This window comes from Nocardia cyriacigeorgica (assembly GCF_029868385.1).
Taxonomy (GTDB): Bacteria; Actinomycetota; Actinomycetes; order Mycobacteriales; family Mycobacteriaceae; genus Nocardia; species Nocardia cyriacigeorgica_F.
Map to the genome: position 1 here is coordinate 115,344 of NZ_JARWNX010000042.1, position 47,045 is coordinate 162,388.

Here is a 47,045-nt window from a genome sequence, read left to right on the forward strand (position 1 = left end):
TCACCGTCCCGTTCACGCGTGTGGCCGTTGCCGATGGTGGAATATCGCCGCTGTTCATCGGCGCGGGCCGGGCTGCGGTCGCCGCTCTCCTCGCCGCCATCGCGCTGACGATCACCAAACAGCGCCTGCCGCGTGGCACTCAGTGGGGGCGGATCGCGATCGTGGCAGGCGGTGTCGTGATGGGCTTTCCGCTGCTGACGTCCTACGCGCTGACCACCGCACCGGCCGGTCACAGCGCGGTGGTCATCGCCTTGCTGCCTGCCGCGACCGCGGTCACGGTGGTGCTCCGCGGCCACGAACGACCACCACGCGTCTTCTGGTTCTCGGCGGGTGCCGGTGCGCTCGCCGCCGTCGTCTTCGCCGCCGTGCAGAGCGGCGGAGCGCTCGCACTGCACTGGTCGGATCTGCTGCTGTTCGGTGCGGTCGCGGCCGCCGCGATCGGATACGCCGAAGGCGGGCTGCTGTCCCGTGAACTCGGCTCCTGGCAGACGGTCTCCTGGGCGCTGGTTCTCGCCGCGCCGCTGATGATCGTGCTCACCGGACTGTCGATTGCGCAGCAGCCACCGAGCGGCACCGCGACCGAATGGGCCGCCTTCGCCTACCTCTCCGTGGTGAGCATGTACCTCGGCTTCTTCGCCTGGTATCGAGGACTCGCGATCGGGCCGATGGCCCAGGTCAGCCAGGTCCAGCTGGTACAGCCCGTGCTGACCATCGGCTGGGCGGCCCTCCTGCTGGGCGAACAACTCACCTGGCCGACCGTGTCCGGCGGGCTTGCCGTCGTCTGCTGCGCCGCCCTCGCCGTACGTGCGCGCCTCGCGGGCTAGGTGTGGCGCTGTGGAGGCCCCGACGGCCTCGGCCGTACGTGCGCGGCTTGTGGGCTAGGTGTCGCGCTGTAGTCCGGACGCCCCCGAGGTGGGGGGGCATGCACCGACGGCCGGGACGCCCCGACGCGGGTGGCATGCCCCGACGCGGGTTGCAGCGTTGCGATGTGGAACGGGTCGCGATGCGGGAGCGCCGTTTCCGGTACTACCTCGACGCCTACGGCACCCACTCCATCCATGGCCGCGGGGATCGTGACCCAGGCCCGTGGCGTCTCGCAGGGGCCAGGCGCGTCGCGATCCTCGCTAGGACGTCGCGATATCGATGACGAGCCGAGTGGGACCGCTCTGCGTGCTCACCGCGAACGCGGGCCGGTCACCGTTGACGCCGATGAACGACTGGGTGATGCCCTCGAACACGGTCGCCCGGTAGACCCCGGCGATGCCGGGCGCCGAGGGATCGGTGGCCGGGTCCGGGCCCGAATACGGCTCGACCCCACTGTCGAACGGGTACGCCGACCCGGTGATCCGCACTTCCAGCACGGACTGCCCGGCGACGTCGATGGCGGCGCCGCTGCCGTCCTGAACCGCCGCGTCGGTGTATTCGACGACCCAGCCCGGTGTGCCGGTGCCGCCGAGTTCGTAGACCACCCGGTCGAATCCGTCGTGATGGCCGATGCGGATATCGGTGACGGTCAGTGCGGCGTCACCGGAGGCCTCGGCGCGTTTCGGTTCGGCATCCGACGGCGCGGCCGGGGGCGCTGCCGCGGTGGTGGTCGCCTCGGCCGAGGTGGTGGGGGCGTCGACGACGGTGGTCGGGGTCGAATCGCTGTCGCCGCAGGCCGCCGCGAATCCGACGACGCCGACGGCAACCAGGCCGACCACCAGCTTGTTACGCATGTGGCAGATGTTACCCATGTTCGCCCGTTCGCAGCGGGTAATCGGCGCGGGGTGTTCGCGTACCCGCGCCGCCCGAACTGGGCCCGACGTGCTTATCGGGCAACGATCTAGCACACTTGACGGGTGCTGAATGTGGAGGATCTGCTGGGGCGGCTGCGCCGGTATCCGGATGTGGAGGCGTCGAACCTGTATGCCGTCGATGCCGCTGACCGGTTGATTCTCGATGTCGCGGCGGAGGCGCTCACCACCGCGGATAGCGGGGAAGTTGCGGTTATCGGCGACAGTTACGGCGCCCTGACCCTCGGCGCCGCGGCCGCGCACGATCTGCGTGGCGTGCGCGTCCATCAGGATCTGCTCACCGGCGAACTCGCCCTCGCCGCCAATGCTCGCGCCGTCGGTTTCACCGACCGCTATACCGCCCACGCCCTCGACGCCGACCTGTTGAAGGGCGTGCGCGTGGTGCTGCTGCGTCTGCCGCGCGTGCTGGCGGGACTGTCCGAGGTCGCCGACGCCATCGCCCGTTTCGCCGCCCCCGACGTGGTGATCTTCGCGGGCGGTCGCGACAAGTATCTGACCAAATCGATGAACGACGTTCTCGCCGAATCGTTCACCGAGGTGCGGGCCAGCCGCGGCAGGCAGAAATCGCGCACCCTGCTGGTCAGCGGTCCGAAACCGGTGGGCGATCCGCCGTTTCCGGTGCGCGAGCATATCGGCGAACTCGATATCGATGTCGTCGCGCACGGCGCCGCGTTCTCCGGCGCCCGCCTCGATATCGGCACCCGATTCCTGCTCCAGCACATGAAGACCATGAAGCCCGACGCCCGCGACGCCATCGATCTCGGCTGCGGGACCGGCATCCTCGCCGTCGCACTGGCGAAGGCGCGACCGCGGCTGGAAGTGGTCGGCACCGATCAGTCCGCCGCCGCCGTGGCCTCCGCGGTCGCCACGGTGGCCGCCAATCAGATGACCGATCGGGTGAGCGTGGTGCGCGATGACGCGATGTCGACCGCACCGGACAACAGCGCCGATCTGGTGCTGTGCAATCCGCCGTTCCATGTGGGCGCGGCCGTGCACACCGGGTCGGCGATCAAGATGTTCGCCGAGACCGGCCGGGTACTGCGGCCGGGCGGTGAACTCTGGACCGTCTACAACTCGCATCTGAACTATCGCGGCGTCGTCGAGCGAATGGTGGGACGTACCGATGTGATCGGACGCAACCGCAAATTCACCGTCACCCGGTCGGTGTGTGGCCTGCACGACGCCCAGTAGCGGTAGAGTCCGATTTGTCGGTCTTTATCACAATGCCGAGTCGCCGTTCGGGAACTCGGCGGCGGTGAAGATCGTTGGACACAACAGTTGGATATCGAGCAGCGACTCGATGCCGACGGCCACGCCTCGACGTGGGCCACGACTCCAGAAAGGGACAAGCGGTGCGCGCCACAAGCAATCCGGTTTTCAAGAATTTGCCGAAACAGGAAGGCGGCGGTTACGCCAACTTCGGTTCGGGCGTGGCCGGTGCGGGGCAGCTGGGCCAGCAGTTCGGTAACCAGTACGGCCAGCCCCCGCAGTACCAGCCCTATCAGCAGGCGCCCGCCACCCGGTCGATGACCATCGACGATGTGGTGACCAAAACGGGCATCACGCTGGGTGTGCTGGCGGTGTCGGCCCTCATCTCCTTCATCCTGAGCAGCGCGAACAACGGTCTCGCACCGCTGTTCGTGATCGTCGGCGGTCTGGTGGGCCTGGTGCTGGTGCTGGTCGCCAGCTTCGGCCGCAAGATGGACAACCCCGCCATCGTGCTCGGTTACGCGGTTGCCGAGGGTCTGTTCCTCGGTGCGCTGTCGCTGATGTTCACCGACGTCTCGTTCGGTGGTGCTGGCGGTTCGGCGCTGATCGGTCAGGCCGTGCTCGGCACCTTCGGTGTGTTCGCCGGCATGCTGGTCGTCTACAAGACCGGCGCCATCCGGGTCACCCCGCGCTTCACCCGCATGATCGTCGGCGCGATGATCGGTGTGCTGGTGCTGGTCGTCGGCAACCTGATCGCCAGCTTCTTCACCGACGGCGGCTTCGGCCTGCGTGACGGCGGCCCCATCGCCATCATCTTCAGCCTGGTCTGCATCGCCATCGCCGCGTTCAGCTTCCTGCTCGACTTCGACGCCGCCGATCAGCTGATCCGCGCCCAGGCGCCGGAGAAGGCCGCCTGGGGCGTCGCCCTCGGCCTCACCGTCACCCTGGTCTGGCTCTACGTCGAGATCCTGCGCCTGCTGAGCTACTTCCAGAACGATTAGCAAGCGCGCGGCCGAGGCCGCGCTGACAACCACCCGACGGGGCGGTCGCCGATATCGGCGACCGCCCCGTCGGCATAGACCAGGGCTGACAACGCCGTCAGCCACATGAGAACGGTCCCGAACAAAAAGATTCGGGACCGTTCTACCGATCTCGCAAGATCCGGGTAACTCACCGGGTACGGGCTGACCTTACCCACCACCTCACCGCCGACCGCCAACGCTACGGGCGTGCCACCTGAGTCTGGCCAAAAATCCCGGAGAGGCGGATCAGCTCAGGCGCTCGAGGACCATGGCCATGCCCTGGCCGCCGCCGACGCACATGGTCTCCAGACCGAACTGCTTGTCGTGGGTCTGGAGGTTGTTGATCAGCGTCGCGGTGATGCGTGCGCCGGTCATACCGAACGGGTGGCCGAGGGCGATCGCGCCACCGGAGACGTTGAGCCGGTCCAGATCCATGTTCAGCTCACGGGCCGAACCGAGCACCTGCACCGCGAAGGCCTCGTTGATCTCGTACAGGTCGATATCGTCGATGGTCTTGCCCGCGATCTTCAGCGCCTTGCGGACCGCTTCGATCGGGCCCAGGCCCATGATCTCCGGCGACAGACCGGACACACCGGTCGAGACGATGCGCGCCAGCGGGGTCAGGCCCAGTTCCTTGGCCTTGGTGTCGCTCATGATCACCAGGGCGGCGGCGCCGTCGTTGAGCGGGCAGGCATTACCGGCGGTCACGGTGCCGTCGGGTCGGAACACCGGCTTGAGCTGCGAGATCTTCTCGTAGGTCGTCCCGGCGCGCGGGCCGTCATCGGTGGAGACGACGGTGCCGTCGGGCAGGGTGACCGGGGTGATCTCCCGCTCGAAGAAACCGGCCTTGATGGCCTCTTCGGCGCGGTTCTGCGAGCGCACGCCCCAGTGGTCCTGGTCCTCGCGCGAGATGCCGGTGTACTGGGCGACGTTCTCGGCGGTCTGGCCCATCGCGATGTAGACATCGGGCAGCTCGCCGCCTTCACGCGGATCGTGCCAGCCGTCGGAGCCGCCTTCGGCGCGCTTGGTGGTGCGCGATTCGGCCTCGGCGAACTTCTCGTTGTGGGTGTCGGGCCAGCCGTCGGAGGTGCCCTTCGGGAAGCGCGAGACGGTCTCGACACCGGCGGAGATGAACACATCGCCTTCACCGGCCTTGATGGCGTGCAGCGCCATGCGGGTGGTCTGTAGCGACGACGAACAGTACCGGTTGAGCGTCACACCGGGCAGGAAGTCGTAGCCGAGCTGGGTGGCCACCACCTTGGCCATGTTGAAACCGGCTTCGCCGCCGGGCTGGCCGCAGCCGAGCATCAGATCGTCGATCTGGGTGGGGTCGAGCGCGGGCACCTTGTCCAGCGCGGCGCGGACCATCTGGGTGGCGAGGTCGTCCGGCCGCATGCTCACCAGAGAACCCTTGCCTGCACGGCCGATGGGGGAGCGGGCGTACGAAACGATGACGGCCTCAGGCATGAGGACTCCTTATGTCTCGGAGCACGCAGGTGTGGGCACGGCCATACATGCGGTACTCGCGGGTACGAATCACTTCGAATCTACGTCGCGCTCGCCGAGGGGGAAACACCCGGTGCGGCCAGATCCCGCTCAGCGAGAGCCTGTAGCAGAACCGGCAGCAGATGCTCGGCGGCGAGGGCGTATCCGGCGGCCGAGGGATGGAAGCCGTCGGCGGAGAACATCTGTTCCGGTGCGGCGTGGAAGTCCTTGCCGAGCAGATCGCCCATGGCCACCGGATGTCCGCCCGCGGTGAGCGTGACGGCCGTCTGGGCCCTGGCCAGCCGCTGACTCCAGGTGTGCACCACGCTGCGCAGCGGCTGCGGTATGGCGGTGACGGTACCCAGATCGGGGCAGGTGCCGACCACCACGACGGCGCCCGCCTCGTGCAGTCGCGCCACGGCTCGTTTGAGCCGGTCGGCCGAGCGGGTCACCGAATGCTTCTTGGTGATGTCGTTGCCGCCGATCAGGATTACCGCGGCGTCCGGTGGCGGCCCGGCCACGAACATGGCGTCGACCTGCCCGGACAGGCCCTTGGAGGTCGCGCCGGAGATGGCCTTGGTGCTCAGCCGGACGCGCTGCCCGGTCGTTTCGGCCACACCACGGGCGATCCGCACACCGGGTACTTCGGTGGCGGCGGTGCAGCCGACGCCCGCCGCGGTGGAATCGCCGAAGATCATCAGGTGCAGGTCGGCGTGCCGGTCCAAGCGCCACGGTTGCGGCCGCTCACTGCCCGGTGGATAGATTCCGTCGGCTTCCGGTGGTTTGGAGGTGTCGCGCCCGATGACGCCGCGTGCGACGCCCGCCTGCGCCATGAGCAACCGATACGCCGCCCACGAGGCCGTGCCCGCACCCGACCCGGCGAGCACGGTCGCGGCGCCGGTCACCGCGGCCGCACGCCATCCGATTCGAGGTTCGCCCACGAAGAGAAATTTTACGTACTCTCGCCGTTGTCGCAGCTCTGCTCAGGAATCGTTGGCAGCCACCGGCGCCCTCGGCGCGCGCGGTTGCCCACCTGGCCGCGTGTCGTCCGACCCACCTGCTGTCCGGTCGCAGTGAGCGCCTGCCGCCGGTGCGGGCACCGAGGCACCCGGCTGCGCACGCCGATGTGGGCGATCAGGCCGGGACGTCGAAGGAACCGCGCGCCGGGATATTGGCGTGGTTGGTGCTGACGGTGACCTCGATCCGGCCCGGCCCGGTGTCCTGGAACAGCGAGTACTGGATGCTGCCGTAGATGCCGGTCACCACATTGTTCTCGTAGCTGCCGGTGGCGCCGGTGGTGGTGTTGCGCCAGGCCACGGTGGCGCGGACCTCGCACAGTGGGGCCAGCGGGTACTGACCGGGTCCGATGCCGCCGACGGGCGCCGCGCGCACGTTCACCACGGCGCGGCCGGGCCAGTCGGGGCTGGTGTCGGCCCAGGTGTGGATGCTGGTCCAGCACAGCCCGCCGTAGGCGGAGGTGGGGACATCGGGGAACGCGACGGTGTGCGTCGTCGCGGCAGCGGGCGCACCGGTCGCGACGACCAGCGCGACCGCCGATCCGGCCAGCACCGCGGCGACCCTGGCAGTGTTCGGCAGCCTCATAGCCGCAGATATTAGGCGGCGGAGGCACTTTCCGCAGGATCCGCGCCGCGACCGGGCCGCCGCCGGTGTGGTGTGCGTGACCGGCCCGCACCTACCGGCAACGGTTCTGCAACGATGGAGTCATGCGCATCGCGGATCATGTCGTGGACCTCATCGGCAACACCCCGCTGGTCCGGTTGAACTCGGTCGTCGGGCCGAACGCCGGTGTGGTGGCCGCCAAGATCGAATACCTGAACCCGGGCGGCAGCTCCAAGGACCGCATCGCGGTGAAGATGATCGAGGCCGCCGAAGCATCCGGGCAGCTACGCCCCGGCGGCACGATTGTGGAGCCGACCTCGGGTAATACCGGCGTCGGCCTGGCGCTGGTCGCACAGCAGCGCGGCTACAAATGCGTGTTCGTCTGCCCGGACAAGGTCAGCGAGGACAAGCGCAACGTGCTGCGCGCCTACGGCGCCGAGGTGGTGGTGTGCCCCACCGCGGTCCCGCCGGACCACCCCGACAGCTACTACAGCGTCTCCGACCGCCTCGTCCGCGAGATCGACGGCGCGTGGAAACCGAACCAGTACGCCAACCCCGGCGGTCCCGACAGCCACTACGAGACCACCGGCCCCGAGATCTGGCGTGACACCGACGGCAAGATCACCCATTTCGTGGCGGGCGTCGGCACCGGCGGCACCATCACCGGCACCGGCCGCTACCTCAAAGAGGTCTCGGGCGGGAAGGTGCAGATCATCGGCGCCGATCCCGAGGGTTCGGTGTATTCCGGTGGCACCGGTCGCCCGTATCTGGTGGAGGGTGTCGGTGAGGATTTCTGGCCCTCGGCCTACGACCCGGAGATCCCGGACGAGATCATCGCCGTCTCCGATGCGGACTCCTTCGATATGACCCGCCGCCTCGCCCGTGAAGAGGGCCTGCTGGTCGGCGGTTCCTGCGGTATGGCCGTCGTCGCCGCCATCGAGGTCGCCCGCCGCGATCCCGACGCGCTCGTGGTGGTCCTGCTGCCCGACGGTGGCCGCGGCTACCTGTCCAAGATCTTCAACGACGATTGGATGAGTTCCTACGGGTTCCTGCGCACCCGTCTCGACGGTTCCACCGCCGAACCCCTCGTCGGTGACGTACTGCGCGGCAAGTCCGGCGCCCTGCCCGACCTGGTGCACACCCATCCGTCGGAAACTCTGCGCGATGCCATCGAGATCCTGCGCGAGTACGGCGTCTCGCAGATGCCGGTGGTCGGGGCCGAACCGCCGGTCATGGCGGGCGAGGTCGCGGGCAGCGTCTCCGAACGTGATCTGCTCTCGGCGGTTTTCGAAGGCCGCGCGCATCTCACCGATTCGGTGGCGCAGCATATGTCGCCGTCGTTCCCGCTGATCGGTTCGGGTGAACCGATTTCGGCGGCCACCAAGGCGCTGTCGGATTCCGATGCGCTGATGGTCGTGGAGGACGGCAAACCCGTCGGTGTGATCACCCGGCACGATCTGCTCGGTTTCCTGAGCACGGGAGCTATCGGGAAGTAAGCGCGGAAGTGCTCGGGCCGCTCGTGGGTTGCTCCACGAGCGGTCCATCAGTCGCAGGTCATGGCATCGAATGCCCTGGTAAGGGCTTCCGGGCTCGTGGCATCGTGGAAGTCGCCGCCGGACAGCTGTGCGATCTCGCGCAACGATTCGGGGTCGGTGGGCACGCGGACGCGAGAGGCGCCGGGAACCTCGACCTCGCCGCGGTCGGTGCCCAGTGAGATCGTCGAGACGGGGATGTTCTCGCGCTTCGCCTCTGTGGCGGCGGTGTACGCGCCACGGGGTTCGTTCAGATCGAAGGGAACGGTCTGTTTGCCGTCGGAGATCAAGATGATCCGGCGTGGCCCCTCGGGCAGTCGTACGGCGCTCGACAGCGCCGTGAATATGCCTTCACCCGTCGCGGTGCGCTCATACAGGGTGACGGTATCGAGCGCGTTCTTGAAGGTGTCCCGGTCTGTCGACGGTGCCGTCACCACCTGGGCCGTGCCCGCGAACGTGACGAGCCCAAGCATCGTCTGCGGCGGCAGACCATCCGCGAAATCTTTCGCGGCTTGGGTGGCCGCCGCCAGCCGACTCGGCGCCACATCGGTGGCTTCCATCGACAGCGACACATCGAGAACGAGTACCACTCCCGCGTCGCAGGAGTCGATCTCCTCGCCGATCGGCTGTGCTTCGCCCGCTACATCCTGGCCGCACGATGAAATCGCCACGGCCCCAACGGCCAGCAGCGCGGACAACGCAAGCCGCATGCGCGGGATCACAAACACCTGGTCATGGTAACAATGAGGCCCGATCTCAGGTGGTCGCCGAAGGACAAAGGGGCACCGCACCCTCTACGGTGCCCCTCTCCTGGCGTTTCCGCCGCTCTCAGGCGAGGGTGAACCTCGCGTGCTTTGTTTCGTCGTTCATCGTGGTGCTGATGCGGCTCACCGAGAGCCGTTGATCCCGCTTCCTTTTCAGGCGCCTGCCGACTTGGTCGCTTCGCATCCGGCTGTCGTTAGCAACGGGATCTGTCTCGATCGCATAACGGCGATGACGCGAGCTTCGTTGTGCCAGAGCGTCATCCGATGTGCGTGAGCGCGATCCACCAGGGTTTCGCTGCGCGCTGTAACGAAACCTCGGCCGCCGAGATTGTTCAGTAGCGGCCCGCCATCGGCGGCCCCTACCAGGAGGAAACATGACCCGATTTGCTCTCCTCGCTGCGGTTGTTGCCTCCGCGGCGGTTCTCACTGCCTGTGGCGGTGGGAGCGCGTCCGATTCGGATTCTTCGGCATCGAGCACGGTTTCCGTACGTGACTCGACCTCGGCGCCCACAGCGAGCACCGGCCGGTCGGCGGCGGAGCCGTCGGCCGAGGCGCCCGAACCGCCGGTGGCGGCACCTGCCGAGCCTCCGGTGGCGGCACCCGCGCCGCCCGCTGCCCAGCCGGAACCTCCGGCCGCGCAACCAGGACCGTCCTCAGCGCAGCCGGGGCCGTCGGCCGGTGAACCGGTCGCCGATCCCTGCGCCGTGGTGACCCGCGAATACCTGATCACCACGCTGCGAATGACCGGCGGGCCACAGTTCCCGTTGGCCGACCTCCAGCAACCGCGGTGCCTCGGCCTGTTCGCCACCGCGATGGGCACCTCGGACGGTGCGTCCCCGGCGGAGGTCTACCTGTTCCAGTACGGCGAACATGCCGGACAGAAGCACTGGCGGGTGATCGACGTCGGGACCGATCTCGATTGCGTGAATCGCCACGGTGTCCCGGCTGCCGACGCCCGCCCCCTGCAATGCGCCTAGGCAGTGCCCGTCTCGGTCCGTCACCGTTCGAGTGGATCGGAAGGTGGCGGGCGAGGGGCAGCGTTGCCGCCGATTGCCCGGCCGGGCGTCATAGATCCGCGAAGCAGACGACGAACTTGCGTTCGGAGTAGACGAAACCGCGATCGGCGTCGGGACAGGTATCCACTTCGGTGGTGTTCTGTTTCACCGCAACCACTTTGACGCCGTCGGCGGAGGTGCAGGGGATGCGGGCCGGCGCCGGTTCGAGTGCCATACAGGAGCCGACGGTCCAGTCGATGTCCAGGCAGAGGGTGGTCTTGTCGACCGAGTGGGAATGGTCGGAATCGGCGGGGCAACTGGCGCCCTCCCCACCCTTGTCGACGACCCGGTAGGTGGAATCGGGGCTCCCGCAGGCGGTTTTGCCGACCTTGGCCGGGTCCGGATCGAGGACGACGCAGTCGCCGACCTCCACCTTCAGGGGCACCGCTTCCTTCGCGGTCTTGTTCGCCGCGATGGGGGTGGCGGAGGTCGATGTGGTCGACGGCGTGATTGTGGTGGTCGCGGGCGGGGCCAGACCAGGTTGCGTCGACACTGCTTTCGGCGGTGTCGGCTGGACCGCGCTGGTGGCGGTGGTGCCCTGTGTGGCCTCGGCGACGGTGGACTCCAACGAGGACGCCAGCACCGTGACGCCCACTATCAGGATCCCCGCGGTGACGAATGCCCCGATGGCGACGGTGAGCGCGGTATTGGACAGTCGGCGGCGGCTGCGGTTGGGTGTGGGGTCGTTGTCCTGGCCGGTCATCGGCCCGGTCACGGTTGGCCGTTGAGGACGGCGAGGATGGCGTCGGTGAAGGGCTGGCCGCCCATGATGACGCCGCCCGCGAGCCCGCCGACGACCGCGCCGATCGGCCCGGTGAGCAGGGTGAAGAAGCCCATACCGATCACGGCGCCGACCAGGCCGCCGATCACGGCGCCGGCGACGACGCCGACCACGTTCTTCTCCAGTTCGGCGACCAGGCGCGACATGGAGCTGATCGGCCGCATCTCGCCGATCTCCTCGGCCGACGGCTTGGTGGTGAGGGTGAGTTCACGGCCGTCATCGGCGATTTCGTGCGCCACCGTCATCCGGCTGCCCGAGATCTCGTAGGCCAGCGGAATTTCGGCGACGACAGCGCCGTCCTCGGATTTCAGCACCGCCCGCTCACCCGCGCCCTGCTCATCGGCGACGACCTCGAACCGGCCGTCGTCGACCTTGGTGGTGATGGTGCGCCCGGCGCGGTCGGTGGTGGTGGTGTAGTCGATCCCCTGCTCCACACCCTGTGCCCGCAGTTCCTCGCTGACCTTCGGTGGTTTCGAATGCGCGGTGCCAGCGGAGATGCCGATGGCGGCGACGGCGACGACGGCGGTGGCGGCGAAGGTGCCGAACTTCATTCCAGGAATCCCTTACTCACGCGATATGCCCGGCGTATTGCCGGACGGCGCGGAGTTTACGGCGGGCGGAACCATCCGTCCCAAGAATGGAAACGCTGATCTACCAGCGGATTTTGTGAAAATCAATCATTCAAATTCTTTTTCGGGGGTTGGTACCGACCCGCTATCACTCGCGACCTGCAACGATCTGAAATCGCCCCCGACCAGCTCACCCACCCATGCGTAACGGAGATCACAGTAACGCCCTCCAGTGGCCCAAGCCATCACCCCACCGCGCCGCATCGCGGAGTGGTACCTGAAGGGGGTCTCTCGGCCGATGCCGCAGCCAGGTGCCACTCGGCGATACCGGTCAGGCGGGGTGGATGAAATGGTGGTGTCGGATGGAAGTAGTGAAGGTGTCCCAGGCGGTCGGGGTGAATACGAGGGCTGGGCCGGTGGGGTTTTTGGAGTCTCGGACGGCGACGTGGGCGTGGGTCAGGTGGGCGACTTCGACGCATTCGGATTCGCCGGAGCTGCGGCTGCTCTTGAACCAGTGTGCTCCGGACAGGTCGGCCGTCATCGCGTGAGTCCGCCGTTCTGTAGTGCGGTGGTGAAGGTGTCCCAGGCGGTGGGGGTGAATACCAGGGCCGGGCCGGTGGGGTTCTTGGAGTCTCGGACGCCGACGTGGGCGTGGGTCAGGTGGGCGACCTCGACGCATTCTTTGCCCATCGAACTACGGCTGCTCTTGAACCAGCGGGCACCGGATAGATCAACAGTCACTGCTTGAACTCCTTAGCCATCTGTCGGATGAGATTCCGACTGGATACGACATCCAGTGCAGCGCGCCGGATAGTGGCCGATGCGGTGCGGTACTTCTGAATGTCGTGCTCTCCCTCAAGGTACAGGTCGCCTGTGTAGTTCTCGATGTAAATTACGGGCGGATCCGCGTCGGTTCCCACCCTGGGGCGGAAGTCGAGTACGACATACGGCCCGACCGGTCCGCCGAGTGGAAAACCCGCTTTATAGGGCAGGATTCGGATTGCAACATTCGGCCTAGTGCTCACATCGGCGAGGTGTCGCAATTGGGTAGCCATCACCGCAGGGCCACCGACGATCGTGTGCAACACAGACTCGTGTAACACCACGTCCAACTCCACCGGCTTGACCTTCCGCGTAAAGATCCTTTGTCGTTTCGTTCGCAGCTCGATCCGCATCTCTTGCTCGTCAGCGGAATCGCTTGTGAAGTAGGTCCGGTCGAGGACGCGGGCGTAGTCGCTGGTCTGTAGGAGTCCGGGAATGATGTCGGGACGGAAGATGTCCAGACGCCGCGCCGAACTCTCCATGCCCACATACACATTGAAGGTTTCCGGGATCAGTTCGCCGAAGGCATGCCACCAGCACTTGATTGCCCCCTGTTGCGCCAGCCCGATCATGGCAGCTGTCCGATCGGCCTCGAAATCTAGAAACTCGCACAGTGTTCGGATGTCGTGCCTGGTCAGCTTCCCAGGCTGGCCTCGCTCCAACCGGCTCAGCTTGCTCGGACTCCATTCCATGTGACTCGCCACCTGATCGAGAGTCAGGTGTGCGTCGCTGCGGGCGTTGCGGAAGTACTTCCCCAACTCGCGAAGTGGAAGTGATGGGCCGGTGCCATCTTCTGTCATGACGTATCCCCTTCAGCTGTCTGTCGGTCCGGCAGTCGAGTGCTGTCGGAAACCATGGTCGGCGCTGTCATGGCGACAGCAAACCGCTATCAAGCTGCCCCTGACCCTGGAGAATCCCCGCAATTCGCGGTTATCGCTCGATCGGCCTTCATGAGCCGTATCGGTACTGCTCAACTGTGTGCGCGCTCGGTGGGAGTTGCTCCGGAAACGCCCCTCCCTCGACTCCCGATCCGGTGTCCGTCATCACACCGGGCCGAGCGCACCCATCCTACCCGCGACCCGAAGGTGCTGCTATGGAGCATGTTCCGCTCGGAGACACACCGCGCTCACGCTGTCACTTCTATCGGCGTGTCTGCGATCTGCCCGCTTGGATCGACCCGCCTGAGATCGGACGCATCGTCATGCGCGCCGATCATGTGTGGGGGTTGATGATGCCCTCGGCGCTCGGACTGGCCGTGCACGGCGATCTACGACGTTCCCGCGACCATGATTCGGCTTCCGGTGTCGGGCCGATCATCTCGCATATGCGCTCGGGACGCTGGACGTTTCTGATCCGCCCGGACCTGCCCGACGACACCGCACTCTTCGCCGAAATGTTCCGGCTCGACGTCTCCGTCGTCCGCACCGGCGCCACCATCGCCCTGCCTTCCCCAACCGATCAGGGCGACCGATTCCGTCGGTGGATCCAGCCGCCCCGCTGCCCTTTCCGGCCGTCCGGACTGACGGTCATCGATTCGATCCGAGCCTGCGCGGGCAGAAGCGGCTGGTTGCGCACGCCGAGCACCGGGTACCCGCGGTGAACGACCGGTCTCGCCGGCCGGGCGAGTGGCCTGACGCCGAGGAACCCGCCGCGGCGCCGAGCGGCGAGCATGCTCTCGGAGACAACGATGAGTCTGCGACCGGGTCACCACGTCCCGACGAACCCGACGTGCACCTGAGCGTCCACCTACATGGCCTGCGCTTCGATTTCGCCATCTGCCACACCGCCGCCTCGAGATTCATCGCCGAATGGAAAACCCGCCACCACCCCGGCGCCGCCGAAATCCTCCCCGGTGACCCATGCGGTCTCGGGCGGTTGCCGACGGAACGCCTGTATCTCCTGTGAGGCGCCCGCCTGGTGACCCGTTGTCATCGGCGCTCAGGGCCCTCGATCCGAGCTCGGCGTGGGCCTTCGACGGACATCTCACATGCGCGATTGCGTGTCGACGGATCAGGCGGCGGTCGGTGTGGAAGTTCCCTGTCGGCGTCGCCACTGCCGGTGTTTTTCGCGGTCGTATTCGTGGCGTAGGTGGATGCGTGACAACGCTTGGGCGAGTAGTTCGTTGGCGTGGTGGCGGTGGTTGAGGCGTGGCTTTTGTTGTGGGTCGATGTGGGTTGGGGCGATCCAGGCGGTGCGTCCGGCGTAGGGGGAGCGGGGGCCTTCGATGCGGGTTTTCCAGCCGCCAGGTCCGTCGTGGATCAATGCGTGGCAGGCGTCGCAGGCGAGGGTGAGGTTCTCGATGTCGGTGCTGCCGTTGTTGCGGTAGTCGAGCACGTGGTGGACCGCGCACAGGCTCGCCGGGGCATTGCATCCGGGGCGGGAGCAGCCCTTCAGAGCGGCGATCAACGCCAGCCGTTGATCGCGAGACGCGAGCCGTTTCATCCGTCCCAGATGTAGTGGGAGTCCGGCGTGGTCGAAGACCGCCAGCCACGGTTGTGAGCGTTCGGCCATGTCCAAAGCGTCTCGGAGGGGGACGGTGCCGCCGGTGGCGGTGGTGGCGACTCCGGCTTCGCGTTCCACATCGTCGACCGACATCGTCAATATCGTTGCGACCGGGACTCCGCGGTGGGTGCCGAGTTGTTCGCTGATGACACCGGATGTCAGGAGTGCTTTGATCGCATCATGGTTGCGTTGGGCGGGTGAGCGGTGGTCGCGGGTGGCGGCTTCGGCCAGTACCGGGTTCGCTTCTTCGGCCGCAGGACCGTTGGTGTCAGCGCTCGGCGTCGCCGTACTCTGCGGCCAGGCGCTCCTCCTGCCTGGTTCGGCGGGCGGGTTCGCAACTTCGGTGGCAGGGCGATTGGCACCCGAACTCGCGGCAGCGTTGATTCCGGGGCTGGTGGGGTCGTCGGGGTTGCACATGCCGGGGCGGGCGTATCTGGCCAGTAGCGGGTCCAGGAGTGCGCGCAGGACGGGGTCGATGTCGCCGCGGATGGGGCTCATCCCGTCGGGACGTTGGCGGCCGATGGTGATGCCGCGCATGCGGGCACGGTCGTTGTCGGTGGTGAGGCGGCCGTCGGGGTCGAGGTAGGCCAGGATTTTGTCACCGACCTTGCCGATGTCGTCCGGGGAGCCGGTGCGGGCGAAATCGGTGAGGATTTCTTCGGCGGCAGCGCGGTCATCATCGGAGGCACCGCGCGGGACGCGGTTGATGACTGCGGCGATACCACGGACATGGTCGGGGGAAATATCACCGACGGTAAGGGCTTGGGCGGTGTGCGGGAGGCGGGGGTCGACCGGTTCGCCGGCCATGTCGTGGAAAGTGGCGACTGTTTGTGCCTGATGGACCCTCGCGCCTGCGTCCGCGCCGGCGAGGTTCAATGTTTCCATCAGGAAGCGTTTCAACGATTTCGAGCCGTATCGGGCGGGCAGGGACCGGTCGGAGGCTTCGACCAGGAGCCGGTGGCGCACCATGGTCAGCATTCGGGCGCAGCGCTCCACGTCTCGCATCAGATCGATCACGCCATCATCGGTCAGCGGGGTCAGGGGTTCGTCGAGCAGGCCGGTGACAGCGGTATGCAGCGCCGCTACTGCACCTTTCTCATCTATCCCCCCACTCGAACCCATGTTCGAATTCTATCGCATTATGCCGCCCGAGGGTAGCGAAAATGCTATCTGATCTGCACTTTTCACACCGCCACCGGGGCGGGGATTACGGGTCTCGTCCGCTGAGGTAATCACCGCCTGGATGCCGGGCGAGCCGGCATCCAGGCGGGCCGAAGCGTTACGAGGGCTTCTGGCAGTCCAGCCACTTACCGTCTTCCTTGAGGTACGAATTGGTGTCGGTCTTTGTCTCCGACTGCGCGCCTTCGTTCTTCCAGGTGGAGGTGATGTCAGCGGTTGCCTTTTCTCCGGTCACCTTGATGTTGTCGACCTTGTCGACGCTGACCGTGGTGGTTTCGCGCATGATCGCCAGGTTCGCGGCCTTATAGGCCGGTTCGTCGTAGCGGATGAACGCGTCGACCAGGTTGTTGATGCTCTCATCGGAGGCGGCCGGGTATTCCGCTTTCAGCGCGGCGGCCAGCTGATCGGCCGGTTTTGCGGCGAACTCCTCGGCCGTTCCTGCCGAGCTGAGCGGCGGGAACATGGTGTTCGGCATGTTCTTGACCTCCTCGCGGTACTGGGTGCAGGTCAGCTCTGCCATCCGATCGAAATCGAAGGTCGCCATCGCGGGCCCCTGCGCCGCGATGAGGTCGCGGATCTGTTGCGCGTCACCGCCCTCGGTGGCGGCCGGCGCCGACGCGGACGACGAAGTCGCGGTGGTCGACTCCTCCGAGCCGCAACCCACTGCCGCTACCGCGACGAAAGCCAGCCCAATTGCAAGTGTGCGCTTCACCAGAGTTCTTTCGGTCGATCGATGACGGCAGCCGCGCGAGCCCCGAAGTGGGGAGGGTTGCGACGCCGTCTGTGGGACAGCGAACAGTACCGCGAGGTCTGGAATCCACGCGAGCCGATTCGGCCCCCCAAAAATGGTGGTTCCACCCCTGTGACCTGCTATCACCTGTCGTCGGATGCAGATGCGAGTCCGGTCGCGCGGAAATGGACTACCAGGCCACTTCTTCGGCTTCCTCACGGAGGCGGCGGCGGGTGCGGTCGACCCAGTGGGTGAACTGTTCGGTGAAGGTGGCGCCGGTGGCGGGGCGGACGGTCAGCTGATCGCGAATGCGGTGCTCCTGATAGCGGCCGTCGCCGGTGATATCGAACCACTGGGTGGCGTATCTCGGCTGCGGGCGGCTGTGGATCGGGCCGGTGAGCAGGCCCGCGTTGCCGCCGCCATCGGCAGGGCGCAGCACCAGGCGTTGATATTCCTCGCGCGGGCTGCGATGGGCGAAACTGGAGCCGCCTGGTGTGCGGCTCGGATCGAGATCGGCCAGGTGAAAGGTGGCCGGAGCGAATTTGCCCGGCGCGCAGGCCGGGAGTGCCGCGGCCAGTCGGGCGGGCAGCTGCTCCGGACGGAACAGACGACAGGTGATCCGGCCGTCGACGCCGTCGATGGCCGTTTGTGACAGCATCACCGCCTGATACGCGGTACTCGCGCCGACCACGCGATATTCGCCTTCGCGTCCACGTTTGGTTCGCGTTGTGCCGCCGAGGATTTCGATGCGGAAATCGGATGCGGCGAGTGTATGGAACGCGAGTCGGATGCGTTCGAGTTCATCGCGGTCGTAGCCCGCGCGGATCGTTTCCCGGTGGGCCGCGGCCTCGCCACGGAAGGCGAACCGGCTCACATATCGCAACGGACGTGGGAAGCGATCATGCGCATCGCTGTACCACAGGGCCGCGAAATCATCGGGGTCCCATTTCCATTCGATCACCGCCGATCGTCCCCGTTCTCGGGATGGGCGGGTGCGGTCGGGATATCGCCGCCGATGACACCGCCCGGCACCGTTTTGGGGACCTCACCCAGCAGTTCATCAGTGTTCGCGGCGGTGATCAGATAGTCCGGGGTCTTGTGCTCGTCCTCGGTGGCCGAACCGCCGCGCCCGGCGCCCGCGCCGAGCCCACCCATCGGCATACCCATCATGCCCCGACCGGTCGCCGCCGCTGTCCTGGCAGCGGCATTCGCCGCCGCGCCGACCTGACCCGCCACAGCGCCGGGGTTACCGGGAATGCTGCGTCCGGCACCAGGCTTCTCGCTTCCGGAACCCGTACCCGACCCGGATCCGCCGGAGCCGGAGCCACCGGAGCCGGAGCCACCGGAGCCGCCCGACCCGGACCCACCCGCACCGACCCCACTGCCTGTCGATCCGCCAGGCATGCCGCCGCCCGGCAGGCCGGAAGGCGAGTAGCCAGCGGTGCCGACACCAGCGGGTGTGGTGGAGGTCGGCATCGGGTCCGTCGTACGGGGCAAGGTGCTCACCGGGGTACCGAAGGGGTCGGTGGTATTCGCTGCGGTGGTGCCCGGTTCCTGCGGTTCCTCGGCCGGTTCGCCGCCGGGTTCTTCGATACCGGTCCCGGGCTCTTCGGCTTCGCCCGCACTTCCGGGACCGCCCTGCTCGCCCCCGCCCGAATCGTCGCCGCCCTGCTCGCCGCCGCCGTTGTCGTTGCCGCCGTCTTCGCCGCCGGTGTCCTCGCCACCACTGTCCGGTATGCGGCCATCGCCGGGCGGCCGCACCGGTGGGATCAGCGGTTGGGTGGGATCGTCCGGTTTCGGCAGCACCGGAATCTCGCTGTCGGCCTTGATGAATGGGTCCACATAGTGGATGCCCATGACCTCACGTGCGGTGGATTCGGCATCATCACGCGCCGTGCGGGCAATCGCGCTGGTGTTCGGCAACAGTGTCGGCGTCCACGTCTTGCCCTTCTCGATCACCTCAGGCAGTTCACGTTTGGTCGCATTGATCGAATCGACTGCGCCGTAGACACGATTACCCAGCGCCTGCAACACCGGGGAGAGATCCTGGGCCCGTGTCGTGTAATTGGACAGCGCCGCCCGAGCCGACTCGGCCGCCGGGCCCTCCCACGCGGCCGAACTCGAGCGCTGAATGCGCGCCGCGAACACACGGACCCCATCGGTCCACTTGTTCTCGATCTCGGTGAACTTATTGGCCGCGTTGAACCCCTCGGTGGTATTCAATGGCGTGAACGCCCCATTGATCTGCGCATGAGCGAGATTGTCGGGATTCTCGCCGTCCTTGATCCGCGGCAGCTCGTTCTGGATCTCGGTCATCGCGGCCTACCTCGCTTCCGGGACGACGCCGGGCTGGGTGCGCGGTGGGGCGATCGGGCAGGGGGGAGGTAGTTCGGCGGTCAGCTGGTGGTAGCGGGCGGCGAAGGTCTCATCGGTGTCGATGTAGCGCTGGGCGATCGCTGTGTGCAGCTGCTGGATTTCGTCGACGATCTTGTAGTGCTCTTCGAGGATCTCGTGAACGCTGTTGTCCGAGCCTTTGGCCTTCTCCCTGAACCGGCTGACGAGGACGGATGCCGATGACAGCGGGTCCTGATCCTCGCCGAGTCCCCAGACTTCCTGGTCGGAGATCTCGGTCGCCGTACGTTGCAGAATGCGAATCAAGTCTTTGAACGCTTGGCATTCGCGATCGATGTAGACGAACTCTTCGGCATCGACCCGGACGTCCTGACTCACCCGCACGGATAGGCGGCCCTCGTTTGCTTCGGCGATCAAACCGGCCAGAGTGTTCGGTGATGTGTCTTCGCCGCTCATATCGTTCAGCTCCCCCAGAGTGTCGTCGGACGTCGTGACAGTGAACTTCAGCTGTTCGGCGGGATCAGCGGGACAACCTTCTCGGCCAGCGTTCGGGCCAATTGGCAGGTATCCATATGCCCCGTCTTTTTGTTCGAGGAGGGATTGTCCAGCAGGAATTCGAGACTTCCACCCTCCATCGCGACATGCAGTGTGCACACGGAGCGTGGGTCCTTCTCGTCCTCGGTGTTCGATGCGATCGCCTCGCGCCCGTCGATGCTGTATTCATCGCGGACAACCCGATTCTTGTTGTCGCGCACCATGTCGACGGTGATGTTGGTGACGCGGATCGATGGGGCGTAGCCATCGCTTTGGACCCACCCGCAGCCGCGCCACTCGATGCCATTCGGTCCCTGGGCATCTGAATTCGATTGACTATGCAGCCCTTCGGATTCCAACACGTCTTGCGAGATATCCACACAAGGATCGAACCCGCTGGGCGCATTCTCCGGAATCGAGCCCTCAGTAGTACTCGTACTCCCCGCACCAGCAGTCGCCCCCTCCGACCCCACCGGCTGCGCATCCCCCTCGGTCGACCCCCCACACCCCGCCGCGATCAGCACCGCCGCGACCGCGATCAGTAACCGCCCCTGCACCAGCTTCATCACCGGCTCCTCCCGATCCTGGTCACGTGGCAGTGGGACCGGATTCTCCGCCCCCTCGGCTGGTGGTGACCTTATCGAACCCCGAATTCGCCCGGCAAGGGCTCAAGCCCCGATAGCGGGAAACACGCACGATGACGCGCCGTTGCCGGTGAGGGCTGCCGATACAAGGGCAGCGTCCCAACAGCCGACCTATCCGGCTGTCAGCCAGGGTCACCCGCTGGTCCGCCCAGGCGTCGGCGCGCTGGTGATCAGGTCGGTCCACGTATCCGCGAGCAGCGCCAACCGGTACCAAGCAGCATGGACCCGGTCATCCGATACGCGTTCGGCGGTGTGCAGCAGGTGGCTGGCGTGGACATGGGCTGCCGCCATGCGGTCGACGGTGGCGCCGAGCGAGGCGGCGCGTAGTTGCCGGGTGGCGTAGCGGGCGGGGATGCGGGTGCGCACCCAGCCGTCGATGCGGGCGACGATCTCGTGTCGGCGGCAGTCGATTCCGGCGGTGGTGAGGGGATTGCGCTGGCGTTCCCGGTGCAGCGTGGCCAGCGCCTGCGCCCAGTCGAGCAGCGGATGCTCCTCGGTGCGGCCCACGAACGCGGCGACGATTTCACGTTGATCGGGTAGCGGGCGGGCATCGACCGGATCGGCGAGGGTTCCGCGTTCGCGCGCCCGGAAACTCTGGCGGTAGCCGGTGACCGTGGCGTGGGCGGTAGGACCGGATGAGAGCGAGTTCATTGCGCACCTCCGCATTTCGGTGTCAGCGCACCCGCCGTTTCCTCCTGCGATGGACCCGTCTCCGGGTGCACCTACAGCTTGCGCGATCCGCGGAGCCGGTGGGTGACGTCCAGATGGCCCCGGAATGACGAGCGGTAACAATGTTCTCCGCGAAAGGGAGCCCCTTGTGTGAGGTGTGGGGGCGGATCGCCTACCGAAAAGCTTTGGCCCCCGTCAGCGCATTACCGAGCACCAGCTGATGAACCTCGGCCGTCCCCTCATAGGTGAGCACCGATTCGAGGTTGTTGGCATGCCGCAGCACCGGGTAATCGAGGGTGATCCCGTTGGCGCCGAGGATCGTCCGGCATTCACGCGCAATCGCGATCGCTTCGCGGGTGCTGTTGAGTTTGCCCGCGCTGATCTGCTCCGGCGTGATCTCTTCGCGATCCTTCAACCGGCCCAGATGCAGCGCCAGCAGCTGCCCCTTACCGAATTCGAGTGCCATATCGGCGATTTTGGCCTGGGTCAGCTGATAGGCGGCCAGTGGTTTGTCGAAAACCTCGCGGGTGCGGGCATATTCGATGGTGGCGGTGAGGCAGTCGCGGGCCGCGCCGAGCGCGCCGAAGATGATGCCGAACCGCGCCTCGCTCAAGCAGGCCAGCGGTGCGGACAGACCACGCGCGCCGGGCAGTAGCGCGTCACCGGGCAGGCGCACCTCGTCGATATCGAGTTCGGCGGTGATCGAGGCCCGCAGTGAGAGCTTGCGATGCATTTCCCGCGCGTGGAAACCGGGAGTGCCCGTCGGGACGAGGAAGCCGTGCACCACCTGCCTACCGTCCAGGTCGACTTGCGCCCACACCACCGCGACATCGGCGACCGAGCCGTTGGTGATCCACATCTTCGAGCCGTTGAGGATCCAGTCGTCACCGTCGCGGCGGGCCCGGGTGCGCATACCGCCGGGGTTGGAGCCGAAATCGGGTTCGGTCAATCCGAAACAGCCGAGCGCGCGTCCGGCCGCCATTTCCGGTAGCCACTGCTGTTTCTGTTCTTCGGAGCCGAACTTGTGGATCGCGGTCATCGCCAGCGACCCCTGCACCGACACCATCGACCGCACCCCGGAATCGACCGCCTCGAGTTCCTGACAGGCCAGGCCATAGGTGGTGGCCGACATGCCCGCGCAGCCGTAACCCTCGAGATGCATACCGAGCAGACCGAGTTTGCCCAGTTCAGGTGCGATATCGCGGGCCGGGAAGGTGCCCGCCTCGAACCAGTCGGCGATATGCGGGCGCAGCCGCTCGGCGGCGAAGGACGCGACGGTATCGCGGATCTCGCGCTCGGTGTCGGTCAGCAGCGCATCGATCGCGAACAGTTCTTCGACGGTCACCATGGGGACAGACTAAACGGGCCGCACCGCACCCGACACGGGTAAGGGGCCAACCGCCCGTCGGCCGCGAAACCACTGCCTTTAGGCTGAAGCACATGAGTGAGCTGGGATTCTCCACCAGGGCCGTGCATGCCGGTTTCGATCCCGATCCCAAGACCGGCGCGGTGAACGTGCCCATCTACGCGAGCTCCACCTTCGCCCAGGACGGCGTCGGCGGCCTGCGGGACGGTTACGAATACGGTCGCACCGGCAACCCGACGAGGACCGCGCTGGAAGCCAACCTCGCCGCCCTGGAATCGGGCCGCTACGGCCGGGCCTTCGCCTCCGGTATGGCCGCTACCGACTGCGCGCTGCGCGCGACCCTGCGCCCCGGTGACCACATCGTCATCCCCGACGACGCCTACGGCGGCACCTTCCGGCTGATCGACAAGGTCTTCAGCCAGTGGGGCATCGAACATTCGCCCGCGCACGTGTTCAACGTCGACGAGATGCGCGCCGCGATCCGCCCGAACACCAAACTGGTGTGGATCGAGACGCCCACCAACCCGCTGCTCAGTATCGGTGACATCCCCGCGCTCGCCGATGTGGCGCATGCGGCGGGTGCCAAGCTGGTCGTCGACAACACCTTCGCCACCCCGTACCTCCAGCAGCCGCTGCTGCTCGGCGCCGATATCGTCGTGCACTCGACCACCAAGTACCTCGGCGGTCACTCCGACGTCATCGGTGGCGCGTTGATCACCGACGACGCCGAACTCGACGCCGCGTTCGCGTTCCTCCAGAACGGTGCGGGTGCGGTACCCGGCCCGTTCGACGCCTTCCTCACCCTGCGCGGCACCAAGACCCTGGCCCTGCGCATGGACCGGCACTGCGACAACGCCGAGACCCTGGCCGAATTCCTCACCCGGCATCCGGCGATCTCCCAGGTCATCTACCCGGGCCTCAACGATCACCCCGGTCACGCGGTCGCCGATAAGCAGATGCGCCGATTCGGCGGCATGATCTCGGTGCGGTTGAACGGCGGCCCGGACGCGGCGCGCGATTTCTGCTCCCGGACCAAGGTCTTCACCCTCGCCGAATCGCTCGGCGGGGTGGAATCGCTGATCGAACATCCGGCCGCCATGACCCACGCCTCCACCGAGGGCTCCGAACTCGAGGTGCCAGCCGATCTGGTGCGGCTGTCGGTCGGCATCGAGGATGTCAGCGATCTACTCGCCGACCTCGAGCAGGCGCTGAGCTGAGCATCCGCAGATGACGAAACGGCCGCACCCGAAACATCGGATGCGGCCGTTCGTGTCTGTGGCCCCGGCCGGGCGATGTCGGCCGGGGGCCGGATCAGCTGTGGTAGGGCTCCGCGCTGATCAGCGTCACCTTCATGGTGTTGCCGTTGGGCAGGGTGTATTCGCGGGTCTCGCCGACCTTGGCGTCGATGAGCGCACCACCCAGCGGGGAGTTGGGGGAGTAGGTCTCCAGTTTGGAGTCGCTGAGGCCTTCTTCGCGGGTCGCGATGAGGAAGGTCTCGGTGTCGGATTCGTCGCCGTCGTAGTAGACCTTGACCACCGAACCCGGCAGAGCGACGCCGGACTTGGTGGGCGCGACGCCCACCTTGGCGTTGTTCAGCAGTTCCTGAAGCTGGCGGATGCGAGCTTCCTGCTGACCCTGCTCCTCGCGCGCGGCGTGGTACCCGCCGTTCTCCTTGAGGTCGCCCTCTTCGCGGCGTTCGTTGATCTCGGCGGCGATGACCGGACGGTTGGCAATGAGCGCGTCGAGTTCGCTCTTGAGCCTGTCGTGCGACTCCGGGGTCAGCCAGGTCACTTGCGTCTCAGTCATCTCGATCACTCCCTAGTAGTTGTTCCCGGCGAGCCAGGATTCCCTGATACTGCGAGTACCCACCCGCACTCGGGCATGCACAAGCCGACGGCTAGAGCGATCCTGGGAAGTTCTTCGAACCTCGACAGACCTGGTCCCGGATAATCTCGCCGATCCGGGACTGCGCTGGCCGCCAATGCAGCAAACACGGCTCCGTGCCCCGGAACCGTGCGTGAAGCCATTTTAGCATGTTTCATAAACGCGCAGGTCGGAGTTTATTTTTTGTGCAGCCAGCGCCGTAGCGGCGTTATTTCAGCCCGCGCGCAGGTAGGCCGGGACCTTGTCGGTGCAGCCGTAGACGCTGCCCGATGAGGGCCGCTCCGAGGAACGCACCCGGGTGGTGAGTTCGATGGTGCCGTAGTCGTCGACCTTGCTCTGCTCGACTCCTTGGACCAGCACCTCGCGGCGACCGACCTCGGAATTGTCCCTTGCCATTGCCCGGACGAAGCAGACAACGGAGCGGGTCGGATCGTCGCGGGTCACCTTGATCCTGATCTCGATGGTCGAATCGTCGATGACGGTGTAGCCGAGCTGTTCGGCCTGGATATCGTCCGGACCGTACTTCGACCAGCCGAGATAGGCGACCACAGCGCCCGCGGCGAGCACCACGACGGCGAGGATCACCATGATCAGGCGGCGGGTGGCGCGTTGCCCGGTGGAGGCGCGGGTGCCGTAGCGGTCGGCATTGCGGGCGGCAGTATCGGCGGCGCGCGCGGTGTCGGGTGCGTCCGGCGTCGGCTCGGTCATGACGTGTCCTCTCGCGCACGCCGGTGCGCTCGGCGGGGGGTAGGTCGGAACAGATTCGGTCGAAATGGAACTATAGGTAACGGAGCCCTGACGGGATCGAAAGCCCCGACCCCACCCGCGACGCGAGAGCGATGGTGAACGAGAAGTGAGTGGCCTTCGCCTCATGGCGGTGCACGCCCACCCCGACGACGAATCGAGCAAGGGCGCCGCGACAACCGCCCGGTATGCCGATGAAGGCAACGACGTCCTGGTCGTCACGCTGACCGGCGGTGAACGCGGCAGCATCCTGAACCCGGCCATGGACACCCCCGGTGTGCTCGACCGCATCGATGAGATCCGCCGCGAGGAGATGGCCGCCGCGGCCGCCGCGCTCGGGGTGCGCCAGACGTGGCTCGGATTCATCGACTCGGGCCTGCCGGAGGGCGATCCGCTGCCGCCGCTGCCCGAGGGCTGCTTCGCGCTGGTCCCGCTGGAGGAGGCCACCGAGGCGCTGGTGCGGGTGGTGCGCGAATTCAAGCCGCATGTCATGACCACCTACGACGAGACCGGCGGCTACCCGCATCCCGACCATATCCGCTGCCATGAGGTGTCGGTGGCGGCGTTCGAGGCGGCGGGCGATCCCGAGCGGTTCCCCGACGCGGGCGAGCCGTGGACGCCGCTGAAGCTGTACTACGACCACGGCTTCAGCATTCGGCGGCTGGAAGTGTTCGCCGAGGAGTACGAGCGCATCGGTGAACCGTTCCCCATGCGGGAATGGCTGGACCGGATGCGCAAATACGCCGTGGAACGCGGCGATGTGATGACGCGGGTGACCACGCAGGTCGAATGCGCGAAGTATTTCCCGCAGCGTGACGACGCCCTGCGCGCGCACGCCACGCAGATCGACCCCAATGGCGCGTTCTTCGCCATTCCGCTGGAAATCCAGCAGCGGTTGTGGCCCACCGAAGAGTTCGAATTGGCCAAGGCCCGAGTGCGCACCGCCCTACCCGAGAACGACCTGTTCACCGGCATCGAGGACAATCACCGGTGATGCTCGCTCTACTCGCCCAAACCCCGGGCACACCCACCGGCCCCGAATTCGGCAAAGCCTCGCCATTCGGCCTCATCGTCGTGCTGATCCTGCTGATCGGCACGTTCCTACTGGTGCGCTCGATGAACAAGCACCTGAAAAACCTGCCGGAGAATTTCGAACCCGAACATCCCGAGCCCGACCAGGAAGCCGATGAGGGGACCGAGCACGGGGTCGCACTGCGCGCGGAAGCGGAGGAGTCGGCCGAACATGCGGATTCCGAGGGGCGCGCCGACTCCGGCGGGCGTGCCGAGACCGGCTGAGATCGACGAACGTCACAATCGGGCCCGGAAACCGACGATGGTTTCCGGGCCCGATTGCGTGGTGTCGGCTCACCGGGACGTCGATATCCGCGCCGGGCTGAGGCAGATCTGTGGGTTGCTATCCCGGCTGCCGATCTTGTTTTCTCGGCTCGGATTTCTCCGCTCGGAAGTTTGGACGCCCGGATCGAGTTCGGTGATGGCGCATCGCTTCACCCTGGTGAACTGTTGACAGTTCGGGGTGGGGGCGCCGCTGCGCTCTTGCCGGGCGCATTGTGGAGTCTACCGGGCGGGTTTTCTTCTCGCACCGGGTTTTTCGGGTGCTATGTATTCGTTGTGTGTATGAGACCGAAACGATGAAGGCGGATTCGTCGGAAGCGTTGCCCACGTGTATTAGTGGGCGGCAACCGCTTTCACCAGTCGATCACGCCGAGTTCGTGTAGCCGCTGGAACACCAGCATCGATCCGGGCGCCACGTGCCGCATGGCGGCGTATTCGCTGACGGTGAAGTAGCGCAACTCCGCGATCTCGCTGGTGGGTGTCGGATCGCCGGTGAGATCGGCGGTGAAGCAGGTCATCTGCAATCGTGTGCCCGGCGTGTGGCCGTAGGCCTCGGCGTGGAAGACACCGAGTTCGCTGACCTCGGTCACGCCGACTCCGAGTTCCTCGCGAACCTCCCGATGCAGCGCTTCGATCGGCGTCTCACCGGGGTCGATCTTCCCGCCCGCCATGTAGAAGACCTCCTTGCCCACCGAACGCGTCTGGATGAGGCGACGGTCACGGATGTGGGCGAGGGCGGCGGTACGGATCACTCATCCACTGTATGAGCCCGCTCAACCGGATTTTCACCGGCCGTATCGTGCGGAAGCCTGCCCAGAAGGTGTGCGTTCATCCAGTCGATACCCAGCACCGGTGTACATTTCCCTAGGTGCTGACCATTGATCGACTCGTCGCCGATTCCGCGCTCGGGCTGCGGGTGCTGACGCCGGAACTGGTGGAGGGGCTGGGCGCGGAGGTTCGCTGGTTGCACACCACCGAGCTTCCCGACCCGTCGCGCTATGTCCGTCCGGGGGAACTGGTGTTGACCAACGGGCTGTGGTTGGCGCAGGTTTCGACGGAGCAGTTCGTCGACGCCGTGGCACGGGCCGGTGCGGCGGGGCTGGTGTTCGGGCTCACCGCGCAGACTCCCGAGATACCCGAGGGCCTGGCCGAGCTGTGCGTCGCGCGCGGCCTACCGCTGGTGGAACTGTGTATCGGGGTGCCGTTCACCGCGCTCACCCGCGCTGCCGCCCGGATCCAGAACGAGGTGCTACAGGCGGAGCTGACCGCGACGGTGCACCGCGGCGACGCGCTGGCCACCGCACTGTCGCGTGGCAGTGGCGCCGCCGGCGTGCTCGAAATCTTGCGCGGTGAAACGGAATTGCCGCTACTGGTCGTCGACCGCAAGGGCCGCTGCCTGGCCAGTATCGGCTGTGAGCCGACCGATGAGCAGATCCGGCTCGCCGCCGCAGCGCTCAACCGCACACCACCGCCGATCGAGGTCGACCTGCTCGGCTCCGGGCCCTCGGCGCTCTATCTCGTCGAGGGTGTGATGGGGGAGATCGACGCCGGGTTGTACTGCCTGGAACCGGCCGCCGCCCTCGCCACCGCCGATCGGGAAGCGCTCGCGCAGGCGGCGCGGTTCCTCAGCCTGGAGGTCACCAAACAGCAAGCGGTGCACGCGATCGAAGCGCGGTTCGCGGTGGAGTTGTTGGAAATGATTCTGTCCGGACCTGGGCGCAGCGAGGAGGTGGGGCAGCGATTGCGCGCCTACGGCGTCCCCTCCGGCCAGCCGCTCGCGGTACTCGCGCTCGCACCGGCCACCACGCCCGATGGTGCGGAGGTGGCGCCGGACGAGCTCGCCGATGCGGTGGGCGCGTTCTTCGCCACCCACGGCATTCCCGTGTTCACGGTGGCCGGTAGCCGCGATGTGGTGGTCGTCTGCCCGTGGGAAGAGACGGCGGCGGAGCTGACGCGTTTCGCCCGCCAACTCGCTGCCGAGGTCGGCAGGCGGGTGCGAGCGGCGCGGATCGTCATCGGGGTCGGTGATATCGCCGCCGAGGCGAGCGCGCTGCGCGAACCGCTCGTGCGAGCCAGGGAGGTCTGTCAGGTGCTGCGCGCGCAGGGCGGCGCGGATGTCGCGACCTTCGCCGATGTGGCAACCCACCGGATGTTGCTCGGGCTGCTCGACAACCAAGTGCTGCAACGGTTTTCCGATCAGGTGCTCGGCTCCGTCCGGGCGCACGACGCACGCGCGCACACCGAGCTGGAACATACGCTGCGGACGTTTCTCGCCAACGACGGTCAGTGGGGCGTGACGGCGGCCGCCCTGCACGTGCACGTCAACACCCTGCGCAATCGGATGACCCGAATCACCGAGCTGACCGGACGTGACGTCAGCAGACTCGCGGATACCGTCGATCTGTTTCTTGCCTCGACCGTCGACACCGCCGGTCCTGGTATTGCGATGCGGTGACCGGGCCGGTGCGGCGTCGGCCGGGGTGTCCGCGGCCGCGTCAGTCGGGATATACCGCCGGATCCACGTCGTAGGTGGGCAGTGGTCGCAGCGGGGTCGCCGCGTCCTCGCGGGCCCAGGCCGCCACCTCGCGGCAGCGGGCGAAGGTCACATCCCCGCACTCCTTGGCGTAGCCGATGAGGCGGCGCAGTGCCAGCATCCGGCCGGGGCGTCCGGTGAGGAACGGGTGCATACACACGTTGAACAGGCAGCCGTAGTGCCGCATCCCGTCGAGTTCGGCCCGCCACATCCGCTCGACCTTCTCCGGCTCCTCGATGACGGTGCCGATACGCGGTTCGGGCAGATACGCGTACTGCTCCCAATCGTCGAGCGACCAGTGCACGGGCAGTTCCACCACCGGTGCGCGCGGATCGTCGACGAGGTAGGGCCGGTCGTCGCCCATGAGCGAGGAGTCGTAGGCCAGCCCGTGCTCGGCGATCAGGCCGAGAGTGTCGCGGCTGGCGCTCCACATGGCGGCGCGGTGCCCGGAGATCTCGATGCCCTGCGCGGCGAAGACATCCAGTGCGCGTTCGAAATCCACCCGTTCGGCGCCCGGCGGCAGGGAAGTGGCCGCACGATGGCTGTAGGAGTGGTGTGCGACCTCGTGTCCGCGATCGACGATCGAGGCGGCCAGGCCCGGACGTTGTTCGGCGACCCAGCCGGGTACGAAGAACGTTGCGGGGACGTCCATTTCGTCGAGCAGATCCAGGATGCGCGGTACGCCCACCTCCGGGCCGTACGCCTGATGCGACATCACCATGGGATGGTCGGCGTAACGCCGACCTTCGGCGAGGACGGGAGTTTCCGCGTCGACGTCGAAGGTCAGCGTCGCCACCGCGGCCGCACCGCGGGTCCAGCTGCGCTCTGTCATTGTCCGTGCCGCGCGAACCATGCCGCGGTGGTGTCCAGGGTGGCCATGGGATGCAGCATCTCACGATCGAAGGGGAGCAGCGGCGTCCCGGCGGCCACCCGCCGTGGCAGGTCCGGGTTCGCCAGTGCGCCCGTGCCGAGCGAGAGGATATCGGCGTGTCCGCCGGTCAGGACGTCGGCGGCCTGGCCGGGCGCGTGCATACCGCCGTTGGCGATGACCGGGCGGCCGGTGATCTTTCTGGCCGACTCGGTGATGGTCGAACCGCTCGGGAACCGCGCGGTCTCCAGAAAATTGCGGCCCTCGCTGGCGATGTGCAGGTAGGTGGCATCGGCGACGGCCGCGAAGATCACCTCGGCGTCGGCCTCGGCGCCGGGCCAGCGGTAGGTGAAATCGTTGACCTTGGTCTGTGACAGCCGCACACCGATCGGGAAGTCCCCGAGCGCTTCGCGCAGCGCGGCCAGCACCCGTGCGGTCAGCCGGATCCGGTTCTGCACCGAACCGCCGTACTCGTCGGTGCGCTGATTGGTGTAGTCGGTGAGGAACTGGTCGAGCAGATAGCCGTTGGCGCCGTGGATCTCGACTCCGTCGAAGCCCGCCGCCCTGGCATTCTCGGCGGCGGCGACGAATCCGGCGACCGCCGCATCGATATCGGCCGCGCTCATCTCGCGCGGGGCGTCCCACGCGCCGCCCACGCCGCCATAATCGACCATCATCTGTCCGCGCGGTGTGACGGCGGACGGCCCGAGGGTGCCGAAACCGTAGGAATTGCCCTGCGAGATCGCCCCGGCGTGCATCAACTGCGCGACGATCGGGGTGTTCTCCGCGTGCACGGCGTCGACCACCTTGCGCCATCCGGCGATATGCCGCTCGGTGACCAGGCCCGGCTGATTGAAGTAACCCTGGCTGTGGGTGGCGTCCGGGTAGACGCCCTCGGTGATGATCAGTCCGAATCCGCCCGCGGCGTATTCGCGGTAGTACTCGGCCATCTGAGCGGTCGGGGTGCCGTCGGGTTCGGCGGAGATGCGCGTCATCGGTGCGACGGCGTAGCGATTGCGCAGCGTCAGGGCGTCGATGCCGAACGGCTCGAGGGCAGGGTGGGCGAGTTCAGTGCTGGTCATCGGAGTTCTCCTCGGTGAGTGCGGGCAGGATGGTGAGGGTCAGCGGGCTGGGGCCGGACCCGTTGATGACGTTGTGGTCTTGCGGGCAGGACGAGACGACGACGAGGCAGTCCATCTCGGCCCGGAAGATGATCGAATCCCCCGGTGCGGTGGGAGCCGTCAGCCAGGACAGGTGCCCGGCATCGTCGACGGGGATGCGCATGAAGACGTTGATCGGCTGCGGGATGAACGGCAGCGCCGGATGTCCGAGTTCGGCGATCGCCTGGCGCAGGTTGTCGGCACAGCTCGCATGGTCCGGGTCGCCGTATGCCGCATAGCGTTCCGGATCGCAGGCGGCGATCAGCATGTCGTGCACACCGGGGGAGGTGTCGGCGAGATAGGTCAGGATCGGTCGTCGGCGGTTGGTGACGAACGATTCGCCGAGTGCGGGGAACAGTCGGCTGGTGTGGGTTCTGGTGTGCGCGGCGCTGTGGTATTCGGTGAGGTCGTCGGCGTTGTAGGCGAAGACGTCACCCACCTGGCCGCCACCGATATCGGTGATCCGTACTCGTTCGCCGGTGCGAACGGTCACCGATCTGGCCTGCCTGGCCGGTACGGTCACCGGCGCCGGGTAGCTCAACGTGGTCATGCCGATCAGTCAACCGAATCGGACCAGGCTGGTAAATGGAGATATATCCACTCTTGGATATGTTCGATGGATGTTTGTACATATCGGTGCGCTGATATCCGGCGATACTGTTCGCCCATGCATTCCGACGATCTTCGGGAGATGACCACCGCCACCGCCATGGCGCGGGCCCTGGCTCGTGGCGAGATGACCGCGAGCCGGCTGGCCGAGGCGGCCGTCGAGCGCGCCGGACGCGCGGAGGCAGCCGCGGTGCTGATCACCGTCACCGACCGACGAGCGCGTCTACAAGCCGAGGCAAGCGATCGTCGCGCGGTGCGCGGCGCACGGCGCAGTGCGCTCGACGGAGTTCCCATCGCTTGGAAAGACGTGTTCGACGTCCAGGGTTCGGTGACGACCCGCGGTTCGGCCAGTCACCTGCACGACGAACCCGCCGCCGTGGACAGCCATCTCGTGCGCCGGGCGCACAACAGCGGACTCGTGACGATCGGCAAGACCAACCTGAGCGAGTTCGCGTTCTCGGGGCTCGGGATCAATACGAGCTTCGGTACGCCCACCAATCCCTGTGGGGCCGAGCTGGTTCCGGGTGGTTCTTCCTCGGGGTCGGCGGTCGCGGTGGCGCGTGGCCTCGTCGCGCTGGCGGTCGGCACCGACACCTCGGGATCGGTGCGGGTGCCCGCCGCGCTGTGCGGTGTCGTCGGATATCGCGCCAGTACTGGGCGGTACGGGCCGCACGATTTCGCTCCGTTGTCGGAGACATTGGACAGTGTCGGTGTCTTCGCGACCACCGTCGAGGATCTCATCGCGCTGGACCGGGTGTTGGTTCCCGCCCGAACCGGTGGGCGCACTTCGCCGCCGCGGTTCGTGGTGCCTGTGGGCGAATGGTCGGAGGACACCGCACCGGAGATCGCCGACGACTTCGACGCAGTCGTCGACCGGTTCCGGGCCGCGGGCGCCGAGGTACGGTTTCGTCAGCTGCCCTCGCTCTCGACCGCCCAGCGCCTGCTCGACGGGCACGGGACCATCGTCGGCGCCGAGGCCTACCGGCTGCACCGGCACCGCCTCGACTCGAGGATGCCCATCGAAGCAGCGACCCGCCGCAGGCTCGAAAGCAATGCGCGCACAGCGGATTCCATCGGGCCGCTCTATGCCGCGATGTCGGCCCTGCGCGCCGGATTCGCCGCCGAGCTGGACGGTGCCACACTGCTGTGCCCAACGGTCCGCCACATACCACCGCGCACAGCCGACCTACTGGCGGACCCGACCCGATACGACGCCGCCAACGCCGCCGTCCTGCGCACGACCATGGTGCTGAGCTATCTCGGCACCTGCGGCATCAGCGTGCCCGCACCCGCCGTTCGCAGTGGGCCACCAACCGGAATTCTGCTCTCCCGGACGTCCGGAGACGATTCCGCACTGCTGGAATACGCGGCTTGGGCGCAGGGCTCGCTCGATTCCTCCCTCGACGTGCTCGGTTGATTCAAGATCGATGAGTGGCCGCACGTGATGCGGTCGGCACACCTCACACTGTCAAGCCGGTACGTCGGTCGGCTCGGGCCGGGCCATCTTCACCAGGAGGTCGTGTAATTCCTTGGCGGGCTTGCCCGCTCGATCACCGTGGAGTGCGACCTCGGTGAACGCATCGACCAGGGCGAGGGCCGGATTGAGCGGACTGAAAGCGAGATCTCCGCCGCCGCGCAGGGACTCGGTGATCAGCAGGCGCTGTGCCTCCTGGCGCGCACGGAAGCCGCCCACCGCGTCCAGCGCCGAACCGTACTCGCGCACCACCGCCCGATAGATCGGCCGAACGATATCCCGACTCTTGCGCCGCCAGCGCCGGGCGGGTGTGGCGGCCGGGTGGGTCGATATCGCGGCCCCGTCGAGAACCATCCAGATCGTCGCGGGCCGAGGCATGGCGGGTGATGCGCTCCGCGCGGTGCGCGGGGGTATTCGACCGCTCGGGTCGGTGATCTCGATACCGTGTACAGCGATCGGATATCGCGCCACCATATCGTCGACGGCCGCGGCGATCTCCCGAACCACCTGCGCCTCGACCCCCGCCACCTCGAACCCGATGATCTCGAGCCCATGCCGTGCCGCCATCTGCGCAGCGATCCCGTACGCCTCGGGATCGGCTGGGACAGGCCCACGCGCGAGCAGATGTTCAGGAGGAGCGCTCAGTAGCGGTTGGGGTCCCGAGTGCACGCGGTCTCCCCGCGGCTGACCGGTACCCGCCGTGGATTCGCCGCCGGCTTCGGGAGGCCGGTGGAGGTGTGCGGTCAGGTCGGGCGCGGCGTCGTTGCGGTCGGCATGAGGTCGGCGAGCGGCCGTGCTGTGTTCGCGAAGGTATGCGGTGAGGTGGCCGAGGTCCATCGCGGACGCGGCGGGGCGGCGGATCTCACCGGGCAGGGGCGGTCGTCCGGACTCGGGCGGACCGAGCGGTCCTCTGAGTGCGGGGCCGCGCAGATCTGCCGAAGTCTGGGCAGGGGGAGCGGCGGGTTCGACTCGGGCGGTGGATCGGCCCGTTGACGGCAGGTGCCGGTGGAGACCCGGTTCGGGTTGCGCGTCGGCCGGATTCACCTGCGGTGTAGCTGGTTCCGTCCGGTCGTGCCGCTGCTTGTGCTGTCGGTGCTGGGTGTCGATGTCCGCGCGCGCGACCACCTCCAACTGCGGCGGCGGCATCGACGGTGTGGGTGGCATGGGCGGCGTGGGCGATGGGGACGGTGCTGGCGGCGCGGGCAGTGCGGACGGTGCTGGCGGCGCGGACGATGGGGACGGTGCTGGCGGCGCGGACGGTGGGGACGGTGCTGGCGGCGCGGACGGTGGGGACGGTGCTGGCGGCGCGGACGGTGGGGACGGTGCTGGCGGCGCGGACGGTGGAGGCGCTGCTGGCGGCGCGGACGATGGGGGCGCTGCTGGCGTTGCCGTCGGTGCGGGCGATGTGGTCGGCTCGGACGGCGCGGACAGTGCCGACAGCGCACGAGATGAGGGCTGTGCGGAGGGGGCGGGTGATGCGGGCGGGGCTTGGGCGGCGGTGGTCGGTCGGGTCTGGGGGAGGGGTTGATGTGTTGTCGGTATCTGCCGTCTGCGGCGGGACCACGGTGTCGGCCATGCGACGGGGGTGGCGGGTGAGGCGGTGTCGACGCCGGGCAGGTGGGCTCGATCGGAATCGGTGATGGCGGCTGGGTGGGCTTCGGCCTCGGCGATGGCGGCTTTGAGGTCGGCGATCGCGCGGGTGGCGTTGTCGATCACCTGTTCCAGGTTGGTGACCATCGCCCGCATTTCGGCAAGGTCGATCCGCGACCGCGGGCTCATCGCGCCCTCCTGCTCGTCATGACCGCCTATCGGGTGAGGCCGGTGTGCTGACCGGTAACCACATCCGATCGCAGCGGACGCGGCGACGGACGATGACGCATCCAGTTTCGCAGCCGATCCGTCGCCGCGCACCTTCTCCTCGGCCACCGAGTCGGGGAAACTGGTCGTTCCCTTTCTGTCGGCACGCGGCCTTCACGGGTTACACGTCGACGGTCTACCTTCGCTCGGCCGCCGCGCTGAGCGAAACGCGGGTCGGCACGTACCGCACCGCACTATCGGGCAGGCCGGGGCGTGGCCCAGGTAGGACAACCGCGGGTATCCCCGCGCGGTGATGTGGCCGAATACCAGGTGACGCCGACCGATCAGCCGGAACCCGACGCGGCCCTCGCGACGGTGCGCGGCCCACTTGGGGATATCGCGCACCGCGGCTGGTCACCCTGCCCGCCACCGAATCCGGTGACGGGCAGTCCGGTTGACCGAGTGGGCTTCGTCAAGCCGCGGTGAGGGCGGGCGGTTGCCAATGGCCGTCGGCCGCGCTGGTGTGGGGCGCATACAGGCGCAGGGCGAGGTTGAAGGTGCCCGAGGTGGGGATGGGGAGCCAATTGCCCACGGGGACATCGGGACCGGGGTTGGCGGGTGCGAGGGTGAGGTCGACCGAGCCGTCGGGGTTGGGGGTGACGGTGGGGTGGTGGCCGAGGGAGTAGATGTTGTCCGGGTTGGGAACGAGGAAGTGGTCGGCGGTGTAGGCGGTGAGGGACCAGAAGGCGTCCGCGGGTGGGAGTTGGCCTGCGGGGAAATGAATTCGGTAGCTGTGGGTAGGGCCGCCGGAGTCGGCGGGGATGTTGTTCATGATCGGGTAGAGCGTGTCGTCGGGTAGGTTCGCGCCGAGTGTGGTGAGGGCGGTGTTGGCGCGCAAGGAGTAGTCGGTGCCGTACGTGCCGAGGTTGGTGGCGTAGGTCCAGCCGTTGACGATTTTCGCGTCGGGGTTCTTGTAGTCCTTGATCTGCTGCTGGGCGCTCTGGACGGCCGCGGCGAGGGTGCCGGTGTCGATCCCGGTCAATGACCCGCCGGGCGTGATGCCCAGTGTCGCGAATCGGGTCAGGGTGTCGGCGTCGGCGGGTGCGGGCGCGTCGGCGGCCATGAGGGTGCAGAGTTTGGCGAAGAACGTCGCGCCATCCATCGCGGCGACCTGTTTGGTCGGGCTTGCGGTGCGGTCGGCGGGTATGCCGGTGGGTGTGGGTGTGTCGGGCGCGCTGGTCCAGGTGCTCAGGGGCATCAGCTTGATCTGGTTCTGTAAGGCGGTGACCGCGCCGTGGTCATCCGGGTCGTTCAATGCGAATCGGATGATGGCCCAGGCGGTTGCGGTGGGCATGTCCAGGCGGGTCAGTCCGTCGGGCAGCGTGCCCGACCAACCGGGACCGGTCACGGCGTAGGTGAACGGACCCGAGGGGTCGCCACTGGAGATCTGCGGCCGCACACTGGAGGGGTTGTGCGCGGTATTGGACCAGGCGTCGAGGATCTGGGCCAGCCAATAGCGGTCGGTCATGGCCGGAATCTGCAACACCATCGGTTCGGTGCGCAGGTCGAGCCAGGCTTGGCTGTAGAGGGTGTCGACGTTCGGGGTGACGACGGTCTTGTCGTCGGGGCTGGGTGTCTTGTTGTAGCGCAGCAGGGTGTTGGTGGGTGCGGCGGTGGCGCGGGTGGCATCCATCAGCACCAACGGATAGCCGAAGACGTAGGCGTCGGTGGCGATCGATGCGGGGTCGCTGCCACCGGAGGTGGTGGTCGAGGATGAACCCGACTCGCTCGACGAGCCGCAGGCGGCGAGTGCGACGGTGGCCGCGACTCCGGCCGCGGTACCGAACAATCCACGACGGGAGAGCGAGCTGACGGATACGCGTTCGGTCATCGGTGAAACTCCTTGTCTCGGTGGAATGCAGGATGATGCGAGAGCGAATGATCAAGCGGCCGAACCGGTCTGGTATTCCGTGGTGTGCTCACCGCAGCGGATGGCAGCCGCCGGCCTCGAACTGCGCCTTGCTGGAATAGGTGGCTTCCGGCAGGAATTCGCCCATGACCGACTTCTCGTCACCGGGTGCGTGGGTGTCCTGCACGGCATGGCCGAATCCGTCGGAGGGCAGCATATTGCGCAGAATCAGGTACGCGTCGTCGGCATGTCCCGCGCCGTCCCCGTTCTCCGGCAGCGGCACCCAGGCCACACCGCAGGCGGGGATGGCGTTGGCGGGTCGCTGCGACGGCAGGCTCGCCACGATCGTGTAGTGGCGCGCCGCGTCCAGCGGAACCTGTTCGTCGTAGACGCATCCGGCGACCCTGGTGGTGGCGACGGACTCGTTGCTGCACAGCGACCAGTACCGCATGTCGACCCCGCCGTCGAGCATTGGTTGGCCGTCGAGGGTGCGCGGGGTGCGGGGCATGGTGCCCGTCAAGGTCAGCACTTCACCGAATTTCCTGCTGACATAGGCGTTCACGTAGTTGTTGTCGATATTCGAGTACTGCCCGCCGGTCCTTGCCGGAGCGCCATCGCACTGGCCGAGGTAGATGCAAGTCAGTCCGAACGGCTGGTTGTAGAAGGTGCGCCACACCGTGGGGTTGTCGGCCGGGAAGGTGTCGGGCTTGCCGGGCTGGTTGCGCAACGCCTGGTACGTATCGCCGGGGACCACGTCCACGCGCGGTGTGGTGCTGACAGCTTGCACTGCTTGGCAGAGTTGTTCGCCCGTCAGCAGCTGCCCGTCGGCGGTGTGGAGTTCGGGCCGGGGCAGCCCGACACCGCCGGTGATATCCCGCCCGTTGTCGGGCAGGTAGAGGCGATAGATGAGGGTCGTGCGCTGCTGGCCGGGGACTCCGGCGTAGAGGGTGTTGGGCTGGGGCTCGGCCGGTGCGGTGCTGTCGAGGACCCGCACGGTGTAATCGCGGCCGGTCTCGCCCAGGCGGTTCGCGCCCGGCAGATACGGATTGTGCGAACCCGAATCCGGTACCGTGGACACATCGTTGACGGCCGCGGTCGGGGAGTTCGTGGTCACGTCGTAGGAGTTCAACGACTGATACCGGGCGTGTGCGTACTGCCCCTTCAGTGAGAGGGTCGCGCCCTCGGGGATATCGAACTGCGCGGCCCAGTACAGTGCCCCCGAATCCGGGAAGGCGTAGTTGAGCTGCTGATTCGTGGCCGAGAAGGTCGGGCCGAACCAGAAGCAGTTCGACGTCTCGTGCTGCTGAGTTCCGGACGAGCCGGTGTCGAACGGACCGGCGTGCGCGATTCCTCCCGGAATGAGCGCGGTCAGCGCGGCGGCGAGGGCCGACAGGGTGCGGAACCGCATGGAACTCCTTATGGCGTGGACGACAAACGTGTGGCAGCGAACCTGAGCCAGTGCTACGCGTGCTGCTCGACCCCGAGGGTCTGGTGGCCGCGGCCCTGCACACCGCGCTGGCGCGGGAGGTCGGCTCGGCCGCACCGGATCCCGAGGTCCCCGCTGCGTGGGCGGTTTCCGAACTCTAGCACTCTATTGCAGCGTTACTGCAATAGAGTGTGGCGCGATACCACGGTCGCGGTGCGATGGGTTGATGCGCGGTGGTCGCATTCCCGGTGTCGATGTGCGCTGAGCGTGTGCTGGACCCCCAGGTGTGGGAGGCTGGCAAAGTGAATCGTTTGGCCACCGCGACCTCACCGTATCTACGTCAGCACGCGGACAACCCGGTCCATTGGCGGGAGTGGGATGCCGAGGCGTTGGCCGCGGCCGCCGCGCGTGATGTGCCGATCCTGCTGTCGATCGGGTACGCGAGCTGCCACTGGTGCCATGTGATGGCGCACGAATCGTTCGAGGACGAGGCAACGGCCGCGTTGATGAACGACAACTATGTCTGCATCAAGGTCGATCGGGAGGAACGCCCGGATCTGGATGCCGTCTACATGAACGCCACCGTGGCCATGACCGGTCAGGGTGGCTGGCCGATGACCTGCTTCCTCACGCCTACGGGGGAACCGTTCTACTGCGGCACCTACTACCCGAAGGTGCCGCGGGGCGGGATGCCGTCGTTTCAGCAGTTGCTGGAGGCGGTCACCGATACCTGGCGTAATCGTCGGGACGAGGTGAATCTGGCGTCCTCGCAGGTCGCGGAGGCCTTGCGGGGGCAGGCGGGCGGTCTGCCGGACAGTGAGCTGACCGTCACCGCCGAACTGCTCGATCATGCGGTGGCCGTGGTGCTGCGTGAGGTGGACCAACAGCACGGTGGATTCGGCGGGGCGCCGAAGTTTCCGCCGTCGGCCTTGCTGGAGGGTTTGCTGCGCAGCTGGGAACGCACCGGCGACGATGCGACCGCGGAGGTGGTGCGGCGTACCGCGGCGGCGATGGCCCGCGGCGGTATCTACGACCAGATCCGCGGCGGTTTCGCGCGGTATTCGGTCGACGCCGCCTGGGTGGTGCCGCACTTCGAGAAGATGCTCTACGACAACGCCCAACTGCTGCGCGCCTACGCCCATCTGGCGCGACGTGTGCCCGACGACGATCTGCCGCGCCGGATCACCGGCGAGATCGTGGAATTCCTGTGCGACGATCTCGGCACCGAACCCGGCGGATTCGCCTCCGCCCTCGACGCCGACACCCATCTGGAACCGGGGCAGCCCGGCGTCGAGGGCGCGACATACGTCTGGACGCCCGCCGAACTCGTCGCCGCGCTCGGACCGATCGACGGTGCGTGGGCGGCCGAGGTCTTCGGCGTCAGCACCGCGGGCAATTTCGAACAGGGCGCCTCGGTGCCCACCCGCTACACCGACCCCGACGATCTCGCCCGATTCGAGCGGGTCCGTTCCGTCTTGCGCACCGAGCGCGACCGACGGCCCCAACCCGATCGCGACGACAAGGTGGTCACCGCCTGGAACGGTATGGCCATCACCGCGCTCGCGGAGGCCGCCACCGCGCATTCGCGCGCGGACTGGCTCGATGCGGCGATCCGCTGTGCGCGATTCCTGCTGGCCGAGCATGTGGTCGGCGATCGGGTACTGCGCGCCTCGCTCGGTGGCACGGTGGGCGCCGCGCCCGGTGTGCTCGAGGATTACGCCTGGTTGGCGACCGGTCTGCTCGCACTGCACCAGGCCACCGGTGTGATCGAATGGCTCGAGCACGCACAGCGATTGTTGGACGCGGCCATCGAGCATTTCGCCGATCCTGCTGCCCCCGGCAGCTGGTTCGACACCGCCGACGATGCCGAAACCCTGGTGGCCCGGCCCCGCGATCCGATCGACGGTGCGACACCGGCGGGCGCGTCATCGCTGGCGGAAGCCCTGCTCACCGCGTCGGCCACCAGCGCCCCGGACCGCGCCGTCCGGTATCGCGACCTCGCCGACCGCACCCTCGCTCGCGGCACCGTTGTGCTCGCCAAGGCCCCCCGTTCGGCAGGCCAGTGGTTGACCGTCGCCGAAGCCGCGTTGCAGGGCCCGATCCAGATCGCCATCGCCACCCCCGATCCCGCCGCCGCTGCCGATCTGCTGGCGGTGGCCCGGTCGACGGCCCTCGGTGGAGCGATAGTCCTGGCGGCCCAACCGGATTCGGTGCCGCTGCTGGCCGACCGGCCGACGGTCGGTGGCGCGCCCGCCGCCTATGTCTGCCGTGGTTCGGTGTGCGATCTTCCGGTCACCACGGCCGATGCGCTCGGTGAATCGTTGAGTCGCCGGGAATAGAACGTGCCGGTGTCGTTCGCGAAGATCGGTCGTATACCGCTGATCACCGCGAACGACGGCGCCGCGCCCGCTCGCAGGTGATGGTGGGCCGTGCCTGCCGGTACGTGGCGGTCGGCCGTGCCATGGTGTCGCGGATCAGTGATCACTGCCCGCGGTGGCGCCGGTGTCCTCGGTGGCCGCCGTGTTCGAGCCGGCGCTGCTGAACACCGGAGGATTCGCCGCACCGTCGTCGGAGGAGGAATTGGCGGTGGTTTCATCGAGGTGACTGAACAAACTCGGGGGACCAGATTTTCGGTTCATCCCTGAAGTCTCCTCTCATCGGCCGACACGTGAGACCCCGGCACCGCCTTTTGCCTCGGGCGGTATGCCTTTGCCCGGCGGAAACTCAGACGGACGGCCCGGAGTCCCCGGTGGGCGTCGGAGCGGGTCGAGATGATTCGGCGGCGGATTCGATGCCGTCCGGCTCGGGCGATTCGTCCTGCGGCAGATCGGTCCAGGAAGGTGTCGGATCGGCGATACCACGCAGCGGCAGATCGCCGTAGCGCACCCATTTGGCCTGTTCATGGGGTGCGGCGGCATCGATGATGGACTCGCTCACCAGGATTCGGCGCGGGACGGCCTTGGCGGCGGTGGTGAGGCGGGCGGCCTCGTTGACCGCATCGCCGATGACGGTGAACTCCAACCGCGTATCGGTGCCGACATCACCGGCGAACACCTGGCCGCGGGCCACCCCGATACCGATATCGAGTTCACCGGTGCCGAGTACCTCATCGCGGATGCGGCGGGCGGCGCGCAGCGCGGGGGTGGCATTGTCGCGCAGTGCGATCGGGGCGCCGAAGATGCACAGCGCGGCATCGCCCTCGAACTTGTTGACCAGCCCGTTGTTCTCCTCGGTCGCCGCGACGACGATCGAGAGCAGCCGGTTGAGTTTGGCGACGAATTCCTGCGGCGGCAGACCGGTGGAGATCTCCACCGAACCGGTCACATCGACGAACAACGCCGACACCACGCGGACATCGCCGGTCAGATCGACACCGCTGGTCAGCGCGCGCTCGGCCACATCATCGCCGACATGTCTGCCGAACACATCACGCATCCGGGTCCGTTCGCGCAAGGTGGCGGCGAGTTGATTGACCGAATGTTCCAACCGGCCGATCTCGCTCGCACTGCCCACCTGCACCCGGACATCGAGATCGCCGTGGGTGATCCGATCGAGGGCCAGCCGCAGCTGCCGCATCGGCGCGGCCACCGCGCGGGCCAGGGTCGCGGTGGCGAGCGCGCCGACCACGATGCCGAGGCAGGCCACATAGATTCCGGTGCGGATGCGGTCGGGCGCACTCGACACCGGATCGGCGAGCACCACGATCAGCATGGACAACGGCATCGCGCCCGAGACCGCCCAGGTGAGCACCACCCGGACGAAAACGGTGGAACTCCAATGCATGGTCGCGCCGAGCACACCGGCCACGATCGGGATGGTCGGCCGGATCAGCCGGTCCACGATCAGGAAGGTCAGCCCGCCCGATTCCAGTCCACCGATGATGAACATCGAGGCCATCACCGCGAGATCGTCCTGCGGTGTCACCCTGGCCAGCACGATCGCGGCGATGATCACGCCGGGCAGCCATAAGGCGAGGGCGCGGGTGGTGATGGCGATGGGCAGCCGCAACAGTCGTCGCGCCTCGTCGGGTGTGGGTTTGCGGGTCTGGTCGAGCCAGGCGAAGTAGACGCTGCGGTCGCGGATGGCAAGGGCGATGCCGATGCCGAAGCCGATGGCCGGATAGATCGCGACCACACCGAGCGCGCGCAGGATATCGGGTCCGAGCCGGTCGAAGAATCCGCCGAGCCACAGCTGGATGATGATCACCGCGAGACCGCTGAGATTGCAGGTGATCACGACGGCGGCCAGGCCCCATCGGGCCCGCAGCGCCCAGACCACCAAACGGGCGATCATGACGTGCGCTCGGGCAGCACGATGCTCACTGCGACAGCGACTGACACGAACGAGCAGCATAGAACGCCGAAGCCGTTCAGCGCAGCAGCACCAGCCAAACCGCAACGTAGTGCGCCAGCGCGGCGAGCACCGTCGCGGCGTGGAAGAACTCGTGATGACCGAATACGGTCGGCCACGGATTCGGCCATTTGGTGGCGTAGAGGATGGCGCCCCCGCTGTAGATCAGCCCGCCGATCAACAGCAGGATGAGCGGTGCGAGGCCGACATTGTCGTAGAGCTCACCGACCACCGGCACGATCGCCCAGCCGAGTAGCAGATACAACGGCACGCCCACCCAGGGCGGCGCGGTCGGCCACAGCAGTTTCAGCGCGACACCGGCGAGCGCACCGGCCCACACCACGATCAGCAGCGTTCGCCCGGTCGAGCCGGGCAGGCCGAGCAGCGCGAACGGGGTGTAGCTGCCCGCGATGAACAGGAAGATCATCGAATGATCGGCGCGCTTCATCCGGATCCGGGCGCGCCCCGTCGACCAGGTGATCCGGTGATAGACGGCGCTGACCCCGAACAGCAGGCAGACGGTGAGCCCGTAGACGAGCGTCGACCACACCGCGGTGGCCGAGACCGTCGTCGCGGTGGCGACCAGCGCGATGGCCGCGATCGCCGCGACGCCCACCGCCCAGGTATGGATCCAGCCGCGCATCCGCGGTTTGACCAGCGCCGCCAGCGCATCGGCCGGGTTGAGCATCTCTTCGACGGGCTCGACGCCGTCGACGGGTTCGGCCGGATCGACGCGGACCGGATCGGTCACGGCCACCTCCTGTGGTTAACTCACGAGTAACCTACGGAACCGTAGGTTAAGGGCTCGATCGCTACTGTACCGGGAAGAGCGGCCGTTGCCGCAGACAACGTGACGAGGCGTACTGTTGGACGCCGTGGAGTTTCCGAGTCGGGTGCGTGGCTTTCCGTATCGCGTCTACGAGGCCCGGCTGGCCAAGCAGCTGGCAGGTAAGCAGCACCCCCGTCATGTCGCGGTGATGTGCGACGGCAATCGCCGCTGGGCGCGGGAGAACGGTTTCACCGACGTCAGCCACGGCCATCGGGTCGGCGCACTGAAGATCGCCGAACTGGTGGGCTGGTGCGAGGCCGCCGGGATCGAGATGGTCACCGTCTACCTGCTCTCCACCGAGAACCTGAACCGCGATCCGGAGGAACTGGAGACGCTGTTCGAGGTCATCACCGATGTGGTCGAAGAACTGTCGGCGCCGGACCAGAACTGGAGTGTGCGGCTGGTCGGCTCGCTCGACGGCTTCCCCGAGCTGATCGCCAAGCGGTTGCGCACCGCAGCGGAGCGCACCAGCGGCCGCAACGGTGTCCATGTCAACGTGGCGGTCGGCTACGGCGGTCGGCAGGAGATCACCGATGCGGTGCGCTCGCTGGTGCGCCAGGAGATCGCGGCCGGTGAGACCGGTGAGGATCTGGTCCAGTCGATCACCGTCAACGCCATCGGTCAGCATCTCTACACCTCCGGCCAGCCCGATCCCGACCTGGTCATCCGCACCTCCGGTGAACAGCGGCTGTCGGGTTTCCTGCTGTGGCAGAGCGCGTATTCGGAGATCTGGTTCACCGAGGCGTACTGGCCGGAGTTCCGGCGGGTGGATTTCCTGCGCGCGCTACGCGATTTCGCGGCGCGGCATCGCCGATTCGGCGTCTGAACACACCTTGTCCCGCTGCCGATTTCGCCGCGGCGGGCGATATCGGCGGCGCGCTCACAGTTTCCGCAGTCGCAGCCGATTGATGGCGTGATCGGCGTCTTTGCGCAGCACCAGTGTGGCGCGCGGACGGGTGGGCAGGATGTTCTCCACCAGATTCGGTCGGTTGGTCGAGTTCCAGATCTCCTTGGCCGCCGAGGTCGCCTCCTCGTCGGTGAAGCGGGCGTAATGGTGGAAATGCGCCCGCGGATCGGCGAAACCGGTTTTGCGCAGGCTGAGAAACCTTTGGACATACCAGTTCTCGATGTCCTCGATACGGGCGTCTACATAGATGGAGAAGTCGAACAGATCCGACACCATGAGCCGCGGACCCGTTTGCAGCACATTCAGACCCTCGACGATGAGGATGTCGGGCTGGCGCACGCAATGGAACTCGCCGGGCACGATGTCGTAGGAGATGTGCGAATACATCGGCGCACACACTTCCGGCGCACCGGATTTCACCTCGGTGACGAATCGCAGCAGTTTGCGGCGGTCGTAGCTCTCCGGGAATCCCTTGCGATGCATGATGCCGCGCCGGGTGAGTTCGGCAGTGGGGTAGAGGAACCCGTCGGTGGTGACCAGATCCACCCGCGGATGGTGATCCCAGCGGGCCAGCAGCGCCTGGAGCACGCGCGCGGTGGTGGATTTACCCACCGCGACGCTACCGGCGACGCCGATCACGAACGGCACCTGCCGGTCCGGATGCTTTTCCCCGAGGAATGTCGCGGTCGCGGCGAACAACCGCTGACGCGCGGCGACTTGCAGATGAATGAGACGGGCGAGCGGAAGATAGACCTCGGCGACCTCTTCCAGATCGATCTGTTCGCCCAGACCGCGCAGGCCGATCAGTTCTTCCTCGGTGAGCACCAGCGGAGTCGATTTGCGCAGTGTGCGCCACTGTTTCCGATCGAATTCCACATACGGGCTCGGCTCGCTCATCCGTGCCACTTACCCGACGCTCCATTTCGGCAAACACGCACACATATCGCACCGGCGCTGTGAGATTCGGACTATCTGTGGCCGCATGGCTGAATTCTGCGCCTTGCTGCCGAGGGCCGGGACAGGGGGTGGCCTACCGGCGGGTAACAGGCGGCGCCACGCTGGTGGACCGGCTATCGTCGGCTGCCATGGAAGCGCATCCGCTCGTCACCGATTACCTGCGGCTCGGCCTGGCCTTCGACCGACTGGAAGAAGGTTTCGTCGACGCGTTCACCGGGGATCCGGCACTGCGCCGCGAAGTGCAGAACGCGCCGGCGCCGCAACCGCGCGAACTGGCGCAGCGGGCCGCGGCGCTGCGGGCCGAACTGCCCGCCGCCGGGTTGGCGCCGGAGCGCACCGAGTTCCTCGATGTGCATCTGCGCGCGTTGGAATGCTCGGGGCGCAAGTTCGCCGGTGACGACATCGGCTTCGTCGACGAGGTGCGCGCCTACTTCGACGTCGAGATCGAACCCGGCGACGAGGCCGACTACCGCGACGCCCACCGCAAGATGGACGAGGTGCTGGCCGGCGATGGTCCGCTGGCCGAACGGATGGCCGCGCACAAACAGGCCGACGAGATCCCGCCGGAACGGTTGTCCGCCTGCGTCGAGTCGTTCTCCGGTGCGCTGCGCGAACTGGTCCGTGACCGCTACCCGCTGCCCGACCACGAGCACGTGACCTATGAGGTGGTCGGCGATAAGCCGTGGTCCGGTTTCAACTACTACCTGGGCAATTTCCACTCCAAGGTCGCGATCAATTCCGATCTGCGCCAGCACATGGCCAACCTGCCGCATCTCATCGCGCACGAGGCCTATCCGGGCCATCACACCGAGCACTGCCGCAAGGAGGCCGGGCTGGTCGCCGCCGGACAGGTGGAGCAGACCTTGTTCCTGGTCAACACCCCGCAATGCCTGATGGCCGAAGGTCTCGCCGACCTGGCGTTGACGTCGATCGTCGGGCCGGGCTGGGGGCGCTGGGCGCAGGAGATCTACGCCGATCTGGGCTTACGCTTCGACGGTGAGCGCGCCGAACGGTTGTCGGAGGCCTCGGCCCAGCTGCTCGGCGTGCGCCAGGACGCGGCGCTGCTGCTGCACGATCGCGGCCGCGACGCCGATGAGGTCGCCGCATTCCTCCAGCACTGGAATCTCATCACCCCGGAGCGGGCCCGGCAGTCGCTACGGTTCCTGTCCTCACCGCTGTGGCGGGCCTACATCAGCACCTATGTCGAGGGCTACCGGTTGCTCGGCGGCTGGTTGGACGGGGCGACGGGTGCCGACGAGCGCGCCGACCGGTTCCGCAGGTTGTTGGATGAACCGCTCACTCCGGGTGCGGTGCGGGCGATGCAGCCGGCCTGATCGGCCGCCGCTCGGAGGGGAACCGGCTCGCCGGAAAGGGTGCGCAGCGCTTGGCCATGTGCTACCGGACCCCGTGCCGAACAGACCCGAAGGAGCCAATAGACTGGCCGGGTGACGCAGACGACCTCCTCTGTCAATACTCAGTCTCTCGGTGAGCTCGATCCCGAGGTTGCTGCCGCGATGGCGGGTGAGCTGGCTCGTGAGCGTGACACGCTCGAGATGATTGCTTCGGAGAATTTTGTGCCGCGGGCGGTGTTGCAGGCGCAGGGTTCGGTGTTGA

The 47,045-nt window shown here is 67.1% G+C and carries 47 protein-coding genes and 1 pseudogene (1 of these 48 only partly in view); 18 read left to right on the top strand and 30 right to left on the bottom strand.

What is annotated here, in order from left to right; translation table 11 throughout:
• On the top strand, positions 1 to 824 hold the 3' portion of the coding sequence (locus tag QH168_RS11835; RefSeq protein WP_280234635.1) for a DMT family transporter. Its footprint begins 100 nt before the window's first position; 824 of the gene's 924 nt are visible here — the last part of the coding sequence; the start codon falls outside the window, past its left edge; it ends in the stop codon at positions 822 to 824.
• 300 nt (positions 825 to 1,124) lie between these two features.
• On the opposite strand, the gene QH168_RS11840 is transcribed toward QH168_RS11835, so the two are convergent.
• Positions 1,125 to 1,718, bottom strand: a complete 594-nt coding sequence (locus tag QH168_RS11840; RefSeq protein WP_280234636.1) for an AMIN-like domain-containing (lipo)protein — start codon at positions 1,716 to 1,718, stop codon at positions 1,125 to 1,127.
• Between the two features lie 123 nt (positions 1,719 to 1,841).
• On the opposite strand from QH168_RS11840, the gene QH168_RS11845 reads away from it, so the two are divergent.
• Both QH168_RS11845 and QH168_RS11850 read left to right on the top strand, forming a co-directional pair.
• Positions 1,842 to 2,987, top strand: a complete 1,146-nt coding sequence (locus tag QH168_RS11845) for a class I SAM-dependent methyltransferase (protein WP_280234637.1) — start codon at positions 1,842 to 1,844, stop codon at positions 2,985 to 2,987.
• 161 nt (positions 2,988 to 3,148) lie between these two features.
• Positions 3,149 to 4,006: a Bax inhibitor-1/YccA family protein gene (locus QH168_RS11850; RefSeq protein WP_280234638.1), complete on the top strand. Its 858-nt coding sequence runs from the start codon at positions 3,149 to 3,151 to the stop codon at positions 4,004 to 4,006.
• A gap of 267 nt (positions 4,007 to 4,273) precedes the next feature.
• On the opposite strand, the gene QH168_RS11855 is transcribed toward QH168_RS11850, so the two are convergent.
• From QH168_RS11855 to QH168_RS11865, 3 genes are all read right to left on the bottom strand, one after another.
• A complete protein-coding gene (locus QH168_RS11855; RefSeq protein WP_280234639.1) occupies positions 4,274 to 5,494 on the bottom strand; it encodes an acetyl-CoA C-acetyltransferase in 1,221 nt (406 codons plus the stop codon).
• 80 nt (positions 5,495 to 5,574) lie between these two features.
• Positions 5,575 to 6,453 carry an SGNH/GDSL hydrolase family protein gene (locus QH168_RS11860; protein WP_280234640.1) on the bottom strand — a complete coding sequence of 293 codons (879 nt, stop codon included), beginning with the start codon at positions 6,451 to 6,453 and terminating at the stop codon, positions 5,575 to 5,577.
• 193 nt (positions 6,454 to 6,646) lie between these two features.
• Entirely contained in the window at positions 6,647 to 7,114 is a 468-nt protein-coding gene (locus QH168_RS11865; protein ID WP_280234641.1) for a hypothetical protein, read from the bottom strand.
• A 122-nt stretch (positions 7,115 to 7,236) separates the two neighbouring features.
• Here QH168_RS11865 and QH168_RS11870 point away from each other — a divergent pair, with 122 nt between their 5' ends.
• Complete coding sequence (locus QH168_RS11870) at positions 7,237 to 8,628, top strand: cystathionine beta-synthase (protein WP_280234642.1); 1,392 nt, start codon at positions 7,237 to 7,239, stop codon at positions 8,626 to 8,628.
• A gap of 47 nt (positions 8,629 to 8,675) precedes the next feature.
• Here QH168_RS11870 and QH168_RS11875 read toward each other — a convergent pair whose 3' ends face one another.
• Complete coding sequence (locus QH168_RS11875) at positions 8,676 to 9,392, bottom strand: VWA domain-containing protein (protein ID WP_280234643.1); 717 nt, start codon at positions 9,390 to 9,392, stop codon at positions 8,676 to 8,678.
• Between the two features lie 626 nt (positions 9,393 to 10,018).
• Between QH168_RS11875 and QH168_RS11880 the strand changes: the two genes are divergently transcribed.
• Positions 10,019 to 10,405, top strand: a complete 387-nt coding sequence (locus tag QH168_RS11880; protein ID WP_280234644.1) for a hypothetical protein — start codon at positions 10,019 to 10,021, stop codon at positions 10,403 to 10,405.
• Positions 10,406 to 10,493: 88 nt separating this feature from the next.
• On the opposite strand, the gene QH168_RS11885 is transcribed toward QH168_RS11880, so the two are convergent.
• From QH168_RS11885 to QH168_RS11905, 5 genes are all read right to left on the bottom strand, one after another.
• Positions 10,494 to 11,198, bottom strand: a complete 705-nt coding sequence (locus QH168_RS11885; protein WP_280234645.1) for an LppU/SCO3897 family protein — start codon at positions 11,196 to 11,198, stop codon at positions 10,494 to 10,496.
• Entirely contained in the window at positions 11,195 to 11,815 is a 621-nt protein-coding gene (locus QH168_RS11890) for a hypothetical protein (RefSeq protein WP_280234646.1), read from the bottom strand. The genes QH168_RS11885 and QH168_RS11890 overlap by 4 nt, the downstream gene beginning before the upstream one ends.
• 349 nt (positions 11,816 to 12,164) lie before the next feature.
• Positions 12,165 to 12,374: a DUF397 domain-containing protein gene (locus tag QH168_RS11895; RefSeq protein WP_280234647.1), complete on the bottom strand. Its 210-nt coding sequence runs from the start codon at positions 12,372 to 12,374 to the stop codon at positions 12,165 to 12,167.
• Positions 12,371 to 12,574 carry a DUF397 domain-containing protein gene (locus QH168_RS11900; RefSeq protein ID WP_280234648.1) on the bottom strand — a complete coding sequence of 68 codons (204 nt, stop codon included), beginning with the start codon at positions 12,572 to 12,574 and terminating at the stop codon, positions 12,371 to 12,373. The genes QH168_RS11895 and QH168_RS11900 overlap by 4 nt, the downstream gene beginning before the upstream one ends.
• Positions 12,571 to 13,455, bottom strand: a complete 885-nt coding sequence (locus QH168_RS11905; RefSeq protein WP_280234649.1) for a helix-turn-helix domain-containing protein — start codon at positions 13,453 to 13,455, stop codon at positions 12,571 to 12,573. Before QH168_RS11905 ends, QH168_RS11900 begins: the two co-directional genes overlap by 4 nt.
• Before the next feature lie 293 nt (positions 13,456 to 13,748).
• Here QH168_RS11905 and QH168_RS11910 point away from each other — a divergent pair, with 293 nt between their 5' ends.
• Positions 13,749 to 14,255, top strand: a complete 507-nt coding sequence (locus QH168_RS11910; protein WP_280234650.1) for a DNA-directed RNA polymerase subunit beta — start codon at positions 13,749 to 13,751, stop codon at positions 14,253 to 14,255.
• A gap of 410 nt (positions 14,256 to 14,665) precedes the next feature.
• Here the strand turns inward: QH168_RS11910 and QH168_RS11915 are convergent, their stop codons facing one another.
• From QH168_RS11915 to QH168_RS11950, 8 genes are all read right to left on the bottom strand, one after another.
• Positions 14,666 to 16,279: an HNH endonuclease signature motif containing protein gene (locus QH168_RS11915; protein WP_280234651.1), complete on the bottom strand. Its 1,614-nt coding sequence runs from the start codon at positions 16,277 to 16,279 to the stop codon at positions 14,666 to 14,668.
• A 157-nt stretch (positions 16,280 to 16,436) separates the two neighbouring features.
• The gene (locus QH168_RS11920) at positions 16,437 to 17,048 is read right to left on the bottom strand and encodes a hypothetical protein (protein ID WP_280234652.1); all 612 of its coding nucleotides are present in this window, start codon (positions 17,046 to 17,048) and stop codon (positions 16,437 to 16,439) included.
• Between the two features lie 208 nt (positions 17,049 to 17,256).
• Positions 17,257 to 18,027 (bottom strand): ESX secretion-associated protein EspG, encoded by a 771-nt coding sequence (locus QH168_RS11925; protein ID WP_280234653.1) that lies wholly within the window; start codon positions 18,025 to 18,027, stop codon positions 17,257 to 17,259.
• Positions 18,024 to 19,382 (bottom strand): hypothetical protein, encoded by a 1,359-nt coding sequence (locus tag QH168_RS11930; RefSeq protein WP_280234654.1) that lies wholly within the window; start codon positions 19,380 to 19,382, stop codon positions 18,024 to 18,026. The genes QH168_RS11925 and QH168_RS11930 overlap by 4 nt, the downstream gene beginning before the upstream one ends.
• 6 nt (positions 19,383 to 19,388) lie before the next feature.
• Entirely contained in the window at positions 19,389 to 19,874 is a 486-nt protein-coding gene (locus QH168_RS11935) for a hypothetical protein (protein WP_280234655.1), read from the bottom strand.
• Between the two features lie 47 nt (positions 19,875 to 19,921).
• Positions 19,922 to 20,518, bottom strand: coding sequence for a DUF3558 domain-containing protein (locus tag QH168_RS11940; RefSeq protein WP_280234656.1), 597 nt, complete (start codon positions 20,516 to 20,518; stop codon positions 19,922 to 19,924).
• A gap of 210 nt (positions 20,519 to 20,728) precedes the next feature.
• Positions 20,729 to 21,247 carry a DUF4254 domain-containing protein gene (locus QH168_RS11945; protein WP_280234657.1) on the bottom strand — a complete coding sequence of 173 codons (519 nt, stop codon included), beginning with the start codon at positions 21,245 to 21,247 and terminating at the stop codon, positions 20,729 to 20,731.
• A 190-nt stretch (positions 21,248 to 21,437) separates the two neighbouring features.
• Positions 21,438 to 22,613 carry an acyl-CoA dehydrogenase family protein gene (locus tag QH168_RS11950; protein ID WP_280234658.1) on the bottom strand — a complete coding sequence of 392 codons (1,176 nt, stop codon included), beginning with the start codon at positions 22,611 to 22,613 and terminating at the stop codon, positions 21,438 to 21,440.
• 92 nt (positions 22,614 to 22,705) lie between these two features.
• On the opposite strand from QH168_RS11950, the gene QH168_RS11955 reads away from it, so the two are divergent.
• Positions 22,706 to 23,848: a cystathionine gamma-synthase gene (locus QH168_RS11955; RefSeq protein WP_280234659.1), complete on the top strand. Its 1,143-nt coding sequence runs from the start codon at positions 22,706 to 22,708 to the stop codon at positions 23,846 to 23,848.
• A 94-nt stretch (positions 23,849 to 23,942) separates the two neighbouring features.
• On the opposite strand, the gene greA is transcribed toward QH168_RS11955, so the two are convergent.
• Together greA and QH168_RS11965 are read right to left on the bottom strand one after the other, a co-directional pair.
• Entirely contained in the window at positions 23,943 to 24,437 is a 495-nt protein-coding gene (gene greA, locus QH168_RS11960; RefSeq protein ID WP_036539687.1) for a transcription elongation factor GreA, read from the bottom strand.
• Between the two features lie 291 nt (positions 24,438 to 24,728).
• A complete protein-coding gene (locus QH168_RS11965; RefSeq protein WP_280234660.1) occupies positions 24,729 to 25,223 on the bottom strand; it encodes a DUF4307 domain-containing protein in 495 nt (164 codons plus the stop codon).
• Between the two features lie 145 nt (positions 25,224 to 25,368).
• Here QH168_RS11965 and mca point away from each other — a divergent pair, with 145 nt between their 5' ends.
• Both mca and QH168_RS11975 read left to right on the top strand, forming a co-directional pair.
• Positions 25,369 to 26,253, top strand: a complete 885-nt coding sequence (mca, locus tag QH168_RS11970; protein ID WP_280234661.1) for a mycothiol conjugate amidase Mca — start codon at positions 25,369 to 25,371, stop codon at positions 26,251 to 26,253.
• Entirely contained in the window at positions 26,253 to 26,555 is a 303-nt protein-coding gene (locus tag QH168_RS11975; RefSeq protein ID WP_280234662.1) for a hypothetical protein, read from the top strand. The genes mca and QH168_RS11975 overlap by 1 nt, the downstream gene beginning before the upstream one ends.
• Positions 26,556 to 26,965: 410 nt before the next feature.
• Here the strand turns inward: QH168_RS11975 and QH168_RS11980 are convergent, their stop codons facing one another.
• Positions 26,966 to 27,364 carry an NUDIX hydrolase gene (locus QH168_RS11980; RefSeq protein WP_280234663.1) on the bottom strand — a complete coding sequence of 133 codons (399 nt, stop codon included), beginning with the start codon at positions 27,362 to 27,364 and terminating at the stop codon, positions 26,966 to 26,968.
• Between the two features lie 116 nt (positions 27,365 to 27,480).
• Here QH168_RS11980 and QH168_RS11985 point away from each other — a divergent pair, with 116 nt between their 5' ends.
• Positions 27,481 to 29,067, top strand: coding sequence for a PucR family transcriptional regulator (locus tag QH168_RS11985; protein ID WP_280234664.1), 1,587 nt, complete (start codon positions 27,481 to 27,483; stop codon positions 29,065 to 29,067).
• 40 nt (positions 29,068 to 29,107) lie between these two features.
• Here QH168_RS11985 and QH168_RS11990 read toward each other — a convergent pair whose 3' ends face one another.
• From QH168_RS11990 to QH168_RS12000, 3 genes are read right to left on the bottom strand one after another with little or no spacing between them, the layout of a single operon-like run.
• Positions 29,108 to 29,977 (bottom strand): polysaccharide deacetylase family protein, encoded by an 870-nt coding sequence (locus QH168_RS11990; protein ID WP_280234665.1) that lies wholly within the window; start codon positions 29,975 to 29,977, stop codon positions 29,108 to 29,110.
• The gene (locus tag QH168_RS11995) at positions 29,974 to 31,095 is read right to left on the bottom strand and encodes an NADH:flavin oxidoreductase (protein ID WP_280234666.1); all 1,122 of its coding nucleotides are present in this window, start codon (positions 31,093 to 31,095) and stop codon (positions 29,974 to 29,976) included. Before QH168_RS11995 ends, QH168_RS11990 begins: the two co-directional genes overlap by 4 nt.
• On the bottom strand, positions 31,082 to 31,723 hold the full coding sequence (locus QH168_RS12000) for an urea carboxylase-associated family protein (protein ID WP_280234667.1): 642 nt from the start codon (positions 31,721 to 31,723) through the stop codon (positions 31,082 to 31,084). Before QH168_RS12000 ends, QH168_RS11995 begins: the two co-directional genes overlap by 14 nt.
• A gap of 117 nt (positions 31,724 to 31,840) precedes the next feature.
• Here QH168_RS12000 and QH168_RS12005 point away from each other — a divergent pair, with 117 nt between their 5' ends.
• Positions 31,841 to 33,199: an amidase family protein gene (locus tag QH168_RS12005; protein ID WP_280234668.1), complete on the top strand. Its 1,359-nt coding sequence runs from the start codon at positions 31,841 to 31,843 to the stop codon at positions 33,197 to 33,199.
• Positions 33,200 to 33,250: 51 nt separating this feature from the next.
• On the opposite strand, the gene QH168_RS12010 is transcribed toward QH168_RS12005, so the two are convergent.
• Positions 33,251 to 33,823: a hypothetical protein gene (locus tag QH168_RS12010; protein ID WP_280234669.1), complete on the bottom strand. Its 573-nt coding sequence runs from the start codon at positions 33,821 to 33,823 to the stop codon at positions 33,251 to 33,253.
• A 532-nt stretch (positions 33,824 to 34,355) separates the two neighbouring features.
• On the opposite strand from QH168_RS12010, the gene QH168_RS12015 reads away from it, so the two are divergent.
• Positions 34,356 to 34,784, top strand: coding sequence for a hypothetical protein (locus tag QH168_RS12015; RefSeq protein WP_280234670.1), 429 nt, complete (start codon positions 34,356 to 34,358; stop codon positions 34,782 to 34,784).
• A gap of 89 nt (positions 34,785 to 34,873) precedes the next feature.
• The gene (locus QH168_RS12020) at positions 34,874 to 35,086 is read left to right on the top strand and encodes a hypothetical protein (RefSeq protein WP_280234671.1); all 213 of its coding nucleotides are present in this window, start codon (positions 34,874 to 34,876) and stop codon (positions 35,084 to 35,086) included.
• A 439-nt stretch (positions 35,087 to 35,525) separates the two neighbouring features.
• Here the strand turns inward: QH168_RS12020 and QH168_RS12025 are convergent, their stop codons facing one another.
• Together QH168_RS12025 and QH168_RS12030 are read right to left on the bottom strand one after the other, a co-directional pair.
• Entirely contained in the window at positions 35,526 to 36,944 is a 1,419-nt protein-coding gene (locus tag QH168_RS12025) for a DUF1254 domain-containing protein (protein ID WP_280234672.1), read from the bottom strand.
• 88 nt (positions 36,945 to 37,032) lie between these two features.
• Entirely contained in the window at positions 37,033 to 38,370 is a 1,338-nt protein-coding gene (locus QH168_RS12030; RefSeq protein ID WP_280234673.1) for a hypothetical protein, read from the bottom strand.
• 50 nt (positions 38,371 to 38,420) lie between these two features.
• Here QH168_RS12030 and QH168_RS12035 point away from each other — a divergent pair, with 50 nt between their 5' ends.
• Together QH168_RS12035 and QH168_RS12040 are read left to right on the top strand one after the other, a co-directional pair.
• Complete coding sequence (locus QH168_RS12035; RefSeq protein ID WP_280234674.1) at positions 38,421 to 38,549, top strand: hypothetical protein; 129 nt, start codon at positions 38,421 to 38,423, stop codon at positions 38,547 to 38,549.
• Positions 38,550 to 38,642: 93 nt separating this feature from the next.
• A complete protein-coding gene (locus QH168_RS12040; protein WP_280234675.1) occupies positions 38,643 to 40,727 on the top strand; it encodes a thioredoxin domain-containing protein in 2,085 nt (694 codons plus the stop codon).
• A 385-nt stretch (positions 40,728 to 41,112) separates the two neighbouring features.
• Here QH168_RS12040 and QH168_RS12045 read toward each other — a convergent pair whose 3' ends face one another.
• Both QH168_RS12045 and trhA read right to left on the bottom strand, forming a co-directional pair.
• Positions 41,113 to 42,681 (bottom strand): adenylate/guanylate cyclase domain-containing protein, encoded by a 1,569-nt coding sequence (locus tag QH168_RS12045; protein ID WP_280234676.1) that lies wholly within the window; start codon positions 42,679 to 42,681, stop codon positions 41,113 to 41,115.
• A 76-nt stretch (positions 42,682 to 42,757) separates the two neighbouring features.
• Complete coding sequence (gene trhA, locus QH168_RS12050) at positions 42,758 to 43,426, bottom strand: PAQR family membrane homeostasis protein TrhA (protein ID WP_280234689.1); 669 nt, start codon at positions 43,424 to 43,426, stop codon at positions 42,758 to 42,760.
• A gap of 178 nt (positions 43,427 to 43,604) precedes the next feature.
• Between trhA and QH168_RS12055 the strand changes: the two genes are divergently transcribed.
• Complete coding sequence (locus QH168_RS12055) at positions 43,605 to 44,393, top strand: isoprenyl transferase (RefSeq protein WP_280234677.1); 789 nt, start codon at positions 43,605 to 43,607, stop codon at positions 44,391 to 44,393.
• A gap of 54 nt (positions 44,394 to 44,447) precedes the next feature.
• Here the strand turns inward: QH168_RS12055 and coaA are convergent, their stop codons facing one another.
• Positions 44,448 to 45,380 (bottom strand): type I pantothenate kinase, encoded by a 933-nt coding sequence (gene coaA, locus QH168_RS12060; protein WP_280234678.1) that lies wholly within the window; start codon positions 45,378 to 45,380, stop codon positions 44,448 to 44,450.
• A gap of 179 nt (positions 45,381 to 45,559) precedes the next feature.
• Here coaA and QH168_RS12065 point away from each other — a divergent pair, with 179 nt between their 5' ends.
• A complete protein-coding gene (locus QH168_RS12065; protein WP_280234679.1) occupies positions 45,560 to 46,765 on the top strand; it encodes a DUF885 domain-containing protein in 1,206 nt (401 codons plus the stop codon).
• A 111-nt stretch (positions 46,766 to 46,876) separates the two neighbouring features.
• A pseudogene (locus QH168_RS12070) lies at positions 46,877 to 47,045 on the top strand (serine hydroxymethyltransferase); the annotation flags it as partial.

What these genes read in the sequence shown, in the direction of transcription:
- greA (WP_036539687.1), bottom strand. Translation starts at nt 24,437, where the DNA reads ATGACTGAGACGCAAGTGACCTGGCTGACCCCGGAGTCGCACGACAGG.
- QH168_RS11895 (WP_280234647.1), bottom strand. Translation starts at nt 12,374, where the DNA reads ATGACGGCCGACCTGTCCGGAGCACACTGGTTCAAGAGCAGCCGCAGC.
- QH168_RS11905 (WP_280234649.1), bottom strand. Translation starts at nt 13,455, where the DNA reads ATGACAGAAGATGGCACCGGCCCATCACTTCCACTTCGCGAGTTGGGG.
- QH168_RS11890 (WP_280234646.1), bottom strand. Translation starts at nt 11,815, where the DNA reads ATGAAGTTCGGCACCTTCGCCGCCACCGCCGTCGTCGCCGTCGCCGCC.
- QH168_RS12065 (WP_280234679.1), top strand. Translation starts at nt 45,560, where the DNA reads ATGGAAGCGCATCCGCTCGTCACCGATTACCTGCGGCTCGGCCTGGCC.
- QH168_RS12000 (WP_280234667.1), bottom strand. Translation starts at nt 31,723, where the DNA reads ATGACCACGTTGAGCTACCCGGCGCCGGTGACCGTACCGGCCAGGCAG.
- QH168_RS11865 (WP_280234641.1), bottom strand. Translation starts at nt 7,114, where the DNA reads ATGAGGCTGCCGAACACTGCCAGGGTCGCCGCGGTGCTGGCCGGATCG.
- QH168_RS12030 (WP_280234673.1), bottom strand. Translation starts at nt 38,370, where the DNA reads ATGCGGTTCCGCACCCTGTCGGCCCTCGCCGCCGCGCTGACCGCGCTC.
- QH168_RS11965 (WP_280234660.1), bottom strand. Translation starts at nt 25,223, where the DNA reads ATGACCGAGCCGACGCCGGACGCACCCGACACCGCGCGCGCCGCCGAT.
- QH168_RS12010 (WP_280234669.1), bottom strand. Translation starts at nt 33,823, where the DNA reads ATGGCGGCACGGCATGGGCTCGAGATCATCGGGTTCGAGGTGGCGGGG.
- QH168_RS11945 (WP_280234657.1), bottom strand. Translation starts at nt 21,247, where the DNA reads ATGAACTCGCTCTCATCCGGTCCTACCGCCCACGCCACGGTCACCGGC.
- QH168_RS11915 (WP_280234651.1), bottom strand. Translation starts at nt 16,279, where the DNA reads ATGGGTTCGAGTGGGGGGATAGATGAGAAAGGTGCAGTAGCGGCGCTG.
- trhA (WP_280234689.1), bottom strand. Translation starts at nt 43,426, where the DNA reads ATGCTCAACCCGGCCGATGCGCTGGCGGCGCTGGTCAAACCGCGGATG.
- QH168_RS11940 (WP_280234656.1), bottom strand. Translation starts at nt 20,518, where the DNA reads ATGAAGCTGGTGCAGGGGCGGTTACTGATCGCGGTCGCGGCGGTGCTG.
- QH168_RS12025 (WP_280234672.1), bottom strand. Translation starts at nt 36,944, where the DNA reads ATGACCGAACGCGTATCCGTCAGCTCGCTCTCCCGTCGTGGATTGTTC.
- QH168_RS11840 (WP_280234636.1), bottom strand. Translation starts at nt 1,718, where the DNA reads ATGCGTAACAAGCTGGTGGTCGGCCTGGTTGCCGTCGGCGTCGTCGGA.
- QH168_RS11870 (WP_280234642.1), top strand. Translation starts at nt 7,237, where the DNA reads ATGCGCATCGCGGATCATGTCGTGGACCTCATCGGCAACACCCCGCTG.
- QH168_RS11975 (WP_280234662.1), top strand. Translation starts at nt 26,253, where the DNA reads ATGCTCGCTCTACTCGCCCAAACCCCGGGCACACCCACCGGCCCCGAA.
- QH168_RS11930 (WP_280234654.1), bottom strand. Translation starts at nt 19,382, where the DNA reads ATGACCGAGATCCAGAACGAGCTGCCGCGGATCAAGGACGGCGAGAAT.
- QH168_RS11910 (WP_280234650.1), top strand. Translation starts at nt 13,749, where the DNA reads ATGGAGCATGTTCCGCTCGGAGACACACCGCGCTCACGCTGTCACTTC.
- QH168_RS11955 (WP_280234659.1), top strand. Translation starts at nt 22,706, where the DNA reads ATGAGTGAGCTGGGATTCTCCACCAGGGCCGTGCATGCCGGTTTCGAT.
- QH168_RS11995 (WP_280234666.1), bottom strand. Translation starts at nt 31,095, where the DNA reads ATGACCAGCACTGAACTCGCCCACCCTGCCCTCGAGCCGTTCGGCATC.
- QH168_RS12040 (WP_280234675.1), top strand. Translation starts at nt 38,643, where the DNA reads ATGTGCGCTGAGCGTGTGCTGGACCCCCAGGTGTGGGAGGCTGGCAAA.
- QH168_RS12005 (WP_280234668.1), top strand. Translation starts at nt 31,841, where the DNA reads ATGCATTCCGACGATCTTCGGGAGATGACCACCGCCACCGCCATGGCG.
- QH168_RS12045 (WP_280234676.1), bottom strand. Translation starts at nt 42,681, where the DNA reads ATGATCGCCCGTTTGGTGGTCTGGGCGCTGCGGGCCCGATGGGGCCTG.
- QH168_RS11990 (WP_280234665.1), bottom strand. Translation starts at nt 29,977, where the DNA reads ATGACAGAGCGCAGCTGGACCCGCGGTGCGGCCGCGGTGGCGACGCTG.
- QH168_RS11935 (WP_280234655.1), bottom strand. Translation starts at nt 19,874, where the DNA reads ATGAGCGGCGAAGACACATCACCGAACACTCTGGCCGGTTTGATCGCC.
- QH168_RS11855 (WP_280234639.1), bottom strand. Translation starts at nt 5,494, where the DNA reads ATGCCTGAGGCCGTCATCGTTTCGTACGCCCGCTCCCCCATCGGCCGT.
- QH168_RS11950 (WP_280234658.1), bottom strand. Translation starts at nt 22,613, where the DNA reads ATGGTGACCGTCGAAGAACTGTTCGCGATCGATGCGCTGCTGACCGAC.